Raw genomic sequence first — 56,198 nt, 5'->3', positions numbered from 1 at the left:
GCCGGGAGCAGGCGGTAGCCGGGCGGGGCCGTGCCGAGTGTGTCGAGGGCGGAGGTGTCGCCCTCCTCGACGACGGTGTCCTCACGCAGCCCGAGCAGGGCCATCGGGAAGCGGGCGTACGCCTCGGGCGCGTACGGCAGCCAATCGGCGGCGGGGCCGCCGCCGCGCGCCTTGGGGGCGGGGTGGTGGGTGTGGCCGGTGAGGAGGGACTGCTCGGAGCGCAGGTAGAGGTCGCCGGGCGGGGTGGCCCGGGCCCGGGCGGCGAGCAGGGCGGCCACGGTGTCCCGGCTGTCGAGCATCTCGGCGGGCAGTTCGTGGTTGGACAGCCCGGTGTGCCGGCGCAGTTCCTCGGCGACGAGCTTGACCAGCTCGGTGTGGCCGAGGCGGTGCCAGGCGCCCGCGATCTCGACCTCCGGTTCGGCGGGCCGTCGCGTGCCGCGCACCCGCAGCAGGCGGTCCCCGCCGGGCAGCCGGTAGACGCGATGGCCGCCCTCCCGGCGCACCGGCCGGGCCACCTCCCGCAGCAGGCAGTTCAGCAAGGGCACGGCGGCGTATGCGTCGGCGAGGGCCCCGGTGGCCGGGTCGGCACCGTGGGCCGAGTCGTCGTCGGCCGGCGGGGGCATGAGGTCCACGCGTTCCACTCGTCCCTATGGTCCTTCCAGCGTTCCGGGCGGAGATGATCAGTATGTCGGTCGTCGCCATTCCGCTGTGACGCCCCTATGCGTACCCGAGGAGCCCGCCCGTGCACCGTCCCCCCTCCGCCGAGACCGAGGTCGCCGACGAGCTGTCCGTCGTACGGCCCGGGCTGCTGCCGCGGTACGAGGCCGAACTGCCCGGCGCCCGGGCGGCCGTGCTGTCCCGGCTGTGGCGCGGTCTCGCCCACGATCCACTGCCCTGGGTCGCCCGCCGCGAGCAGGACGGGGACGGGCTGACGCTGTCCCTGTCCGACGGCCGCCGGCTGCACGGCCCCCGGCCGGATCCGTACGCCACCGGCGCGTACGTCACCGGCGTACGGCTCGACGGGACGGCCTACGCGGATCCGGCGCGGCTGATGACGGACCTCGCCGTACCGCACTCCGCCTCCTTCGCCGTCGAACTCGGGCACAGTGTCGCCTCGTTGGCGCTGTCGAGGGCGGGGCAGGAGGGCGAGGGGGACCACTGGCCGGAGAACGACTGGGGGTGGGAGCAGCGGATCACGGACGGGCACCCCTTCCATCCCACGTGCCGGTCCCGGCCCGGCTTCTCGGTGGCCGAGCAGCTGGCCTACGCGCCGGAGCACCGGCCGGTCGTGGAGCTGGGCATGGTGCCGGTGCGGGCCGAGGAGTGCCTGGTCACGGGTGGGTGGCCGCGGGAGCTGCGGGACGGGGAGCGGGTGGTGCTGCCGGTGCACCCGTGGCAGGCGGCGCACGTGCTGAAGCGGGAGTGCGAGGAGCGGCGGCCCGCGTATCCGCTGATGTCCCTGCGGACGCTGGCCCTGGCCGGCGGGCCGCATGTGAAGACCTCGCTGAGCGCCCGGCTGACGTCCTCGGTGCGGGACATCTCCCTGCCCTCGGTGGCCGCGTCGGCGATGCTGTCGGACTTCGCGGCGACTCCGGCGGCGCGCACGGACGGCCTGCTGCACATCACCCGGACCCTGGGCGCGGCGGCGGCCGGCTCTCCCGACTTCGCGGCCGTCCTGCGGGAGTCGCCGCAGACGTACGCGGGCAGCGGCGAGCGGGTGCTGCCGGTGGCGGCGCTCGCCACCACCGGCCTCGCCGGCTCCCCCGCCTGGCTGGCCGGTTTCGCCCGGCTCGCGCTGACCGTCGGACTGCGGCTGCTGGAGCTGGGCGTGGCCCTGGAGGCGCACGGCCAGAACCTCCTGGTGGTCCTGTCGGCGGCGGGCGATCCGCTGCGGCTGGTCTACCGCGACCTGGCCGACATCCGTGTCAGCCCGGCCCGCCTCGCCCGGCACGGCATCACGGTGCCCGAGCTGCCCGCCCGGATGGTCACGGACGACGAACGCGCGCTGCGCCGCAAGCTGTTCGGCTCGCTCGTGGCGGGCGCGCTGGCCGGCACGGCCGGGTCGGGCCCGGCGCTCGGAGCGGCGCTGGAGACGGCCGTACGGGACCTGCCGCGCACCGCGGACCTCGCGGCCCTGTGTGGGGATCCGCTGCCCACGAAGGCTCTGACGCTGATGCGGCTCTCGCCGCGGACACCCGGGGACCAGTGGGCGGAACTGCCCAATCCCTTTCGGTGAGAGTCGTTTTGGAAGCGGAGCCGGGTGATCAATAGGATCCGGCGATGATCACAAGAACACGGCTGGCGGCAGGGGTCTGTGCCCTGCTCGCCGCGCTGACGGCCGGGCTCGCCTTCCCGGCCGGAGCGGCCGCCGGCGAACCCACGGGCCAGGACGCCCCCAAGGTAGACCTCGTCCTCGACGTGAGCGGCTCGATGCGGGCGCGGGACATCGACGGCCAGTCGCGGATGGCCGCCGCGAAGCAGGCGTTCAACGAGGTGCTCGACGCGACGCCCGAGGAGGTCGAACTCGGCATCCGCACCCTCGGCGCGAACTACCCCGGGGACGATCGCAGGACGGGCTGCAAGGACACCGCGCAGCTCTACCCCGTCGGCCCGCTCGACCGCACCGAGGCCAAGACGGCCGTCGCCACGCTCACCCCGACGGGCTGGACGCCGATCGGCCCGGCCCTGCTGAAGGCGGCCGGCGACCTGGACGGCGGCGACGGCTCCAAGCGCATCGTGCTGATCAGCGACGGCGAGGACACCTGCGCCCCGCTCGACCCGTGCGAGGTGGCCCGCGAGATAGCGGCCAAGGGCATCGGCCTGACCATCGACACCCTGGGCCTGGTGCCCACCGCCAAGCTGAGCAGACAGCTGAGCTGCATCGCCGAGGCCACCGGCGGCACCTACACCTCGGTCCAGCACCAGGACGAACTGACCGACCGGGTCAACCAGTTGGTGGACCGGGCGGCCGATCCGGTGGTGACGCCGGTGCCGGCCGAGGGCGCCGGCCGGTGCGCCGGGGCGCCGACGCTGAAGTCGGGCCTGTACAGCGACCGCGAGGAGTTCGGGCAGCAGCGCTGGTACCGGGTGGACGTGCGGCCGGGGCAGGAGCTGCGCGCCTCGGTGAGCGTCGCGGCGGACCGGGCCGTGAACCCCGGCTACGGCCTGCTGATGCGGGCCGTGACGTCCAAGGGCCGCGAGATCGTGCGCGGCGAGGCGGCGGGCACCGGCCGTACGGACGTGATCTCGACGGGCCTGCGCTACCCGAAGGCCGGGAGCGACGACGAGGACGCTCCCGCCGAGGCGGTCTGCCTCGGCGTCTCGCACTCCTTCTCGGCGGCCCCCGGTGTGAAGACCACGCCCGGCCTGCCACTGGAGCTGACGGTGGACGTCGTGGACGCCCCGAGCCCGGCGGGCGACGTGGCCGCCTTCGGCCTCGGCCGCGGCTGGTGGCTGCTCGGCGTGCTGATCCTCACCGGCTTCCTCGCCGGTCTCGTCTGGGGCTGGCTGTCGCGCTGGCGGGTCGCGGTCTGGAGGACCAACTGATGCGAGTGGTACGAGCGTTGAGCGTGGCGTTGCTGACCCTCGGCCTGGCGGCCGCCCCGGCGGCGGCCGACGCCTCGCCGAGTCCGTCGCAGGACGGCACGTCCGCCCCCACGCGGGCCGGTACGTCGTTCCGCACGGCGGCGGAGATCGAGCAGGGGCAGCCGGCCACGGCGAGCGGCTCCACCGGCGACTACCTGTACTGGTCGTTCCCCGCCGACACCGGACAGCGCCCCACGGTCAAGGCGACGGTGAAGCTGCCGGAAAGCCACGCGCCCCAGACCTGGCAGGTCGACGTCTACGACGGTCTGCGCCGCCGCCAGGCCTGCCAGTACGGGGCGCAGACCCGCACCGCGGCGGCGGACGCCTCCTCCGTGGAGCTGGCCTGCGTGCTGCGCACGGTCCGTGCCTGGTCGGAGCCGTGGGCGAACGACCCGCTGCCCGGCACCTACTACGTCCGGCTGACGGCCACCGGCGTCGCCACCGCCGACCTCGGTCTCCCGGTCGGCAGCGAGGTGCGGGTGGACTCCCGGGACATCGGCGGATCCGCGGCGGTGGACGGCTCGCTCGCCGAGCCGCTGGTGCCGGGCGTCGCCACGAAGCCCGCAGAGGATCGGGAGGACGCTGCGGTGCTGGCCGGTCTCGAACCCGAGGACGGCTGGGCGTCCGGCTGGTGGTCGGACCGGTGGGTGTGGACCGCGGTCGGCGGGATCCTCGCGGCGCTTGCGGGGGTCGGCGGGTACGCGCTGACGCGCGGGACGGGACGGCCGTCCCGGGTGCCGCCGGCCTGACGATCCCCGACTCTCCTGATGGCACTCAGAAGGCCCGCTGACCGCGGGCCTTCTGTCATGCCTCGCGCAGCGCCTTGGCGAGCGCGCCCTCGCCGCTCACCTCGACCCGCCCCGCGCGCACGGCGTGGACGAGGCTCAGCTCACCGCACGCGATGGCCGTGCACGTGGCCGTGTCCAGGGCCAGCCGGGCGTCCGGCTCCCCGGGGGCGGGACCGTCGCCGTACACGGGCCCGTCCTCGGCACCGGCGTGCAGATGGAACAGGCCTTCCTCCAGGCGGACTTCGACGAGCCCATCCCCGTCCAGCAGACGCAGCAGGGGCAGGGCGAACCAGTGCGCCCGGACCGCGTCCGTCGGCCGGCGTTCCCCGAGCCCGGACCGCCCCCACTCCCCCAGCGCCTGCAGCACGGGCAGCAACTCCCGCCCGCGGGGGGTGAGTTCGTACACGAACGCCGCACCGGGCGGCGGCAGCCGGCGCCGGGTCGACAGGCCGTCGCGCTCCATGTCCTTCAGCCGCGAGGCGAGTACGTCGGTGCTGACCCCGGGCAGGTCCGCGTGCAGGTCGGTGTAGCGGCGGGGACCGGCGAGGAGCTCCCGGACGATCAGCAGGGTCCAGCGGTCGCCGACGACATCGAGCGCACGGGCGGCGGAGCAGTACTGGTCGTAGCTTCGGCGAGGTGGCATGCGACGCAGTCTAGACAAGTTGTTGGACTTTCCAAGCTCGCACTTGGTAAAACCAAGCAACACAGTTCGGCAGAGGAGAAGCGGCGCATGGAGTTCCGGCAGTCGAGCAAGCTCAGCGAGGTCTGTTACGAGATCCGCGGCCCGGTCATCGAGCAGGCCGACGCGCTGGAGGAGGCGGGCCACAGCGTGCTGCGCCTGAACACCGGCAATCCGGCGCTCTTCGGGTTCGAGGCTCCCGAGGAGATCCTCCAGGACATGATCCGGATGCTGCCGCAGGCCCACGGCTACACCGACTCGCGCGGGATCCTGTCCGCCCGCCGCGCGGTCGCCCAGCGCTACCAGACCCTGGGCCTGGAGGTCGGCGTCGACGACGTCTTCCTCGGCAACGGCGTCTCGGAACTGGTGTCGATGGCCGTCCAGGCACTCATCGAGGACGGCGACGAGATCCTGATCCCCGCCCCGGACTTCCCCCTCTGGACGGCGGTGACGACCCTCGCGGGCGGCAAGGCGGTCCACTACCTGTGCGACGAGCAGGCCGAGTGGTACCCCGACCTCGACGACATGGCGTCGAAGATCACCGACCGGACGAAGGCGGTCGTGATCATCAACCCGAACAACCCCACCGGCGCGGTCTACCCCAGGGAGATCGTCGAGGGCATCCTCGACCTCGCCAGGCGGCACGGCCTGATGGTCTTCGCCGACGAGATCTACGACCAGATCCTCTACGACGACGCCGTGCACCACTCGGCCGCCGCCCTCGCCCCCGACCTGGTGGTCCTCACCTTCTGCGGCCTGTCCAAGACCTACCGCGTGGCGGGCTTCCGCTCCGGCTGGCTGGTGGTCACGGGACCACGACAGCACGCCAAGGACTACCTGGAGGGCCTCACCATGCTGGCCTCCATGCGGCTGTGCGCCAACGCGCCCGCCCAGTACGCCATCCAGGCCGCGCTCGGCGGCCGGCAGTCGATCCGCGAGCTGACCACGCCGGGCGGCCGGCTGCTTGAGCAGCGGAACGTCGCCTGGGAGAAGCTGAACGAGATCCCCGGGGTGACGTGCGTGAAGCCCAAGGGCGCGCTGTACGCGTTCCCGCGTCTCGACCCGAAGGTGCACAAGATCCACGACGACGAGAAGTTCGTCCTGGACCTGCTGCTGCGGGAGAAGATCCAGGTCGTCCAGGGCACGGGCTTCAACTGGCCGGCCCCGGACCACTTCCGCATCCTGACCCTGCCGCAAGCGGACGACCTGGAGGCGGCGATCGGCCGGATCGGCCGGTTCCTCGGCGGGTACCGCCAGTAGGCGCCGAGTGTCTCCCGGAGCGCGCGGGGACGGCCTGAAAGGGTCTTTGAGCCGGATGGAGGCCGAGCGCAGGGCGTGAGCGCTGTGCAGGGGGGAACGTCGTCTTCGGTCCTTTCCCCCAGGCGAGAGCGGAGACGAGTGATGGCCACCACGCAGGGTGAAGCCCGGGCCGACACCGCACGGCCGGCGGACCTCCGCTTGCCGGGGATCGTGCTCGGGGTGGGGATGGGCGGGTTCGTCGACGGCATCCTGCTGCACCAGTTGCTGCAGTGGCACCACATGCTCTCCAGCACCAACCAGGACCGCATCGGGGTGAAGTACTACAACCCCCACACCGTCTCCGGCCTGGAGATGAACACCCTGTGGGACGGCGTCTTCCACACGGTGTGCTGGCTCTCGGTCCTCCTGGGGCTGGCCGTGCTGTACTCGCGGGTGCTCCACCACCGGCTGCGGGTGTGGACCTCACGGGTGCTGTGGGGCTGGATGCTCGTCGGCTGGGGCCTGTTCAACCTCGTCGAGGGCGTCCTGGACCACCACGTCCTCGGCATCCACCACGTCCACGCCGGGGAGGGTCAGGTCTGGTGGGACATCGGCTTCCTCGTCCTGGGCGCCCTGCTGGTGGCCGGCGGCCATCTGCTCCAGCGCAGCGGCCGGTTCTTCGACCCCGGTGCGCCCGCCGGCCCTCGTGAGGGCCGGCAGGGCTGATGGACCACCACCTGCCCGAGCACGGGCACGACGCAGCCGGCGGCACCCTGGACTGGCTGCCGCCCGCGCTCGTGCTGCTCGCCGCCGCCGGTGCCTACCTGCTGCTCGTCCGCCGGGCGCACCACCGCAATCCGGCCCTCGGCTGGAGCCGGTGGCGGACCGGCTTCTTCCTCGGCGGGATCGTCCTGCTCGGTGTCGCACTGCTGCCGCCCGTGGCCCCCTTCGCCCACGAGGACTTCCGCGGGCACATGGCCCAGCACCTCCTCATCGGCATGTACGCGCCGCTCGCCCTGGTCCTGGCCGCCCCCGTCACGCTCCTGCTGCGCACCCTGCCCGCATCCCGCGGACGGCGGCTGACCGCGGTGCTGCACAGTCCGCCCGCCCGCGTGATCGCCCACCCGGTCGCCGCGCTGGTCCTCTCCACGGGCAGCCTCGTGGTGCTGTACTTCACCCCCCTGTACAACGCGACCGCGGCCGGCCCGGCCGCGCACTGGCTGCTGCACGCGCACTTTCTGCTCTCCGGATGCCTGTTCGCCCACGCCATCGCCGGCCCCGACCCGGCCCCCACCCGGCCGGGCGTCCGGGCCCGGCTGGTCTACCTCGGCGTCGCGATCGCTGCGCACGCCGTGATCTCCCAGTTGATGTACGCCGGCTTCCGGGTCGACATCCACGCGCCGGTCGACCAGGTGCAGGGGGGCGCGGAAATCATGTACTACGGCGGTGATCTGGCCGAGCTGCTGCTGGCCGCCGCGTTGGTCGCCACGTGGCGGCCCGAGCCGCGGCGCGCGACGAGCCGTGGTGCGTCGCGGGGAGTCGTCCCGGCCCGCGATGTCAGTGGCGGGTCGTAGCCTTCGAGCAGGTGGGACGAGTGGCCCCAGCCCCCGGGGGCCTGTCCGAGGCCGGAGAGGAGCACGCCGTGACCCGACCGCCGACCGCCGCGCAGCGGCGTGTCATCGACGCCGCCGACCCCGTGACCGGGCGGCTCCGGGGCACGGAGTCGCAGCTGACGGCGCTGGTGAAGCGGGGGCTGGCCTTCCGACACCCGCGGCCGCCGCACGACCACTTCCTGACACCCGAGGGGCACCGGGTACGGCAGGGCATCACGCCGGTGCCCGAACCCGCCGGGTCCGGGGAGGCCCCCGCGTCGACGGGGGTGTTCGCCGCGCGCGTCGGCGGCGAGGAAGGCGCTGCGGATGCCGGGCCCGCCCGGCGCCGTGAGGTGCACAGCGCCTGGCAGGGGCTGCTGGAGCTGCGCCGGATGACCAACCCCGGCGGGGGCACGGACCGGCCGTGCGGCTGGGAGCGTGCGCATCTGGTGCGGGCCGCCGCGCTGGCTCTGGAGGCGGCCGGGCACGCTCCGGCGGGGCGGGGGGGCGGGGGCTACCGCGTGCGCGAGACCCCTCAGCCCGAGGCCGTCGCCGTGCACGAGCCGGACGGCGCGGCGCTCCGGGCCTGCGCGGCCACCCTGGAAGGCGCGGGCTGGCAGGTGAGCGAGCACCGTGAGCCGCGCACCGGGAACCGATATCTGCTGGCTTCACCGCGTCGGGCGTGATGGGCATGCCAAGATCGGTGGATCGTTGCGCAGTGCACGAGACCCGAAGGGGAAGCCGTGAGCGAGCCGTTTTCCGTCCCTGTGACCGTCCGCGGATACGAGACAGATGTCCAGGGGCACCTCAACCAGGCCGTCTACCTGAACTACGCGGAGCACGCCCGCTGGTCGCTGCTCCACGCCGCCGGGATCAGCCAGTCCGCCCTCATCGGAAGCGGCGTGGGCCCGGTCGCCCTGGAGACGACCATCCGCTACAAACGCGAGCTGATCGCGGGCGACGAGGTCGAGGTGACGTGCGCCTTCGAGTGGGGCGGCGGCAAGACGTTCCGGATCGAGCAGAGCGTCCTGAAGGCCGACGGGTCGGTGGCCGCGGAGATCACGGCGGTCGGCGGCATCCTGGACCTGGAGAAGCGCAAGCTGGTCGCCGATCCCGCCGAGGTCTTCAAGAAGCTGGCGTCGGACCCGGGGTTGTTCGGGCTCCCGTAGGGCCGTGGGCCGGATCCCCGGCGGGCGGTCGCGGGCGCGCGGACGGTCCGTGCATGCCGCGTTCCTCCAGGGCCGCTCTCAGGCTGCGCAGGGCGTAGTAGACGCGGGACTTCACCGTGCCCTGGGGGACGCCCAGCGCGGTGGCCGCCTGGTGCGTGGTGCGGTCGGCGAAGAAGGTGGCCTCCAGGGCCTCGCGGTGTGCCGGCGTCAGGGCCCGGAGGGCGTCGTGCAGGACGATGGACGTCAGCATGCGTTCGATGTCGTCGGCGTCGCTGCCCAGTTCGGTCAGCCAGTCGGCCCCGCCTATCTCCTGCGGGCGGGCCGCCCTCGTCCGGTGGGCGTCGATCACGAGGTTGCGGGCGATGCGGAACATCCAGGGGCGTACGGCCATGCCCTCGCCGTCGGCGAGCGTCTGCTTGTTCCAGCAGCGCAGCAGCGTCTCCTGGAGGACGTCCTCGGTGCGGTGGGTATCCCCGCCCAGCATGCGCAGCACGTACGAGTAGAGGGCCGGACCGTGCTCCTGGTAGAGGTTCCTCAGCGCCCGTTCCTCGGGCGACACGGCGCTCGCGGACCCGATCACCGTCACGTTCATGGTGTGCTCCTGCTCCTGTTCCTTGGGGCGGCCCGCCCGGCCATGGCGGCCGGAACCGGGGCCTCCGGTGGAACGGAGTGTGGTCAGGGGCGTTCCACGCTCGTTTGACGCTCGGTCCACGGCTCGTACATCGCCCGTCCGGTCACGCGCAGGCCGACAGCGACTCCACCTGGGCGCGCACCCGCCGGGCCAGCCGTTCGTCGGCCGGCGCGAGGCGGCCATCACCGCGCAACCGGTTCCACATGTGCAGCAGTTCGCTGCCGTGGATGACCGCCGCCCTGCCGTCCTCCAGCCGCTGCCAGGCGGCCGCCGCCCGTGCGATCGCCGCCGGGGCCCCTGGGGCACCGGCGCCGCACAGGATGCGGGCCACCGAGAGGGCCAGCACGGTCGCCTCCCTGTGGTCCCCGCGCAGGTGCGCCAGGTACGCCTCCATGGCCCGGGCCTCCAGCGCGTCCGGGTGCTCCGTGCCCGCCGACCGCGTCAGTGCCTCGCGCAGGGCGGTCACCTCGGCGGACGCCTCTTCGATCCGGCCCGCGGCCGTCAGCGCGTTGATGTGCGCCACCAGGTCCGCGAGTTCCGGCGCAAGGGGGCGGGACGGCTGTGGAGGCGGGGCAGGGGCGTGAGGGGTGGCCGCTGCGGCCCGGGCGCGGGCGACCGCCGCGGCGACGGCAGAGACGGGAGCGTGGGCGGGGGCGGGGGCGGGGGCCGCCGGCGGTTCGGGGGCGGGAGCCGGCAGCGGTTGGGCGGCGGGAGCCGGCAGCGGTTCGGGGGCGGGGACCGCCAGCGGTTCGAGGGCGGAAGCCGACAGCGGTTCGGCGGCGGGGACCGCCGGCGGTTGGGCGGCGGGAGCCGACAGCGGTTCGAGGGCGGGGACCGCCGGCGGTTCGGCGGCGGAAGCCGACAGCGGTTCGGGGGCGGGGCCCGTCGTCTCCGTCCGCTCCGCCGGGTCGAGGAGGCGGCTCGAGCCGTCGGGGGCCACCTGAAGCACAAAGGCAGCCCCGGAAGGGCCCTCGTTCACCGTGGCCTCGACCGCGGCGGCGCGCTCCTGCGCGTGGCGTTGCAGGCGGTCCAGCACTGCTTCGTGCACGGCCCGGCCCTCTTCGACGACCAGGAGCTCGCCGTTGATCTCGGCGAGTCCCTCACCCGGGATGCGCACCGCGAAGTGGGTCATGACTGCGAGTCCTCCTGATGCTCACGTGCGGAAGCGCCGGACGCGGACGGGGAAGCCGTGGGGTCCGGGTCCGCCCCCGGGGTGACTCCGGGGGTGGCACCGGGGGGCGGGGCGGCCACACCCTCGTACTTGGCGAACTGGGCCCGGACGGCGAGGACGTAGCCCTGCGCCTCGTTCGTCTGCGGCACTCCCTTGGCCGCGCGCACGGCATCCATCCCCACGTGGTAGCCGGCCAGCGCGAGGTCCAGGACGCTGCCGGTGGCCTCGTTCGCGTCGATCATCCGCTGGGCCTGACCGGCCAGATCGCACAGATGGCGGCCCTGGGCCATGATCGAGTCCCCGGCGTCGAACGCCGAGGTCTCGTCGTTGTCGTCGTCGTCCTCGCCGTACTTCTCGAAGACCGCGGGCGGCAGTTGGGAGATGCCCTCCTCACCGTTCTCGCCGACCAGTTCCTCGTTGAAGCCGGACTCCCGCTCGATCTGCGAGGCGATGACGACGGGGCCGATCGCCCCGCACAGGTCACCGGCCTCCTCGATCGGCTCCACCAGGTCGCCCGGCACCGTCGAGGGGTCCAGCTCGCCGCCGCCGTCGCCGTTGAAGACGGCGATCACCTCGTCCGCGTCGTCCGCACCGGCGGAACCGTCCCCGCCGCCGCCCGAGAACAGCAGGATCAGCGCGATGAGCGGCGCCAGCAGGACCCCGAACCCGCCGATGATGATGATCAGGACCAGGGTGCCGAGCAGCGCGAGCGGCGACAGCAGACAGCCGCAGCCGGTGCCGGCGGCGATGGTGTTCCGGACGGCGGTGGAAGTCCCGCCCTCCCCGCTTTCTCCCGTGCCCGCGCTCATGTGGGCCCGCCTTCTTCCTCTTGCCTTGAACCGTGACGGCTGGACGGCCCGTTGTGCTGTCGACGGGCTCGGGAGATCGAAACGGGCCCGGGAGCAATTCAGTTCAAACCAGTGGACATCGAATGATCCAGCACAGCCGAAGCGTGAGCGGAGAAGGAGGGCTGACCGCACATGAGCACTCCTGAGGAGACGCCGTCGAACCCTCAGTCATGGGTCCGGGGGCCGAAGCCCGGACGGCCGGCGGCCCGTGCCGGCGGTACCTCCGGCGCGGGCGCCCCGCCGAGCGCGGGGGTGGCCCCGGCCCCCTCGACGGGTCGTGCCACCACGACGGCTCCGCACGCCGCGCGGGCGCCCCGCCCGGGTCCCGCGCGAGGCCCTGGCCCCTCGCCGGGGCCAGGCAGGGGGCCGGAACCCGGCGCTCTGCCGGAGTCCGGCAGAGCGCCGGGGCCTGGCCTCTTGCCGGACTCCGGCAGAGCGCCGGGGCCTGACAGGGGGGCGGGGCAGGCCACCCGCGGGGGCTCCGCCGTCTCCGCCCCGCGGACCTCCGTCCCGGCCTCCGGTGGGGGCGAGGCCCCCTGGGGCGAGCCGGTGCGGCGTGCCACGGCGCGCGGCAGGTCACGGGACGAGATCGGGTGGGTCAAGACCCACGGAGGGGCCGGCGCCACCTCGCTCGCCGAGACGCTCGGCGGGGTCGACGTGGGCGCGCGCTGGCCGGAGCCCGCGCGGGGCGAGCCGCGCCGGATCCTGCTGGTCGGCCGGACGAGCGCGCGCGGACTGCGCGCCGTGTCACGGGCGTTGGGCGCGCTGCGGGACGGCAAGGCCCCTCAGGGGATCGACCTGCTGGGTGTCGTCCTCGTCGCCGACGCCCCCGGGCGGCTCCCGCTCGGCCTGCTGCGCCGCATCCGGGTCGTCCGCTCGGTCGCCCGCGTGCAGCGCGTGCCGTGGATCCCGGCCTGGCGGGTGGGCGGTCAGCCCGCGCGGCTGCCCCGGCAACTCAGCGTGCTCGCCGACCTGGTGGGCGCCGACGGTGAAGGAACCGAAGCATGACCTCCCCCCTCACGAGCCTCGCCCTGCCCTTCGGCGGGCGGCTCGCCGCCTACACCCCGACCCCCGACGCAGGCGCGATCCTCGGTGTCCTCGCCTGGTGCGCCTCGGCCGCGGGGGTCGCCGGACTGCTCATCGTCGGCATGCAGATGGCGATCCAGCTGCGGCGTGGCGAACCGGGTGAGGGCGGCACGTACTTCCGCGGCTTCTTCTTCGTCACCCTGGCCTGCCTGCTCGCCACGACGGCCGGTCCGATCGTCGCGTTCCTCGGTGATCTGTCCCTCCACTGAGGGCCGGGCTCCTCCTCCGCACCACCCACTCACCCGCTTCCCCGCGCCCGCCGCTCACGCGCGGCGCCGACCATCCGGAGAACCCATGTCCCTGCTCCTCGAAACCACCCACCTGCTCGCCGCCGGTGTGCCCCAGCCGCAGAGCAACGCCCCCGGCGAACTCACCAGCAAGGTCAACACCGTGCTCGGCATAGCCGCCTGGGCGGGCACCGCCGCCGGCGTGGCCGGGGTGCTGATCACCGGCACGATGATGGCCGTCTCCCTCAAGCGCGGTGAGAGTTCCGAGCACATGAGCCGTCTCGGCATGGTGCTCGGTGGCTGCGTCCTGGTCGCCACGGCCGGTCCGCTGGTCCGCTTCGTCTTCAACTGAACGCGGACGACGGGACGATCGAGATGTTCACGCGCAGGGAGTACCGGGAGCCACGCCGGTACCGCTCCGATCCGTCGGAGCCGTACTGGAAGCAGCGCGGCTGGCAGGTGTCGGCGGCGTTCCTCGGCGTCGTCGTCCTGCTGAGCGGGATCGTCGCCCTGACGGCCGGCCGGGGCACCGCGGACGACGGCGCGAGCACCCCGCCGTCGAAGGGGCCGCTGTCCGGTTCCCCGGCCATGAAGGACGGCCGGCCCGACGGGTGCCGCACCGACGACCGTAACGGCGACGTCATGCCCACGTCCCCGCCGGACGATGTCGACTGGCGCGCCCTCGGCGTCACGCGCGTGCCCGTCTCGGCGTCGGCGGGCCCGACCCTGGCCCAGGGTCCCGTGTGGTGGTGCTTCGCGCACACGCCGGCCGGGGCCGTACTGGCCGCCCACATCATTCCCTCGCACATGAGCGGACCCGACTGGCGGACGATCGCGCAGGAGCAGGTCGTGGCCGGCCCGGGACGGGACCTGTTCGTCTTCAAGCGATCCACCGTCCGGGACGACGCCCCGGGCGGCACGCGGAGCACCGGCTCCGCCTCCGGCTCCCGCCCGGACACCGGGTCCGGCGGCTCGTCCGCCGCCTCCTATGCCGGATTCTCGGTGCCCGCCTACTCCGGCGCGGCGGCGACGGTGGAGCTTCTGCTCAAGACCGGTCAGGGCTACGCCACGACCTCCGTCGCCCTGCGCTGGAGCGGCGGTGACTGGAAGGTCCAGCCCTCCGACAACGGTGCCCTGCACACCCCGGTGAAGGCGGTTCAGGGGACCAACGGCCATCTGCTCTGGGGGGTTTGACGTGGCCTGCCCGACCGGTAATCCCATCGTCGACATCGCGGTCGGATTCTTCAGCTTCCTCGGCGACCCCATCGGGACCATCGTCGAAGGCGTGGCCAACGCCGTACTGGCGGGCGCCATAGCGGTGTTCGGGGCGCTGACCACCGGCATCCCGACCCTCTCGGGGACCACCACCGCCCAGGACATCAACAGCCAGACCCAATGGATCGTGGTGTATCTGGCGGTCGGCTCGCTGCTGTTCGCGTCCGCCCGGATGGCGATCGAGCGGCGCGGCGCGGCCGGTACGACCGCCCTGAAGGGCATCCTGCGGGTCGTGCTCGTGTCCGGCGCCGCGACCACCGTGGTGACGGCCGCCGCCGCCCTCTCGGACGACTACTCCACCTACCTGTTCAACGCGGGCGCGGAGAAGCAGCTGAGCGCCGTGGGCGCCTGCTCCGACGGCAACGGCATCGAGTCGTTCCTGTTGCTGGTGCTCGCCTTCCTGCTGCTGATCGCCGGGATCATCCACACGATCCTGCTCTACATCCGCCTCGGCGTCATGATCCTGCTGCTGGGCACCCTTCCGCTGGCCGCCGCCGCCTCCATGACGGACTGGGGCGGCGGCTGGTGGCGCAAGCACCTCGGCTGGATGATCGCCTGGCTGCTGTACAAACCGGCGGCCGGGCTGGTGCTGTACGCGGGTTCGGCCATGATCAGCTCGGGTCGGGACGGCGGCAGCGACATCAACGAACGCATCGCCGGTATCGGCGTGATGCTGTTGTCCGCCGTCGCCCTGCCCGCCCTGCTGAAGCTCGTCGTGCCCGCCACCGCCGCACTCGGCGGGGCGTCCGCGATGTCCGGGGCGATGTCCACGGTCGGCGGGTCCCTCGCGTCCGGAGCCCGTTCGCTCGGCACCAGTGGCGGAAGTGGCGGGCAGAGTGGCCCGCGCGGCGCGTCGGGGGCGTCCGGGCCGGGCGGCTCGGGCGGTTCGCAGGGCTCGTCCGGAGCCTCCGGCACGCCGAGCGCGCCCGGTCCAGGGGGCGCGGGTCGTCCGGGCGCCTCGGGCGCCGGAGCGGGCGGCGGCGGGGGCGGGGCGGCCGCGGGCGCGGGCCGGGCCGCCGCGGCGGCGGGCGGTCCGGCCGGTGTCGCCATCGGGGCGGCGGTGACGGCGGCACAGATCGCCGGCCGTACCGCCTCCGGCTCGCTGGAGGGCGCCGACCCGGACAAGGGGCACAACACCTGACCCCTGCGGCGCGGGCGGTCCGACGTCCCTGCCGGACCGCCCGTCCCGTTCCACCCCGAACGGCCGCCGGGCTCCCGATCCCCCCGCGGAGCCCGGTGGTCCCCGCCCTCCTCAGTCGTTCCGCGCCCCGGCCCGTCACCGCACCACTCCGGCGCGCTCCACGAAGGGAAAACGGACCCCTATGTCCACGGAAGCCGTCACTCACCCGACCTACGGGAACTGGCGCCGCCCCCGGCGTCCCGGGCTCGGCCCGCTCGGTCTCGTCGGCACCTTCGGTGTCTTCGGCGGGCTCGTCCTCACGCTGCTCGCGTCACTGATCTCGCTGTACGCGGCGATGGTGGTGTTCACCCCCATCGCGGTGCTCCTGGTCCCGCTCGCCATCCGCACCCAGGACGGCCGCAACGTCTACCAGCTGATGGCCCTGCGCATCGGCTGGCGGCGGCGCAAGGCCAAGGGGGCGCACCTGTACGTCTCCGGGCCGCTGTCCGCCCGGCCCGGAGGCCGGTTCCGTCCGCCGGGGCTGCTCAACAAGGTGACCGCGACCGAGGGCCGGGACGCCTACGACCGCCCCTTCGGCGTGCTGCACCACCCCAGCCGCAACCTCTACACGATCGTGCTCGGCTGCGACCCCGACGGCGGCGCGCTCGTCGATCCCGACCAGGTGGACGTCTGGGTCGCGCTGTGGGGCGAGTGGCTGGCCCGGCTGGCCCACGAGCCCGGCCTGCGCGGCGCGTCGGTGATCGTGGAGACCGCCCCCGACCCCGGCACCCGGCTCGCCCACGAGGTGCTGCCCCGCATCCGGGCGAACGCGCCGGCGGCGGCCCGGGCCGTGATGGAGGAGGTCGTCGAGCGGTATCCCACCGCGTCCTCCGAGATGCACACGTACGTCAGCCTCACCTACGGCGTGCCGGCCAACCAGCGGCGGAAGAAGGAGGACGTGATCACCGACCTCGCCATCCGCATCCCCGGACTGCTCAGCGGCCTGGTGGCGGCGGGCGGTGGAGCGGCCTCCGCGCTGTCGGCGGAACGGATCGCGGAGGTCGTACGGGTGGCATACGACCCGGCGGTCGCCGCCGACGTCCTCGATGCCCGGGCCCGGCACGGCGGCACAGGCCTGGAGTGGGAGGACGCCGGGCCCGCAGCAGCCGTCGAGACCGTGGGCAGCTACCAGCACGACTCGGGGGTCTCCCGGACCTGGCTGATGACACTGGCGCCGCGCGGCACGGTCCGGTCCTCGGTGCTCCGGGGGATGCTGGAGGCGGCGCCCGGCACCCGGCGCAAGCGGGTCGCTCTGGTGTACCGGCCGATCGACCCGGCCACCTCGGCCCGGATCGTCGAGGCGGACCGGCGCAGCGCCCAGTTCATGGCGACGTCGGGCCGGGGCATGGTGCAGGCCCGCGCGGCCTCGGAGATGCGGGCGGCGGAGCAGACCGCGGCCGAGGAGGCGTCGGGTGCCGGGCTCGTGGAGTTCTCGCTCATGCTGACGGTCACCGTCGACACCATGGAGCAGCTGGCCGACGCGAGCGTCACCGTGCGCAATCTGACGGCCGCCTCCCGGGTGCTGATGCGGCCCGCGGACCGGATGCAGGCGGCGGCGTTCAGCTGCACGCTGCCCGCCGGGATCCTTCCGTGGGAGCAGACCTTGATCCCCCACGAACTGCAGGAGGCGCTGTGAGCCGCCGCGAGGAGAAGCGGGCCGAACAGGCAGACCGGCTGGCCGAGTTGCAGGTACGCGAGGAACTGGGCGCGCTGCGCGCCGGAGCGGGGGGCGCCCGGCCGGTCGAGCCCGGGCCGGGCGAGGACGGCGGCGGGCGGAGCGGAGGCCGCACGGGCCGGAGAAAACGGCAGGCGAGCGGGGGTTCCCGGGCGCGCGAGCTCTTCGTGCCGCCGCGCGGCTGGTACGGGCCCGGGGGCGGGCGGGTCGGTTATCTGGACCCGCCGACCATGTGGCGGGCCACCACCGTGCAGGCGTGCGGTATGTGGCCGTTCGCCGCCGGTTCCGGCTCACCCATGACGGGGGTACCGCTGGGACAGCACCTGTTCACCGGGGCCACGGTCTGCGGCGACCCGCTGAACTGGTTCACCCGGGCCCGCTACATCTCCAACCCGTCGCTGTTCATGCTCGGCATGCCGGGCCTGGGCAAGTCCACGCTCGTCAACCGCATGCTGATCGGTCTCTCCGCGACCGGTGTCGTCCCGCTGGTCCTCGGTGACCTCAAGCCCGACTACGCCGACACCGTCCGCGCCCTGGGCGGTCAGGTGATCTCCATCGGCCGCGGCCGGGGCGGCATCAACGTCCTCGACCCGGGCGCCATGGGCGCGGCGGCGGCCCGGATCGGCGGCGAGGCGGGCGAGGTGCTGAAGGCCGAGACGCACGGCCGGGTGCTGAACATGGTGGCCGCGCTGATCACCATCGTGCGCGGCCGGCCGATGGACGACCACGAGCAGTCCGTGCTCTCGGCTGTCCTGCATCACCTGCGCGAACGCACCCCGCAGGGCCGTACGGTGCTGCTGCCGGACGTGCTCCGGGTGCTCGCCGAGGGCCCCGACCGGGTGCGCGCGGTCACCCTGGACCGCGGTGACGACGCCCGCTACCGGGACGCCGTCGACCCGCTGCACCGCTCCTTGCTGGGCATCCTCGACGGTCCGCTGGGCGACACGTTCGCATCGGAGACCTCCACGCGCATCGACCCGGCCGCCCCCGCGGTGTGCATCGACATCTCCGGCATCGGTGAGGCCGACACCCAGCTGACCGCCGCCGCGATGCTCGCCGCCTGGTCCGACGGGCTCGGCACGGTGGCCGCCTCGCACGCGCTCGCGGACGCCGGGCTCGAGCCGCGGCGCTGGTTCTTCACGGTGCTCGACGAGTTGTGGCGCCCGCTGCGCGCCGCCTCCGGCATCGTCGACCGCATCGACGCGCTGACGCGACTGAACCGCTCCCTCGGCCTGGGGGACGCCAAGATCACCCACACGCTCAAGGACGCCGAGGCCCTCGGCACCGACGCCGACCGGGCCAAGGCCCGCGGGTTCGTGGAGCGGGCGGGCATGGTGGTGTGCGCCGGGTTGCCGAAGGCGGAGATGGAGGATCTCGGAAAGGTGGTGGGGCTGTCCCGGCGCGAGATCGAGCTCGTGTCGTCGTGGTCCTCCCCGCCCGGCTGGGGGGTCTCGGGGGAGCACGAGGAGCCGCCCGGCCGGGGCCGCTTCCTCATCAAGGTCGGCGGGCGCCCCGGCATCCCGATCAAGGTCGCGATCACCGACGCCGAACGCAGGCTGCACGACACCAACACCCGGTGGACGGCGACCGAGCAGACCGTCGAGCGGGCCGTCGAGCAGGAACTCGCCCGCACCGCCGCGCAGGTGGCCCGGGCCGCCCAGGAGGGGGCGTACGCGCTGCCCGGCACGCCCCAGGGCCCGGCGCTCGGAGGCGACGCGGGGAGGTGGACCGCGTGAGGGCCCCGGGCACCGGCAGCGCGCACGAGCAGGTGCCGTGGGCGATCGTGGCGCTCGCCGGGACCGGTCTGGTCATGTTCACCGTCGTCTGGTCCGGCGGGACCCTCGGGTCGGGGCTGACGGGCAACGGCTGGCACGGCCCGCCGTTCGCCCTGTCCACGGTGACGCGACTGGTGACCGGCGGGCCCGGCGGCCTGTGGCCCGGGACACCGGCCGCGGCACTCTACGGCGGCATGCTGGGGCTGCTTGCGCTCGTCGCCCTGCCCGTCGCCCTGCTGCTGCGCTTCCTGCTGGGCCGGGCCGGCCGCACCGAGGGCCTGGCCGGGCGGCGCGAACTCGCCGCGATGTGCCCCAAGGGCATCGAGGCCCGCGCCCGCGAACTACGCCCCACCCTGGAGGGCCGTGACCGGCTCCACCCGGACGAGACCGGCAACCTCCTGGGCGACCTCATGCCGAACGGGCCGGAGTTGCGCAGCAGTCACGAGGACGTGGAGCTCGACCTGATGGCGCCACGGGCCGGCAAGTCCACCGGCATCGCGGTCCCCCGGGTGCTGCGTGCCCAGGGCGCCGTCCTGCTCACGTCCAACAAGTCGGACGTGTACGCCGTCACCCGCGCCGAACGCGAGAAGGCGGGCACGGTCTGGACGTTCGACCCGCAGGGCATCGCGCACACCCCGCGCGCCCTGTGGTGGGACCTGCTCGGCGAGTGCCACACCATCGAGGGGTCCCGCCGCATGGCCGGTCACTTCGTGGCGTCCGTCAACGACGACACGGCGAAGAAGGACTTCTGGATCTCGGCCGCCCAGAACACCCTCACGGCTCTCTTCCTGGCGGCGGCCCGCAGCGGGACTCCCCTGCCCGAATTGCTCGGCTGGCTCGCCGACCCCGCCGACCGCACCCCGGTCGACCTGCTGCGCGACGCCGGGCTCGTGGCGATGGCCGAGCAGTTGCAGGGCACCGTCCGCGGTGCGGTCGAGACCCGGGACGGCATCTACGAGACCGCCCGCCAGACGGTGTCCTGCCTGCTCGACCCGGAGATCCTCGCCTGGGTCTCGCCCGACCCGCGGCTCCCGGAGTTCCGCCCCGACCGGCATGTCCTCGGCCGGGACACGCTCTACCTGCTCTCCAAGGACGGCGGCGGTTCCGCGGCCGGCGTCATCGCCGGCCTCGCGGACGCGACGATGCGGGCCGGTGTGGTCGCCGCCGAGCGCATGGGCGGCCGGCTGGATCCGCCGCTGACCGCGGTCCTCGACGAGGCCGCCAACGTCTGCCGGATCTCCGATCTGCCCGACCTGTACTCGCACTTCGGCTCCCGCGGCATCAACGTCGTCACGCTGCTGCAGAGTTACCGCCAGGGTGCCCGGGTCTGGGGCGAGGTCGGCATGGACGCGCTGTGGAGCGCGGCGACGGTCAAACTCCTCGGCGCCGGTCTGGACGACGCCGACTTCGTGCAGAAGATCTCCACGCTCGTCGGCCAGCACGACGTCCGCACCCCCACCGTCTCGCGCGGCAAGGAGGGCACGTCCCGGTCGTACTCCTACCGCCAGGAGGCCGTTCTGCCGCCGGACCGCATCCGTGCCCTGCCCAAGGGCACGGCCCTGCTGCTCGCCACCGGCGTCAAGCCCGCGCTGATCCGGCTGCGCCCCTGGTACAAGGAGCCCTGGGCGGCGGGGATCTCGGCGGCGGCGAAGGCGGAGACGGCGGCCATCACGGAGCGGGCGGCACGCCGTCTCCCGGCTCCGCGCTCCGTCGCGGGTCCGACCGGGACGCGAGGGGTGCCGCTGTCCAAGCGGGCTTCGTGACCGGCCGCGGCGGGCCTCCGGGGCGGCGGCCCAGCGTCACGGCGCGCAGCACCCACTCGGCCGGCCCGTACCGCGTCCGCGCCGACAGCCGTGCGCCGAGCCAGAGCTGGGCGGCGTAGAGCAGCACGCAGTCGGCCAGGACCGCGACCGTGCCGGCCCGGTCGTACAGCCCCAGCCCGTACCCGGAGAAGACGCAGGCGAGGACGAGCGACTGGGTGAGGTAGTGGGTGAGCGCCATGCGCCCGGCGGCGGCGAGCACACCGGCCGCCGCCGGTACGCGGGCCCCGGCCCGGCCCGTGAGCAGCAGGAGCAGACCGCAGGCGTACGACGTGGCGAGCGCCGGGGCGGTCAGAACGGTGACCGCCTGCCCGACGAGGAACCAACGGCCGTCCAGCGGCCCGCTCGCGCAGCAGGCGGCGACCGCACCACCGCCGAGACCGAGCGGCAGCCGGCGCAGGGCGGTCCGGCGCAGCCACGCGCGGTCCTGTCCGCGTCGCTCGGCCAGCCGGGACTTCGCCGCGGCCAGCCCGCCCAGGAACGCGGCCAGCATGGCGGGCGCGTACAGCAGATTCGTACCGAGCACGGCGGGCAGGTCACGCAGGTGCGTGTGCAGCACCGAGGCGGCGTCACCCCGGTATGCGGCGGCCCGCGCGGCGTCCCCGGGCGTGTACGAGGCGTCGGGGACCGGTTCGGTGAGGGCGACGGTCAGCAGCCCGTACCCGAGCAGCAGCGCCGCCAGGAGCAGCAGCAGGGCGGCCGCCACCCGCAGCAGTGCCCGGACGCCGAGGCCGCTCAGCCCGTACAGCACCAGCGCGAGGACGGCGTACGTCGTCAGGACGTCCCCGGGGTACAGCAGGGCCGCGTGTGCCGCGCCCAGGACGAACAGGCCGGCCGTGCGCCGCAGATGGCGGGGGGCGAAGGCGGCACCGGCCCGGCGCGCGGACCGGGCCTGGAGAGCGAAGCCGTAGCCGAAGAGGAAGGAGAACAGGACGTAGAACTTGGCCGTGACCAGGGCGGTCACCGCCCACGCGGCGATGCGGTCCGCCCCCGACGCCCCGGGCCCGCCGCCGAGGACCGTGTACGGGCCCGCCATCAGCAGGGCGTTGACCACCAGGATGCCGAACAGGGCGAACCCGCGCAGCACATCGAGTTCGTCGATCCGCCGGGCGCGAGGCGGGCTCACCCCGCCGTCACGATGCCGGTGCCGAACGCCACGGTGGCGGACAGGAACCACCCGAACGACGGTGCCAGCAGATGCCGCGTCGTCCACAGTCCGGCCCGGGTGGGGTGCTCGCGCGCATGGACCACCGGCACGCTGCCGCCGACCGGCGGCACTCCGCACAACGGCCCGAGCGGCCCGGGATCGAGGACGAAGTCCCTGCCCAGATGGTCGGAGTACACCACCAGCCGGCCGCGCCCGCGGTCCGTCGCCGCACGTGCCGTCACCCGTCCCGTCACGCGACGGCCGCGCGCCCACAGGGAGGCGGCCGTCGCCAGCGACCGGACCGCGGCCAGCAGGCAGCCGAAGCCGAGCCCCGTGCACAGCGCGAGCAGCACCACCTGTGGGTCCACATCAATCCCTTCGCATAGGCCCTGCGGGCACAACGGCCCCCGGGGGCCTCCCGGTTCACATCGTCCTTGAACCGCCGCGGGGCACGGTCCGTTGTGCGGATGCCCACGTGACCACGAAGGAGCCACGAACCGCATGACACAGAACCCGGGCGCGCGCGGCCGCCGGACCGCGGCCGTCGTCACGCTGGCCCTGGCCCTGACGGCGACGCTCCACCCGCCCGCCGGCGCCGAACCGCAGACTCTCCCCGAGGTGCGCGCCGAACTCGACCGCCTCTACCACCGGGCCGAGGTCGCCACGGAGAGGTACAACGCCCTGGACGGCAAGATCACGCGGCAGGAGAAGCGCCTCGGCACGCTCCGGGCCCAAGTGGCCGCGGCCGAGCGGAAACTGAGCCGTCTGACCGCACTGGCCGGGGCGGCGGCCCGCTCCCAGTACCGCGGGGGCGGTGTCCCGGCCGAGGTGCAGTTCGCCCTCGCCCGCGATCCGGAACGCGCTCTGGACAACGCGTCCCTGGCCCGTCAGGCGCAGCTGGCCACCCGGCGGACGGTCGGCGCCCTGACCACGGCTCAGGAGGAACTGCGCACCCGCAGCGACGCGGAGGGCGAGGAGCTGAGGCGGCTGCGGAAGAACCGCGGTTCCCTCGGCTCCCACCGCAGGACGATCCAGTCGCGCATCCGGGAGGCCCGGAAGGTGGAGTCGGGGCTGGCGGAGAAGCAGCGCCGTGAACTGGCCGCGCTCGAACACAGGGCAGCCGACGAGGCCCAGGCGGAGTGGGTGCGGTCGGGCGTCCTCGACGGCGCGGGCACCGAGGGCAGCAGCGCGGGCCGCGAGGCCGTGGTCTTCGCGACCAGGGAGCTGGGCAAGCCGTACGTCTGGGGCGCCGAGGGCCCCGACTCCTACGACTGCTCCGGTCTCACCTCGCAGGCGTGGCTGGCGGCGGGCGTGGTCATCCCGCGCACCTCGCAGGAGCAGTGGCGGCTGCTGCACCGCGTCCCGGTGGCGAAGATGCGCCCCGGTGACCTGATCATCCACAACGCGGACGCCAGTCACGTCTCGCTCTACATCGGCGACGGCCGGATGATCCACGCCCCTCGCCCGGGGCGGAACGTGACCGTGGCGCCGGCCGGGTCGATGGAGATCCTCGGGGTGGTGCGGCCCGACGCCTGAGCGTGCGGCGGGGCGGGCCCGCGACAAGGACCCGCCCCGCTTCACACGGTCCCGCTATCGGGCTCCGCCTCCACCGCCTGCCCTGCGGCGGCCTCCCTGCCCGTGGCTGTGCGACGAGGAGTGCGACGGCGCGGAGGGCCGCTGGGGCGCCGAGCCGCCACGTGACTGGCCGGGCTGCTGGTACTGCTGTTGCTGCGCGAGGTATGACCCGACCTGCTGGTTGTACTGCGGCAGCGTCGGACCGTAGGCGTCCGTGGGCATCTGCTGCGGCCCGGGCTGCCGGGACGGGTCGTGCATGGGCTGCGGAGCCGCCACTGTCACCGCCGTCCCGACGGCCTGGGCCATGGCGCCGAAGCCCTGCATGCCCGGGTGGTTCATTCCGGCCCCGGCACCGTAGACGGCACCTCCGACGGTCGCGACCGTGGATCCCGCGATCCTGGTGTAGGAGGGGGCGGGCTGGGGCGTCGTGGGGTTGGTCGCGACGTTACGCGCGTAGTAGAGCTGCCGGGCGACCTCGGCCGCGTTGGCGGCCGCCGTCGCACCGACCGCGCCACCGTAGCCCTGCAAGGAGGCGTTGGGGTCGGACCCGTATTGCGTCCCGAGCATGGCGGCGCCCTGCCCTGCCAGGGGGGCCGCCGCGAGGGTGGCGTTGGCGGCACGTGTCCAGCCGCTGTCCCCCGTCTGCGGGGCAGCCGCCGTCTGCGAGGACGGTGCGTACGAGTACTGGGAGGACTGGGAGTACTGCGACTGGGAGTACTGCGACTGGGACTGGCGCGAACTGCTCGACGTGCTGGGCGGGTAGGGCCCGGAGCCGTCGCTCTCCGGGCTGGTGCTGCGCTCCCGCTCCGCGGAACCGCCGCTCTGCCGGCTTCGTGCCGTCCGGAAGCTGTCGTCCGAGTGGTTTCCTGACATGTGAAGCGCTCACTTCCTGCGAGATCGTCACGTGCGACTCCGTCGCGGAGTCGCCAGCACAACGGAAACGGGACGGCGGGGGTTCAGAGCGGATGAACCCCCGCGTGCCACGCGCGCGTTGTGGTGTGCGCCAGGACGAGACCCGACCCCGCACCGAGGAACGCCTCCATGAGCAGTCCCGAGTCCGACCCCCAGGAGCCCGCAGCCCCGCCGGGACCGCCCGGGCTCCCCGCACCGTCGTTCATCCTCTATTTCCAGGGCGCCCAATACGTCGAGGCGCTGCGGCAGCTGACCCTGTGGGCTCATCATGTGCTGCTGCCCGTCTACGGCCGGGAGGTCACCTCCGCCGCTCCCTGGTGCTCGCGCTGGTGGGAGCACCCCGAGGCGGTCGCACAGCTCCACGGCCTGTGGCTGGCCTGGATGGAGCTGACCGGCCCCGGGTCCGGCCCGAGCGGGCCCGCCAACTGGCACCGCGACTACCTGCTGCCGGTCATGGCGTCCCTTCGGGACCCCTCGGGCCCCTTCGCCGGCTGCAAGCCCGGCGCCCACCGGGGGAAGGAGACTCCCCCCGTCGATCTCCCCGACCCGTTCGGCCCGCCGCCGACCGCGGCGTGACACCCGCGAGGCCGGCCGAGCCGGGCGTTGAACCGGCCACCCTCCTCCGCCCGTTGTCGCCTCGCGTCCGCACCTTCCCAGCTGAGAGAGGCCGCGTGGCGGATGACAACCCCGCTTCCCCGGACCGGAACCGGAACCGGTCGGCCGAGGAGCGTCCCGAAGCCGCACCGGCGCGCGACCTGATCAGAACCGAGTACCGCCTGCGAGCCGGGCGAGAGAGGACGGCCATGACGTACGACGCCCCTGCGGGAGGCGCGGTCCATGCGTAGACCGCCCCTCCGCAGCCGCATCTCGTTCCTGCTCGCGCTGCTCCTGGTCGTGGCCGGTGTCACCGGCACCGCGCTGCTGATCCAGGACCAGCGCCCGGACGGCGTGAGCATCGCCGGGACACCGGCCGCCGGCGTCGGCTCCCCCGAGCACACCGTCACCTTCCGCAACACCACGGACCACCGCATCTGGATCGGCAGCACGGTCAACGCCGACGGTTCGGCCCCGCTCACCGGGCTGCCCACCCTGGACCCCGGCGCGTCGGCCACGGTCACGATCCCCGAGCACTCCGGTGCCGGGCACTGGCGCGGCAAGTTCTTCGCCCGCGAGGGCTGCACCGGCGAAGAGGGAAGCACGTTCCACTGCGCCGTCGGCGACTGCGGCCCCTACGCCGACCGGTGCTCGACCGGTGAACAGCCCACCGGTCTGGCCGAGTTCAACTTCGATCCGAAGGACGGCGCGGCACCCTGGTACAACGTCAGTTACGTCAACGCCGTCGCGTCGCCGGTCACCATCACGCCGGACGGCGTGACGCCGCCCAGGTCGGGCGAGTGCGCGCCGGCGGGGTGTGCCACGGACCTGCTGGCCGCCTGCCCGGCGGACGACCTGGTCGAGGACGGGGCCACCGGCCGCCCCCTGGTGTGCGTCAATCCGAACCGGGATGCCAGGACGCCCTACAGTGACGCGCTCGCCGCGCGCTGCCCGACGGCGTACAGCTGGTCCAAGCACGACACCGAACAGGGCAACCAGGTCGTGTACCAGTGCCGGGAGTGCACAGGCCTGACGGTCACCTTCCACGGCACCGGCGACGGCGCCGGCGCACCCGGGCCCGGCCCCGCCGTCACCCAGCGGCCCGGCAGCGACGGCGGCGCCCCGGCCGCCTCCCGCAAGGGCGTCGGCCTGAACTCCGTCGCGGGCGCCTCCGAGGCCCTGGCCGACTCCGGTTCGTCCTGGTACTACAACTGGGCCTCCTCCGCCGACGGCGTCACCGGCACCACCGGCGCCGAGTTCGTCCCGATGATCTGGGGTCCGGGCTCGGTCACCGACGCCGAACTGGGGCAGGCCGCCCGCGAAGGGAAGGCGCTCCTGGGCTTCAACGAGCCGGACCATCCGGACCAGGCCGACCTGTCACCCGAGCAGGCCCTCGACCTGTGGCCCCGGCTGGAGTCCACCGGCCTGCGGCTGGGTGCGCCCGCGGTCGCCTCCGGCGCGGACGTGCCGGGCGGCTGGCTGGACCGGTTCATGACCGGGGCCGCACAGCGGGGCCTGCGGGTCGACTTCATCCCCCTGCACTGGTACGGCGCCGACTTCGGGCCCGGCGCGGCCGACCAGCTGCGCGGATATCTGCAGGCCGTCCACGACCGCTACAAGAAGCCGGTCTGGCTCACCGAGTACGCCCTGACCGACTTCTCCCGGGGCGCCCCGCGCTACCCGAGCGAGCAGGAGCAGACCGACTTCGTCCGGTCCTCCACCGAGATGCTGGGCAAGCTGGACTTCGTCGAGCGCTACGCCTGGTTCGCGCTGTCGAAGGAGACCAGCCCGACGGGTCTGTACGACGGGGCGGTGCCCGGCGCGAGCGGGCGGATCTACCGCGAGGTGCGCTGAGGCACCGCCCGGCGGTGAGGACGGTCCCCCGGCGTTGAACCGTCCTCACCCCCGCACGCGTTGTGCGGATGCCTGCCTGCGCATCGCCGGCAGGCATCACCCTCGAAGGAGAGCCATGTCAGGCGGTCCGTCTCGGCGCGGCCTCGCGGGCGCGCGCGTCCTCCGGGCCGTCCGGCAGGCGGTCGAGCCGCTCCCGGACCTGCTCGGCGTCCGGGTGGCCGAACTCCGCGAAGATCGCGAGGGCGTGCCGCCAGCTCGCCCGGGCCGCCTCGGGCTCTCCGCCGTGGAGGTGGACGTCCCCGAGATGGCCCAGCGTGTGGCCCTCGCCCCAGCGGTTGCCGATGTCCCGGTGGGTCGCGAGCGCCCGGCGGTAGTGACCGACGGACTCGCCGTGGCGGCCGAGCCGGTGGTGGATCGTGCCGAGGATGTCCAGCGTGACGCCCTCGACCCAGCGGTTGCCGCCCGCCCGCAGCACGACCAGCGCCCGCTGCAGACAGTCGAGGGCCTCGTCGTAACGCCCCAGGCGCTGGTAGGCGTCGCCCAGGTTGCTCAGGGCGATGCCCTCGCCCCAGACGTTGCCCGCGATACGGTCGAGGGCCAGCCCGCGGCGGGCGTACTCGACGGCTTCGCGGAGCCGGCCCGCGTGCAGGTACGCGTCGCCCAGATTGGCGATCACCGAGGCCCGGGCCTCCCTGTCCCCGAGCTCCCGGCTCAGCGCCAGCGCTTGGTGCAGGTGCTCGACGGCCTCGTCGAACCGGCCGGCGTTGCGCAGTGCGGCCGCCGTGTCGGCCAGGCCCTGGGCCACCCCCTCCCGGTCCCCGGAGCCGCGGGCGGCGGCCAGACCCGTCCGTGCGGCGTCCAGCCAGTCGTGCACATGGCTGCGGAGGTAGAAGAACCCCCACAGGACGGCGGGCAGTCGCCACGCGGTGCCGGTGTGCCCGGCCTGGGCGGCCTGGTGTACGGCGACGATCAGGTTGGGCCGTTCGGTCTCGCACCAGTCCAGCGCCCGTTCGTGCGTGGTGAACTCCAGCGGGCGGCAGTCCTGCGGCCGCGGCTCCAGCGGGATGCGACGGCGGTTGGGGGTGATGTGCGGGTAGGCCGCGTCGGCGGTGTGCAGATACCAGGTCAGCAACCGGTGGAGCGCCAGATCCCGCTCCTGCGGGGTCTCCTCCACGCCTACGCGTTCGGCGGCGTACACACGGAGCAGGTCGTGCAGGGTGTAGCGCCCCGGGAAGTGCTCGGTGAGCAGGTGGGCACGGGTCAGTTCGGCAAGGAGCCCCCGCGCCTCACGCGGGGCGAGTCCGGCGAGGGCGGCCGCCGCCGGCGCGGAGATGTCGGGCCCCGCGTGCAGGCCCAGGAGCCGGAACAGACGCGCGGCCGGAGCGGACAGCGCCTTGTAGGACCAGGAGAAGACGGCCCGTACGTCGGTGGTGATGTCGTCGCCGCCGGTGAAGGCGTCCAGGCTGCCGTGGCTTTCGTTCACCTCGTCGGCGATGGCGCTGAGCGGGAATCCGGGGTGGGCGCAGGCGTGCGCGGCGACGATGGCGAGGGCCAGCGGCAGGCGTCCGCACCGTGCGACGATCTCGTCCGCGGCCCGGGGTTCCGCGGCCAGCCGGTCGCCGCCGAGGCGCCTGGCCAGCAGGTCGTGCGCCTCGGCCGGGGAGAGCTGGTCCAGCGTCAGGGGGTGCGCCCCCTCGCCGGCGACCAGACCCGTGAGCCGGTTGCGGCTGGTGACGATGACCAGGCAACCCGGGGACCCGGGCAGCAGCGGGCGAACCTGTTCGGTGTCGCGGGCGTTGTCGAGCAGGATCAGCACCCTGCGGCGGGCCAGCAGGCTGCGGTACAGCGCGACCTGGGCGTCGAGGCCCGCGGGTATGCGCATCGGCGGTACGCCGAGCGCGTCGAGGAAGCCGCGTACCGCTTCGTCCGGTGTCAGCGCGGAGCCGGTCGGGTCGAAGCCGCGCAGATTGACGTAGAGCTGACCGCCGGGGAACCGGTCGGCGACGCGGTGGGCCCAGTGCACGGCCAGGGTCGACTTGCCGATCCCGCCCATGCCGCCGATCGCGCTGATCACCACGGTCGACGGGGGGCTGCCGTCCCGGGGCAGCAGGTTGCCGATCCGGTCGAGTTCGGGGTCGCGCCCGGCGAACGTCGGCAGGTCCGCCGGGAGTTGAGCGGGGCGGGCCGGCTGGAACGCCGGACCGTGCGGGTCGGCGGGGCCGAAGCGGGCCGCGTCGTCCGGCGCCGTCCCTCCCGCCGTCGCGCCGTCGGCCGTCGTCCCGTCCTCCGGTGCGGCGCCGGACGGTGCCACCCGTACGGACGGTCCGGTCTGCCCGGGCACCGCCGGAGCCGGATGCCGGGCCGGGTGCGGCATCAGGGCCGGGTCGGCGGCCAGGATGCGCTCGTGGAGGTCCCGGAGCGACAGCCCGGGTTCGACGCCCAGTTCCGCCACCAGGGCGGCGCGTGTCCCGCGGTACGCGGCCAGTGCCTCGGCCTGCCGTCCCGACCGGTACAGGGCGAGCATGAGCAGGCGGGACAGCTCCTCACGCAAGGGGTGTCCGGCGGTGAGCGGGAAGAGCTCGGCGATCACCTCGTGGTGGCGTCCGAGCTCGATGTCGGCGTCCAGCCGGGCCTCCAGCGCGGCCAGCCACTCCTCGTCCAGCCAGGAGCGCGCCGTCTCGGGGAGCGGGCCCGGGAGTCCGGTCAGTGCGGCGCCCCGCCAGCCGCCGAGCGCGGCGTGCAGCAGGTCCGCGGCGCCGGACACGTCGCCCGCGGCGCGCGCCTTCTTGGCCTGCGCGACCCGGGACTGGAACCCGGCGAGGTCCAGGCCGTCGTCCGGAACGCGCAGCAGGTATCCGTCACCGACCGAGACGAGCACCCGAGGCTGCCCGTCCGGGCCGCGGTCGGGTTCCAGCACCTTGCGCAGGCGCGACACGTAGGTCCGCAGAACGGACACGGCGGCAGCGGGCGGCTCCTCTCCCCAGACGGCGTCGATGAGTTCGCCGAGCGGCAGAGGGCGCCCGCGTCGTAAGAGGAGCGCCGCCAGCACCACCCTCTGCTGGGGCGAGCCGAGGTCGAGTTCCCGCTCCCCACGCCATGCCCGGACCGGCCCCAGCACAGCGAAACGGAAGGTATTCACGTAGTCCACGTTCGGACTCTAGTGCGCACCCGCTCCGGTACGCCCACTTCAGCGGAACATGCCGTTCCGTCACCTGTCACCGCTGACGTGCCGCTCTTTCCCCTTTTCACCGGCGAGTTGAACCGTGGACGGCCGGTGTCCGTTGCGTACGCGGGCACCGCCGAGACCGCCCCGGCCGGGCGACCGGCCGGGAACAGCAGAGAGGAACGCCGATGAGCCCGGGCCAAGAGGAAGCGGACGAGCAGGTCACCGTGGGCGAACACGCCGCGCGGCGGGGCCCGTCCGAGCCGTCCCCGCACTTCACGGTGGTCATATCCGGCGACGGATCGGCCGCCGTCGACGGTGAACCGGTGCCGGTCGCGGAGGGAACGACGGTCGACGCCGCGATCCTCGACCTCCTGCACGGACACGCGCGCGACCGGGGCACCGCCGTCACGGCGGCGATCTCCGACCCCGGCGCCGGGTATGTGGCGCACGTCGAGGTCTTCCCGGACGGCTCCAGCGCGCTGCGGCACCAGGAGGAGGCGGCGGATCCGGTATCGCCTCTCGTCCACGAGGCCGTCGGCACGGGCGCCGCAGCGCAAGCCGGCGGCGCGAGCCCCACGCCCGCCGGGGAGGACCGGGACGATCCTGACGACGTCGACGAGGCGGCCTACGCGCTGCCCGAGCCCGAAGGGCCCCCGGCCACCCGCTCGGGACCACAACCCGTGGGGCCTCAGGGTGACGGACCACAGCCCGACGGGACACAGGCCGCCCGCCCCGTGTCGCGGACGGCGCCCACGCCCGCTCGCCGGCCTGGTTCCCGCCAGTCGGACGACGAGTTCGAGGGGCCCGGCCTGCTCGGCAGGCCCCTGGTGGTCGGGCCGGTGGCGCTCGGTGTGGCCGCGCTGGTCGTCGTGCCGCTGGTGATCCTGGGCAGCGGCGGTTCCGGCGACGGCGGAAGCCGGGAGGAGACCGCCGCGCGTGCGGGCGGCTCGCCGTCGGCCTCGGCCTCACCGGCCCTGTCACCATCGTCGCTGCCGGTCCCGCCCCCGTCGGCCTCCCCCTCGGCCGAGGACAGGGACAAGAAAAAGGACAAGGACAAGGAGGGGAGCGGCAAGAAGCCGAAGCCGAAGGACACTCCGGGGGCGAAGGGTGCGGGCAAGGTCACCGTGACCGTCACGGCCAGGCCCCCGGCGGCCACCACCACCGTCACCGCCGAGCCCGCGCAGGACACCGCGGCCAGTGCCGTGAAGCGGCTCGCCGCGAACGACCCCTCCGGACGGCACATCTGCTACCGCGCGTACGTCTCCGGGCAGGGCTGGCAGAAGCCGGTGTGCGACGGCACGATCGCCGGCACATCGGGCCGCAACCGGCCGATCAAGGCCCTCAACATCGCGGTGCACGGCGTCGGCGGATCAGCCGCCAACGCCTTCCGGCACACGGCGAAGCCGGTCGACGGCCGAGGCGAGTGGCAGCCCAGCTGGACGGCCGTCACCGGCGACGGCCGGAACTTCACCATCGGCAGCGCGAAACGGAACGCGCCGAACATGCTGGGCTTCGCGATGAACGTCGGTACCGGCGAGATCTGCAACACCGTCCGCCTGCGCGGCCACGACTGGGGCGGACGGGCGTGCAGCAAGCCCCGCCCCGACTTCACCTTCGGCGGCACCCTGGACAACGAGGTCTGGCTGGAGGCCGTGAAGCTCACGGTGTGACGCGCGGCGGTCACGTCGCCGAACGCCGCCAGATCGTCATGTCCATCGTGAGGGCGGCGAGTTCCGGCAGCGCCGTCGACTTCGTCTGGACGGTGAGCAGTGCGATGTCCCCGGAGTCGTGCCGGACACAGATCTGACCTCCCACCGGCACCGAGGCCAGCGGCCAGCGGCGTTGATCGGCATGCGCCAGCATGAGCCGGCACTCGTCGAGGGAGACGCCCTCGTCGGTGAACATCTGGACGAAGACGCTGGTGTCGCTCTCCACAGCACAGCCGGCGTTTTCGCAGTCGAAGCGGATGTCGCCCTCGCGGTCGTCGCGCTGGAACGGCTCCTCGAAGCTCAGCGAACTCTTCGCGTCCAGCCTCTGCAGAACCCGGCCGATGGGGCGCGGCGTCCCGGCGGCGGTCGGGGAGGACTCCGGGGCCTGCGGCGTCCGGCCCTCGGCATCCGCGGCGGGCCCGGAGGCCGACGGCGACGCCGTCGACGGGTCCGCCGACCGTCCGGACGTGTCCGGGCCCGGCGTCGACGGCGCACCGGCCACCCAGTCGTGGAACCTGTTCCCCGCGTCCTGTACCGCCCACAACAGGCCGCCCAGCGCCATGACCCCCGCCGTCACGGCCGCGGCCGTGATCAGCGCGGTGCGCCGTCGTCGGGTCCGCCGCTCCCTCGGCCCGCCCGGCAGCGGCTGGGGCTGGGTGACGACCAGCGGCTGAGGCAGGACCCGGGTGGGGGTGTGGAGCGGGGAGGGCACCCTCGTCTCCGGTCCCATGACGTCCCGCCAGACGGCCGGGCCCGTGCCCGCGTCGGCGTCCGCGCTCAGTCGCTCCCGGCACCAGTCGACGATCTCCGCCAGGTCCGCCCTGTCCTTCGGATCAGCGGCCAGGCATCGGTCGAACAGCGGTCGGAGCTGCTCGGGCAGCACGGACAGGTCGGGCCGGTCGTGCACGATCCGGTACAGCACGCCGATCGCGGAGCCGTCCCCGTACAGGGGGCGGCCCAGGGCCGCGAACGCGGCCGTCTGGCCCAGCGCGAAGACGTCGGTCGCCGCCGTGACCTCGCCCGCGGAGGCCTGCTCGGGAGCCATGAAGTGGGGCGTGCCGACGGCGGCGCCGGTGGCGGTGTGCGAGGTGAAGTCGGCGGCCAGCGAGATGCCGAAGTCGATCACGCGGGGCCCGTCGGCGGCGAGCAGCACGTTCGACGGCTTGAGGTCCCGGTGCACGATCCCGGCGGCGTGGATGGCCTGGAGTGCCTCGGCCACCCCCGCCACCAGCCACAGCACCGCGGGCACCGGCAGGGGTCCCCGGCGGGCGACCGCCTCCGTCAGGGACGGGCCGGGCACGTACAGCGTGGCCGCCCAGGGCGGTGTGCCGTCGGCGTCGGCGTCGATGAGCTCTGCGGTGTAGGCGCCCCGGACCCGCCGGGCCGCCTCCACCTCCCGGCGGAACCGCCGCCGGAAGCCCGGGTCGTCGGCCAGTTCCGGCCGGACGACCTTGATCGCCACCGGCCGGCCGCCCTGCGTGTGCGAGAGGTAGACCCGGCCCATGCCGCCCGCACCGAGCCGGGCGGCGAGGCGGTATCCGGCCACCACGGGCGGATCGTCGCCCCGCAACGGCTGGAACACCTCGGTCGCGTGGTTCATCGGCTCGTCTCCCCCTCGTCCCCTGATCCCCCGGTCAACCAGGAGTTGACCAAGGCAGAAGCCTAAGCGGAGTCCGGCGGGCTCATGGCGCGGCCGGCGCCTTGGGGGTGGTCGTGAGCTCCTCGCCCGCCTCCATCGGGTGGGTGACGTCATGGGCGTCGCGGCCGTCGCGGCCCAGGTGGTTGAAGACCAGGTTGAGCAGCACGGCCGCCACACAGCCCGTGGAGATGCCCGAGTCCAGGACGATCCGGGCCGTCTCCGGGAAGGCGTGGTAGAACTCCGGTGCCGTGATGGGGATGATGCCGACGGCCAGCGAGACCGCCACGATCAGGACGTTGTTGTCCCGGTCCAGGGCGGCCCGGACCAGGGTCTGGATGCCGCTGGCGGCGACCGAGCCGAACAGGACCACGCCCGCCCCGCCGAGCACCGGGCGCGGTACGACGGCGATCAACGAGGCCGCCATCGGACACAGGCCCATCAGCACCAGGAAGCCGCCGCCCGCGGCGACGACGTACCGGCTGCGGATCTTCGTCATGGCGACCAGGCCGATGTTCTGCGCGAAGGCGCTGCACATGAAGCCGTTGAAGAGCGGGCTGATCGCGGAGCCGAGGGTGTCGGCGCGCAGGCCGGCCGCGATGGTCTTCTCGTCGGCCGGGCGGTCGACGATCTCGCCCAGCGCCAGCATGTCGGCGGTCGACTCGGTCATCGACACCACCATCACCACGCACATCGAGATGATCGCGGCGAGCTGGAACTGCGGGGCGCCGAAGTGGAACGGGGTGGGGAAGCCGACGACGGCCGCGTCCGCGACGGGGCCGAAGTCCGTGGCGCCGAACGGGATCGCGATCAGCGTGCCGATCACGAGGCCGAGCAGCACGGCGATCTGCTTGACGAAGCCCGTGGTGAAGCGGCGCAGCAGCAGCACGATCAGCAGGGTGACGGCCGCGAGGCCCAGGTTGGTCGCCGAGCCGTAGTCGTGCGCCGTCGGGTCGGGTCCCTGCGCCCAGCCGAAGGCGACGGGGAGCAGCGATATGCCGATCAGGGTGATGACCGTGCCCGTGACCACGGGTGGGAAGAAGCGGATCGCCTTGCAGAAGACGGGGGCCGCCAGGAAGCCCAGGAGTCCGGCGACGATGACCGCGCCGAAGATGATGGGCAGGGCGTCGGACTTGTCCTCCGTGGAGGCGACGATCGCGGTCATCGGGGCGACACCGGCGAAGGTGACGCCGTTGACGAACGGCAGCCGGGCGCCGATCTTCCAGATGCCGAGGGTCTGCAGGAAGGTGGCGAGGCCCGCGGTGAACAGGCAGGCGCCGGTGAGGAAGGTCAGGTCGGTGGCGGTGAGGCCGATGGCCGCGCCGACGATCAGGGGCGGGGCGACGACGCCCGCGTACATGGCGGCCACGTGCTGCAGGCCGGTCGTCGCCATCTTGAGCGCGGGGAGTTTTTCGTCAACGGGGTGGTCGGCCACGGCGGCGTCCCTCCGGTCGGTTACACGGCTGTGCCCAGGGGCCGCCGTGGGTGTCAGGGAGGTGGTGCGGGTGGTCGTGCGGGACCGGACGTGCAGGTGACGGGGTGGGCCGTTCCGGGGCGCGCGCGTGTACGCGCGCCCCGGAGACGACCGCCGTGGACCCCGCTCGGGTCCACGGCCGCCGGCCGGGAGCCGTCCCTCCCGGCCGGAGTATCCGGGTGGTCAGGCCTCGGCGGCGATCCGCGCCAGGCGCTGGGCCTCGTCCCGCGTGGCGCCGGCGATGGCGTCCTCGTCGGCCGTGAGCAGCCGCCCGTCCTCGACGATCTGCCGGCCGTCCACGAAGGAGGCGGTGACGGGGGCGGCGGCGCCGAAGACCAGCGCGGTCACGGGGTCGGCGATGGAGGCGTGGGCGAGCGTGTCCAGCTTCCACAGCACCAGGTCGGCGAGCTTGCCGGGTTCCAGGGAGCCGGTCTCCGCGGCCCGGCCGAGGACCTGGGCGCCGCCGTAGGTGCCCAGGCGCAGGGCCTGACGGGCGTTCAGGGCGGCTTCCCGGTGGGCGCCGAGGCGGTTGATGAGGAGGGCGTTGCGCAGCTCGGTGTGGAGTTCGCCGGACTCGTTGGAGGCGGTGCCGTCGACGCCGAGGCCGACGGGGACGCCGGCCGCGAGCATGTCGGGGACGCGGGCGATGCCGGCGGCGAGGCGGGCGTTGGAGGAGGGGCAGTGCGCGACGCCGGTCCGGGACCGGGCGAAGGCGGCGATGTCGGAGTCGTTCATGTGGACGCAGTGCGCCATCCACACGTCCTCGCCGAGCCAGCCGGTGGACTCGAAGTAGTCGGTGGGGCCCATGCCGAACAGTTCGTGGCAGAACTTCTCCTCCTCCACGGTCTCCGAGCCGTGGGTGTGCAGCCGGACCCCGAGGCGGCGGGCCAGCTGGGCGCCGTCGCGCAGCAGTTCGGTGGAGACGGAGAAGGGCGAGCAGGGCGCGACGGCGACCTGGGTCATGGCGTCGAAGGAGGGGTCGTGGTGCTGCCGCACGGTCTCCTCGGTGGCGGCCAGCGCACCGTCGAGGGTCTCGACGGCGAAGTCCGGAGGCAGGCCGCCGTCCTTCTCGCTGCGGTCCATGGAGCCGCGGGCGAGGGTGAAGCGGACGCCCATGTCGCGGGCGGCGCCGATGATCGCGCCGGAGAGGTCGCCGGAGCCCCGCGGGAAGACGTAGTGGTGGTCCATGGCGGTGGTGACGCCGCCGCGGGCCATCATCGCCAGCGAGCCCTGGGCGGCCGCGCGGACCATCGGCTCGTCGATGCGCGCCCAGGTGGGGTAGAGCGCGACGAGCCAGTTGAAGAGGTTGTGGTCCGTGGCCAAACCCCGGGTGATCCACTGGTAGAAGTGGTGGTGGGTGTTGATCAGGCCGGGGGTCACGAGGTGGCCGGAGGCGTCGATACGGCGTGCGACGTTCTCCAGGCCCTCGGGGGCCGCGCCCGCGCCGAGTGACTCGATGCGGTTGCCGGCGAGGACGACGTGCCCGGAGGCGTATTCGGTGTCGTTCGCGTCGACGGTCGCGATCGCGCAGTTCTCGATGACGATGCGCCGCTCAGCTGCCATGGTTCGTCCCTTTTCACGAAGTGTGCTGAATCGAAGAGGGCACGGCAGGACCCTGGGAGTTTTGAGTGCCGTGGCCGGGAGGAGGGTTCCCCGGCCACGGGTGCCGAAAGGGGGAACGTCAGAGGTTGGTGAGGTCCTCGGGGATCCGCGCCTCGCAGCCGTCCCGCAGGATCGTCGCCTCGATCAGGCCGTACGGGCGGTCGGCGGCGTAGTACACCTCGTTGTCGTTCTTCAGCCCGAACGGCTCCAGGTCCACCAGGAAGTGGTGCTTGTTCGGGAGGGAGAAGCGGACCTCGTCGATCTCACTGCGGTGGTTGATGATCCGCGAACCCATTTGGTACAGGGTCTGCTGGAGCGAGAGCGAGTACGTCTCGGCGAAGGCCTGGAGCATGTGCTTCCTCACCTGCTCGTAGGACTTCTCCCAGTGGGGCATGCGCTGCTCGTCGTCGGTCCAGTTGAACCGCCAGCGGCCGGAGACCTCGGTGGCCAGGATGCGGTCGTAGGCCTCCTTCAGCGTCGTGTACTTGTCCTTGACGTAGCCCCAGAACTCGGAGTTGGTCGAGTTCATCACGACGAGGTCCTTGAGGCCGGAGACGACCTCCCACTTCTCACCGTCGTAGGTGATCTGGGTCAGCCGGACCTCCTGGCCCTTGCGGACGAAGGAGTGCTTGACCTCGTCGGCGCCGATGAACTGCGAGGTGGCGTCGGAGGCCTCGATCCGCTCCCAGGCGTACTCCTCGATGCGGATCCGGGCCCGGTGGATCGGCTCCTGGCTGGTGACGAAGTGCCGGGCGAGGTGGATGCCGAACTGCTCGGCGGACTCGATGCCGTGCTCCTTGGCGAACGCGTACACCGTGTTCTTGGTGGTGTCGGTCGGCAGCACGTTGGCGTTCGAGCCGGAGTAGTGGACCTCGTCCATGTCGCCGGAGAGGGCGACGGAGACGTTGAGGTCCTTGATGTGGTGGGTGGCGCCGTCCCGCGTGATCTTGACGACTCGGTTCTCGGCCTTGCCGTACTGGTTCTGTCCCAGAATGGTGGGCATCTCTAGCTAGCTCCCTCGGTATACGGAGTAGCCGAACGGGTTGAGCAGCAGCGGTACGTGGTAGTGCTCACCGGGCTCGACGGCGAAGGTGATCGCTACTTCTGGAAAGAACGCACCGCTGTCCCGATTCGCGGGGGCGTCCTGCTGCGCATCGGCTTGCTTCTTCGCAGATTCTTCGAAGTACGGCTCCACCGCGAAGTCGAGCCGTACGTGGGTGGTGCCCTCCGGCAGCGCCGGCAGGTCCTTGCACCGCCCGTCCCCGTCGGTCGCGGAGCCGCCGAGCGCCTGCCAGTACGCGGTCCGGCCGGTGCGGGCGGAGAGCTGGACGGCGACGCCCTCGGCGGGGCGGCCGACGCTGGTGTCCAGGATGTGCGTGGACACGGACGCGGTGGCGGAGGTGCTCATGCTGCTGTCAGTCCTCTTCGACGAGTCGGGCCAGACGGATGCGGTTGATCTTCCCCAGTTCGGTGCGGACGATCTCCCGCTCCCGCTCCGGCGGGTTGCCGATCCGTTCCCGGACCGCGTCGCGCATCTGCTCGCCGGTGCGGCCGGTGGCGCAGATCAGGAAGACATGGCCGAACCTCTCCTGGTACGCGAGGTTCAGTTCCAGCATCTCCGCCTTGAGCGCGTCGGAGGCACCGGCCATGCCGCTCTGCTCCCGCGCCGAGGTGGGGTCACCCGGCTTGGGGCGGCCGATGGGCGGATGGCCGGCCATCGCCTCGTCGAGGTCCCCGGCCGTCAGCTCCGCCATCGCGGCGTCGCTCGCGGCGTACAGGTCCTCGCAGGTGGCGTAGGGGCGGGCGGCCAGCAGGCGCTTCGCCCACGCCGTGGAGGCGCACGCCTCGCGGAGGGCGGTGTACGCCGCGTGCTCCTCGAGGGTGTTGAACCGGGTCAGGCCCGGCGGCGTGGAAGTGGACGTCACGGGAGCCTCCGTGGCCGGTGTCGGCCGTCGTGCTGAACGGGCGTGCCGATAGCTAACGCCCTCCCGCGACAGCCCGTCAACAGTTTGTTGAAAATTCGGGGGCGCGAAACCGGACCGCCACGGGGCCGGCCGGTCAGGCCCCCTTCTCGCGGTTGAGGTAGTTGTAGACGGTGAAGCGGCTGACGCCGAGGGCGCTCGCCACGGTCTCCACCCCGTGCCGTACGGAGAAGGCGCCACGCGCCTCGAGTATGCGTACGACCTCCTGCTTGGCCCTGCGGTCCAGATCGGCCAGCGGCACACCCTTGCGGCGCTCCATTGCGGCCAGGATGTGATCCAGGGAGTCGGCGAGCTGCGGCAGCCGGACGGCGACGGCGTCCCGGCCCTCCCAGGCCAGGACGACGTCGTCGGGACCGGCCTCGTCGGGCGGGATCATCTCGCCGCCCATGGCGTCGACCAGGGGTTTCACGGCCGCGATGAACGGCTCGTCCCCCGCGCCGCTCACGCCTGCCCCTCCTCGACCACGTTGACCTGGAGCGTGACCCGGGTGGCACCGGCCTCCAGGGTCTTGCGGAGCAGGGCGTCCACGGCGGTGAGCACCGCGTCGGCACCGCCCTCCGCGGTGTTGCCGAACGGGCCCACGTCCACGGCGTCCAGCTCGGCGGCCTCCACGACCTCGCGGGCCACCACCGCGTGCGCGGGCGCCTCGTCCAGGTCGAACGGCTCGGTCGTGAACTCCACTCTCAGTCGCACGCGCTCAACCTAACGCGCGGGGCGGACTTTCCGGCAGCCCCTCTTGACAGCCTTCGCACCCCACAGGCAATCTTCCGTTAAGCAGAAACATGATTCCGCAATACGGAATAAGCGCCATGGACCTGCACCATGGAAGACACGGAAGGGAGCGCCGCCCCGATGGGATTCGCAGACCAGCGCTTCAACGTCAACCTGTCGATCCTCTTCACGGAGCTGCCCCTCCTGGAGCGCCCCGCGGCCGCCGCCGCGGCGGGCTTCACCGCGGTCGAGCTGTGGTGGCCCTGGGTCGACGCGCCGGTCCCGGAGCCGTCCGAGTCCGACGCCCTCAAGCGCGCGATCGAGGACGCCGGCGTCCGGCTCACCGGCCTGAACTTCTACGCCGGACAGCTCCCGGGCCCGGACCGCGGCGCCCTGTCGGTTCCCGGTGAGGAGTCGGAGCGGTTCCGCGCCAACATCGACGTGGCCGCCGGCTTCGCCGCCTCCCTGGGCTGCACGGCCCTCAACGCCCTGTACGGCAACCGCGTCGAGGGCGTGGACCCGGCCGAGCAGGACGCGCTCGCCCTGGAGAACCTGACCCTCGCGGCCCGGGCCGCCGACCGGATCGGCGCGGTTTTGCTGATCGAGGCGCTGAACCGGCCCGAGTCGCCGCTGTACCCGCTGGTGTCGGCCCCGGCGGCCGTGGAGGCCGTCGACAAGGTCAACGAGGCGACGGGACTGGGCAACGCCCGCTTCCTGATGGACCTCTACCACCTGTCCATGAACGGCGAGGACCTCCCGTCGGTGATCGAGCGGTTCGCCGCGAAGACCGGCCACGTCCAGATCGCCGACAACCCGGGCCGCGGCGCCCCGGGCACGGGCTCACTGCCCCTCGAAGACCTCCTCGACCAGCTGACGAAGGCGGGCTACGACGGCTGGGTCGGCCTCGAGTACAAGCCGGGCGACCGCCCGAGCGCCGAGGCCTTCGACTGGCTGCCCCGCTGACCCCCGCACCGAAAGGCACTTCACCATGAGCACTCTTCCCACGATCGCCTGGATCGGTCTCGGCATCATGGGCTCCCCCATGTCCGAGAACCTGATCAAGGCGGGCTACCGGGTCACCGGCTACACGCTGGAGCAGGACAAGCTGGACCGGCTGGCCGCCGCCGGCGGCACCGCCGCCGGTTCGATCGCCGAGGCGGTTCGGGACGCCGACGTCGTCATCACGATGGTCCCGGCCTCCCCGCAGGTCGAGGCCATCGCCTACGGCCCCGACGGCATCCTGGAGAACGCGCGGTCCGGCGCGCTGCTGATCGACATGTCCTCGATCACCCCGCAGACCTCGGTCGACCTGGCGAAGGCCGCGAAGGACAAGGGCATCCGCGTCCTGGACGCCCCGGTGTCCGGCGGCGAGGCCGGTGCCATCGAGGCGGTGCTGTCCATCATGGTCGGCGGCGAGCAGGCGGACTTCGACGCCGCCAAGCCGATCCTCGAAGCGCTCGGCAAGACCATCGTGCTGTGCGGTCCGCACGGCTCGGGCCAGACCGTGAAGGCCGCCAACCAACTGATCGTCGCCGTGAACATCCAGGCGTGCGCCGAGGCCGTGGTCTTCCTGGAGAAGTCCGGCGTGGACCTGAAGGCGGCCCTGGACGTCCTGGGCGGCGGGCTCGCCGGCTCGACCGTGCTGACCCGCAAGAAGGACAACTTCCTCGGCCGGGACTTCAAGCCGGGCTTCCGGATCGACCTGCACCACAAGGACATGGGCATCGTCACGGACGCCGCCCGCAATGTCGGCGCGGCCCTGCCCGTCGGCGCCGTGGTCGCCCAGCTGGTCGCGTCCCTGCGTGCGCAGGGCGACGGCGGCCTGGACCACTCGGCGCTGCTGAGGGCCGTCGAGCGGCTCTCCGGCGCACAGATCTGATTCCCACCAGGGGCCCCGATCCCCGGGCGGTGCCGCCGCTGACATCTGTCCTGTCGCGCCCAAAGCGGCGGCGCCGCCCGGAACCAGCCATGCCCACTGCTTCAACAAATTGTTGACACTCAGCTCGCTCACCCCGACCCTAGGCTCCACAAAGCGGAAACGTATTTCCGCTGCCCTCTCGTACGGAAGGTCACGATGTCGCAGCGCGTGCTCACCACCGAGTCCGGCGCCCCCGTCGCCGACAACCAGAACTCCGCCACCGCCGGTGTCGGCGGCCCGCTCCTGCTCCAGGACCAGCATCTGCTGGAGAAGCTGGCGCGCTTCAACCGCGAGCGCATCCCGGAGCGCGTCGTGCACGCCCGCGGCTCGGGCGCGTACGGCCACTTCGAAGTGACCGACGACGTCACGGACTTCACCCAGGCCGACTTCCTCAGCGCGGTCGGCAAGCGCACCGAGGTGTTCGTGCGCTTCTCGACCGTCGCCGACTCGCTCGGCGGCGCGGACGCGGTGCGCGACCCGCGCGGTTTCGCGGTGAAGTTCTACACCGAGGAGGGCAATTACGACCTCGTCGGGAACAACACCCCGGTGTTCTTCATCAAGGACCCCATCAAGTTCCCGGACTTCATCCACTCGCAGAAGCGGGACCCGTTCACGGGCCGTCAGGAGCCGGACAACGTCTGGGACTTCTGGGCCCACTCCCCCGAGGCCACCCACCAGGTGACCTGGCTGATGGGCGACCGCGGCATCCCGGCCTCCTACCGGCACATGAACGGCTACGGCTCGCACACCTACCAGTGGACCAGCAGCCGGGGCGAGGCCTTCTTCGTCAAGTACCACTTCAAGACCAACCAGGGCGTCCGCTCCCTGAGCAGCGAACAGGCCGCCGAGATCGCGGGCAAGGACCCGAACTCGCACCAGACGGACCTGCTCCAGGCCATCGAGCGCGGTGTGCACCCGTCCTGGACCCTCCACGTGCAACTGATGCCGGCGGCCGAGGCGGCGGACTACCGCTTCAACCCGTTCGACCTGACCAAGGTGTGGCCGCACCGGGACTACCCGCTCAGGCGGGTGGGTCGGCTGGTGCTGGACCGCAACCCGGACAACGTCTTCGCCGAGGTCGAGCAGGCCGCGTTCTCCCCGAACAACTTCGTGCCGGGCATCGGCCCCTCCCCCGACAAGATGCTCCAGGGCCGTCTGTTCGCCTACGCGGACGCCCACCGCTACCGCCTGGGCGTCAACCACACGCTGCTGGCCGTCAACGCGCCCAAGGCCACGACCGCCCAGAACTACGGCCGGGACGGCCTCATGGCGGCCAACCCGCAGGGCCGGCACGCCAAGAACTACGAGCCGAACTCCTACGACGGCCCCGTGGAGACCGGCCGCCCGCTGTCGGCGCCGCTGGCGGTGCACGGCCACACGGGCACCCACGAGGCGCCCCCGCACACCAAGGACGACGACTTCTTCCAGGCCGGCGAGCTGTTCCGGCTGATGTCCGCCGAGGAGAGGTCCCGCCTGGTCGCGAACATCGCAGGCGGCCTGTCCCAGGTCTCCCGCGACGACGTGATCGAGAAGAACCTCGCGCACTTCCACGCCGCCGACCCCGAGTACGGGCGGCGCGTGGAGGAGGCGGTCCGCGCCCTGCGCGAGGACTGAACCCCCTGACCGTGTCCGACCGCCCGGGGCGACCCGGATGAGGGGTGGTCCCCCGGGCACGGACACGGTCAGGGCGGACCGCGGCGGCTGCGAGCCAGTGCGGTGGTGAAGGGCCCGGGCCGGCTTCTCGACCTGAGGGAAGCCGGCCCCGGCGCCCGTCGCACCCGCCGCGGTCCCAGCACCACCCACCCCTCTCCCCCGACCCCGTCCGGCGGCGCGAACGTCCTGTCGCGCCCAGCCTCGCGCCGCCGGACGGCCAGCCGTTCCCAGGGTGCGGATCGGTCCCGTTCGCAGCAGCCTGAAGGCATGGCACCTCCCACCGAGCATCCGCATGTCGTGGTTCACGCCCCCGCCCTGGACGGCTCGCGCCGGGTCACCCTGGGCGAGGAGCCGCTGGGCGTCGCGACCCACGCCGACGACGTCGCCGAGATCCTGCGCCTGGCCGACCTGTACGTCACCGACGTCGCGGAGAGCGACCTCGTCGAGTGGCAGGGCGGCGGGCCGGACGACTGGCCGGGGCTGTCGGAGCACCACGAGGCGTGAGCGCGTCTACGCCACCGGTCGTACAGCCCGTACGGAACCCTCAAATCAAGCTCTGAACCCGGCCCCGGAGGCTTCAACCGCCCCCGGGGCCGGGCACATTCCCGTCACACGGGGCCCGTCGGCACGGGGGCGGCGGGCCCCGGTACGGGGGTGAAGCCATGAGCGACGGTACGGCGGTCCGGCTGGAGCCGCACGTGAACGCAGCTGGGGGAAGGCCCGCGGGCCGCCGTCACCGTCGCCGTGGTGGATCTGCATCTGCGGGGGCCGGTGGAAACGGACCTGCCGGGGACGATCCGGACGGGTGCCGTGGACGACGCGCCGGCGCAGCAGCCGCCCTCTCCGCCGGCGGTCGCGGCGCGCGCCCGTCTGCGCGAGCCGGCCGCCCCCGAGTGCCTGGTGAAGTATCCGGACATCCGGCTCGCGGTGGCCCTCATGCGTATCCCGCTCGCGGAGGCGGGGCTGCTGCGCCGTCCCCTGCTGGGGCCGACCCGCGCCGCCCCGCCGCCACGTCCGCGGCCTGCGGCAGGACCACCCCCTGCCGGCGAGCAGGCACGGCCTGACCGACGGTGAACGGCTGCTCCCGGTCGCCCTGCACGGCGAGGCGGCCCTGCGGCTGCTCGTGCCGCGCTTCGCCCTGTGTGCGGGTCTGGTCCGCCGGGCCGAGGTGGGTGGCAGGAGCCTCCTGAAGAACTCACCGCGCGGCCGGGGTGGCGGGCGTCGCCACTCCTGCGGTGGCGGCGGGAGCGGCTGCGGAGGCGGCGGGAGCTGACCCCGTGCGGGCGTGAGCGGGCATGCGCGGGGGCGCGGTACGGGAATGCGTGAGGGGCGGCCCGTCCCCATGGACGGGCCGCCCCGCTGCTCCCGTGCGCGTCAGACCTTCAGCGTCCTGATCGAGGTCGGCGCGTGGCCGGGCTCGGTGGCGATCTCCTCGAACTCCACGACGTTGCCGATGTCGTTGGTCGTCGACATGGAGATGTTGGTGACGCGCTCCAGGATCGCCTCGACGACGACCGGGACCCGGTGCTCCGCGGCCAGCTTCCTGGCCTGCTCGAAGGCCTCACCCAGCTCCGCCGGGTAGGTGACGCGGATGGCCTTGCAGCCGAGGCCCTCGGCGACCTTGACGTGGTCGACGCCGTAGACGCCGAGCTCCGGGGAGTTGAGGTTCTCAAACTCCAGGTTGACCTGGAAGTCGATCTCGAACGCCCGCTGCGCCTGGCGGATCAGCCCCAGGTAGGAGTTGTTCACGAGGACGTGGACGTACGGGATCCTGTGCTGCGCGCCGACCGCGAGTTCCTCCAGCATGAACTGGAAGTCGTAGTCGCCGGAGAGGGCGACGACGGGCGCCTCCGGGTCGGCCTTGGCGACGCCGAGCGCGGCCGGGATGGTCCAGCCGAGCGGGCCGGCCTGGCCGCAGTTGATCCAGTGGCGGGGCCGGTAGACGTGCAGCATCTGGGCGCCGGCGATCTGCGAGAGGCCGATGGTGGAGACGTACCGGGTCTCCGGGCCGAAGGCCTTGTTCATCTCCTCGTAGACGCGCTGCGGCTTGATCGGGATGTCGTCGAAGTGCGTTCTCCGCTGGAGGGCCGCCTTGCGCTCCTGCGCGGCTTCGGCCCACACGGAGCGGTCGGGCAGCGCGCCGGCGGCCTTCAGCTCGCGGGCCACCTCGACGAACAGTTCCAGAGCGGCCCGGGCGTCGGAGGCGATGCCGTAGTCGGGGGCGAAGATCCTGCCGATCTGGGTGGGCTCGATGTCGATGTGGACGAACGTCCGCCCGGCCGTGTAGACGTCGAGCTTGCCGGTGTGGCGGTTGGCCCAGCGGTTGCCGATGCCGAGGACGAAGTCGGACTCCAGGAACGTCGCGTTGCCGTAGCGGTGCGAGGTCTGCAGACCGACCATGCCGGCGTTCAGCTCGTGGTCGTCGGGGAGCAGGCCCCAGCCCATCAGAGTCGGGACGACCGGGGTGCCGGTCAGCTCGGCGAATTCGACGAGGAGTTCGGCGGCGTCGGCGTTGATGATGCCGCCGCCCGCGACGATCAGGGGCCGCTCGGACGCGTTGAGCATCCCGATGGCCTTCTCGATCTGGGCGCGGGACGCCGCGGGCTTGTAGACCGGGAGCGGCTCGTAGGTCTCCGGATCGAACTCGATCTCCTTCAACTGCACGTCGATCGGCAGGTCGATGAGGACCGGGCCGGGGCGGCCGGAGCGCATCAGGTGGAAGGCCTGCTGGAAGACGCCCGGGACCTGTGCGGCCTCCAGCACCGTGACGGCCATCTTCGTGACCGGTTTGGCGATGGAGGCGATGTCGACGGCCTGGAAGTCCTCCTTGTGGATCACGGCGGTCGGGGCCTGGCCCGTGATGCACAGGATCGGGATGGAGTCGCCGGTCGCGGAGTACAGACCCGTGATCATGTCGGTGCCGGCCGGGCCCGAGGTTCCGATGCAGACGCCGATGTTGCCCGGGTGGGCGCGGGTGTAGCCCTCGGCCATGTGCGAGGCGCCCTCGACGTGCCGGGCGAGGGTGTGGGTGATGCCGCCGGAGGCTTTGAGCGCCGCGTAGAACGGGTTGATCGCCGCGCCGGGGACACCGAACGCGTCGGCGACGCCCTCACGCTTGAGGATCTCAACTGCCGCGCGGGCAGCGGTCATTCGAGCCATCGAGTACTCCTGCTTCGGCTGTCGGATTCGCACTCCCGTCGCGCCCCGCGGTGAGCTCTTCCGTATTGCGGAATTTGTTTTCTACTATCTGGAATGAATGTATGCGGGGTGGGTGAGGGGCGTCAAGAGACGCCAACCGCCGGACAGAGCGGGGCCCGGGGGAGCACGATGGGCACGCTGTCCCGACGCGACACGGTTCTGGAGTGGCCATGACCGAGACCGTTGCGGTGCGCTGCCCGGCCTGCCGCCGCGAGCACCGCTACACGGCTCCCGCGTACCCCTGCGCGTGCGGCGCGCCGGTCGCACCGCGACTGGACCGCGACGGCTCGCCGACGCCCGTCTCGCACCGGGTCTGGCAGGACGACTGGGTGACGGTGCGGTGCGGTTCCTGCGGGCGGCCCGGCGAGTGGCCGCGCCCGGAGGTCGGGTGCCCGTGCGGGGTGGTGCTGCGGGTGGCGGTGGTGAAGGGCCGGGGCGGGGGCGGGGAGGAGGACCCGGCGGCCGGCGGGTCGTCGCCCACCGGGACCGCGACGACCGGCCGGGGCGCGGTGGTGGGGCAGGACGAGACGTCCGCCCGGGAGACGACGACGGCTGAGGACGACGAGGACGGCCGGAAGCCGACGACGGCTGAGGACGACAGGAGCGGCCGGAAGACGACGACCACCCCGGACGACAGGAGCGGCCGGAAGACGACGACCATCCCGGACGACGGGAGCGGCCAAGAAGCCGCACCCCGACGCCGCCTGCCGACCGGCTCGCGCGAGCCCATGACCGCCGACGCGTCCGCCGTCGGCGACGCCACCTCCACCCCTACCTCCGCGGCCGACGCCGCGCCCCATCCCCGCCCGCCGGTCGGCCCGCGCGAGCCCGCCTCCGCAGATGCGTCCGCCGCGGCGGGCGAGGCGGCCCCCGCCGATACATCCACCACCGCAGGCGACGCCACCCCCGCCCGGCCCCCCTTCCGGTCCGTCACCATCCGCACCGCCCTCGACGCCGTCACCGCCACCGCGCTGTATCTGCGCTGGCTCGGATACCGGAGTGTCCGACGGGCGGACCAGCGGCCCCCGTCCGGTATCGGACTGGCCGCCCGCGGTGTCGTCGCGCAGGTGGACCCGGCCGTGCGCCCGGCGGATCTGCGGGACGTGGAGTGCCTGTGGCTGACGGCCATGACCGAGTCCGCGGACTGCCTCTACGTCTCCCTCGCCGGGTACGCCGACGACGCCCGGGCCCGCGCCGACGCCCTGGGCGTCCCGCTGTTCGTCCTGGACCTCACCGGCACACCGAGGCCGGTGAACGCCCCGGCCGAGACGCTGGCCGCGACCGGCCCCGGGAAGCGGTCCCCCTGACCACGCCACCGCGCCGCATACTCACCGCATGCGCATCCGCCCCGCGACCCCGGCCGAGCTCCCCGCCCTGCAGGACATCGAGCGGGCCGCCGGCACCCCCTTCCGCGACCTCGGCATGCCGGAGATCGCGGACGACGAGCCGCCCGCCCTCGACGTCCTGGAGCACTACCGCCGGGCGGGCCGCTGCTGGGTCGCCTCCGGCCCGCAGGACCGGCCGGTCGCCTATCTCCTCGCCGAACCGGTCGACGGCGCCCTGCACATCGAGCAGGTCTCGGTCCACCCGCGGGCCGCCCGCCGGGGCGTGGGCCGCGCCCTCCTCGCCCACGCCGCAGACCGCGCCCGCGAGGAGGGGCTGACCTCCCTGACGCTGACCACCTTCACGGACGTCCCGTGGAACGCCCCCTACTACGAGCGCCTCGGCTTCCGCCCGCTCCCCGAGGAGGAGCTCACGCCCGGCCTCCGCGCGATCCGCGCCACGGAGGCCGCACACGGCCTGGACCGCTGGCCGCGGGTGTGCATGCGCGCACCGCTGTGACGGGCGGGCCTGCGCGCCGCCCCTCAACCGCCCGCGAACCTCTCCCGCAGCTCCACCTTGCGCACCTTCCCGGACACCGTCATCGGGAAGGAGTCGAGGATCCGCACCCGGGCCGGGACCTTGTAGTGCGCCAACTGCCCCTCGCAGAAGGCCCGGAGCTCCTCCAGGGTCGGCGGGTCGTCCGGGTCGCGGGCGATGACGCAGGCCAGGACCTCCTCGCCGTAGCGCTCGTGCGGGACGCCGACGACCTGGACGTCCTGGATCTTCGGGTGGCCGTAGAGGAACTCCTCGATCTCGCGGGGGTAGATGTTCTCCCCGCCCCGGATGATCATGTCCTTGATGCGGCCGACGATCTCGACGTAGTCGTCCTCGCGCATCACGGCGAGGTCGCCCGTGTGCATCCAGCGGCCCGCGTCGACGGACTCGGCGGTCTTCTCCGGCTCGTTCCAGTAGCCGAGCATCACGCTGTAGCCGCGGGTGCACAACTCACCCGCCGTGCCCCGCGGTTGCGTGACGCCCGTGGCCGGGTCGACGACCTTGACCTCGATGTGCGGCAGGACCCGGCCGACCGTACCGGTGCGGTGCTCCAGGTCGTCGTCCCTGCGGGTCTGGAGGGACACCGGGGACGTCTCGGTCATGCCGTAGCAGATGGAGACCTCCGCCATGTGCATCTCGGCGACCACCCGCTTCATCACCTCCACCGGGCAGGGCGAGCCCGCCATGATGCCGGTACGCAGGGAGGAGAGGTCGTAGGAGGCGAAGTCGGGGAGGTTCAGCTCGGCGATGAACATCGTCGGGACGCCGTAGAGCGAGGTGCAGCGCTCCTGCTGGACCGCGTCCAGGGTGGCCTTCGCGTCGAAGGACGGGGCGGGGATGACCATGCAGGCGCCGTGCGAGGTGGCGGCGAGATTGCCCATGACCATGCCGAAGCAGTGGTAGAAGGGCACCGGGATGCAGATCCGGTCCTGCTCCGAGTAGGCGATCAACTCACCCACGAAGTAGCCGTTGTTGAGGATGTTGTGGTGCGAGAGGGTCGCGCCCTTCGGGAAGCCCGTCGTGCCCGACGTGTACTGGATGTTGATCGGGTCGTCGCAGGACAGTTCGTCGTACGCGGCGTCGGGGGTCGCCCGGCCGAGCAGCGCCTCCCAGCCCGGGTCGCCGAAGTAGACCACCTCCCGCAACTCGGGGCAGTCACCCCGGACTTGGCCGACCATTGCCCGGTAGTCGCTCGTCTTGTGGCCGAGGGAGGCGAACAGCAGGGACACGCCGGCCTGCTTCAGGACGTAGGCCACCTCGTGGGTACGGTACGCCGGGTTGATGTTCACCATGATCGCGCCGATGCGCGCGGTGGCGTACTGGACGAGCACCCACTCGGGGCAGTTGACCGCCCAGATGCCCACCCGGTCGCCCTTGGCCACCCCGGAGGCGTGCAGGGCGGAGGCCAGCTCGTCGACCGCCGCGCCGAACTGCGCGTACGTCCAGCGCCGGCCGGACGGCACGTCGACCAGCGCCTCGCGGTCCGGCCAGGCCGCCACCGCCCGGTCCAGGTTCGCCCCGATGGTGTCGCCGAGCAGCGCCGTCCCGCCGGTGCCGTGACTGTAGGAGGTCACCGGAAGTCCTCCTCGCGGTACTCGGCGTCCGACCCGGCCGCCGTGGCCTCACGCAGCTCGATCCGGCGGATCTTGCCGGAGACGGTCTTGGGCAGGTCGCCGAACTCCAGGCGGCGGATGCGCTTGTAGGGGGCCAGCACCTCACGTGCGTGCTCGAACAGGACCTTGGCGGTGTCGGCGCCGGGCTCCCAGCCCGCGGCCAGGACCACGTACGCCTTGGGGACGGCGAGCCGCAGCTCGTCCGGGGCGGGGACGACCGCAGCCTCGGCGACCGCGTCGTGCTCCAGCAGCGCGCTCTCCAGCTCGAACGGGCTGATCTTGTAGTCGGAGGCCTTGAAGACGTCGTCGCTGCGGCCGATGTAGGTCAGATACCCCTCGTCGTCCCGGGAGGCCACGTCTCCCGTGCGGTAGTAGCCGCCGGCCATCGCCTCCGCCGTGCGGTCGGCGTCGCCGTGGTAGCCGGTCATCAGACCGACGGGACGGTCCGACAGGTCCAGCGCGATCTCGCCCTCGGCCGCTCCCGGCGCGCCGGAGACCGGGTCGAGGAGTTCGACGCGGTAGCCGGGGCTCGGCCTGCCCATCGATCCGGTCTTGAGCGGCTGGCCGGGGCTGTTGGCGACCTGCACGGCCGTCTCGGTCTGGCCGAAGCCGTCCCGGATGGTGAGGTTCCAGGCCCGGCGGACCTGCTCGATGACCTCCGGGTTGAGCGGCTCGCCTGCCGCGACGACCTCACGGGGCGGGGTGCGCAGCTGCGTCAGGTCGGCCTGGATGAGCATGCGCCACACGGTCGGCGGGGCGCAGAAGGTGGTGACGCCCGCCCGGTCCATCTCCGTCATGAGACGAACGGCGTCGAAACGCGTGTAGTTGTGCAGGAAGACGGTCGCCTCGGCGTTCCACGGGGCGAACAGGTTGGACCAGGCATGCTTGGCCCAGCCGGGTGAGGAGATGTTCAGATGCACGTCGCCGGGTTTCAGGCCGATCCAGTACATGGTCGACAGATGGCCGATCGGGTACGACGTGTGGGTGTGCTCGACGAGTTTGGGCCGGGCGGTGGTGCCCGAGGTGAAGTAGAGCATCAGCGGGTCGTCGGCCCGGGTGGGGCCGTCGGGGGTGAAGTCGGCGGAGGCGCCGTAGGCGTCGTCCAGTGGCAGCCAGCCGTCCGGCACGGCACCGGCGGCGTCCGCGGCGATGCGCGTGTAGTCGCCCGGCACCTCGGCGAACTTGCCGGTGTCATCGGTGCGCGCGATGACGTGCCGGACCCGGCCGCGCTCGACGCGGTCGCGCAGGTCGGCGGGGCCGAGCAGCGGCGTGGCCGGGATGACCACCGCGCGCAGTTTCATCGCGGCGAGGGCGGTGATCCACAGTTCGGCCTGGTTGCCGAGCATGACGAGGATCCGGTCCTCGGCGCGCACGCCCCGGGCGCGCAGCCAGGTGGCGAACTGCGCCGACCGCACCGACATCTCCCCGAAGGACAGCCGGGTCTCGCGGCCGTCCTCCTCGACGAGGTGGAGGGCGGTGCCGGCGTTGCCGTCGGCGATCTCGTCGAACCAGTCGAGCGCCCAGTTGAAGTACTCGGGACGGGGCCAGCGGAAGCCCTCGTAGGCCGTCGGATAGTCCTCGCGGTGCTCCAGCAGGAAATCCCGCGCGTCGCGGAACAGTGCCGTCGCCGATGTCATCTGTCCTCCTGGGTGCCGGACCATTGCGGGCGGCTCCGAGCCATCGTGTAATCCGTGATGCAGGTCTCACTACCCCCGAACGGGGGGTGCGCCCGCGCAGAAGCCGTAGTGAAGGGGTGATCAGGTGACGACAGACGCGTCCGACGCGATCGAGATGCGCAACGCGCTGCTGCGTCTGCGGCGGGGTACCGGCCTTCCGATCGCCTTCGGCGGCCTGCTGGAGGCCGGGCAGCAGATGCGCATCAGCGAGCTGAGCGGCACGGCGACGCACGCCCTGCGGTCGCTGGTGGTGACGTCCGGCACCGGTCTCGGCGGCAAGACGGTGGCGCTGTCCCGGCCGTGCGTGGTGACGGACTACTCGGCGTCGCGGCAGATCAGCCACGAGTACGACGCCCCGGTGGCCGCGGAGGGGCTGCGTTCGGTGCTGGCCGTGCCGGTGGTGGTGCGGCACCGGGTGCGCGGGGTGCTGTACGGGGCGTTGCGCACGGCCCTGCCGCTGGGCGGCCGGATGCTGGACGCGGCGGTCGAGGCGGCGCGGGACGTGGAGCGGGCGCTGGTCGTCCGGGACGAGGCCCGCACGCTCGTCGCCGGGGCGGGTCCGGGGTGGGAGCAGGTGCGGGAGGCGCACGCGGCCCTGCGGGCGCTGGCCGGGCGGATCACGGACCCGGGGCTTCGGGCGGAGCTGCTCGGCGCGTGTGCGCTGCTGGCGCCCGAGGTAGCCGGGTCAACGGCCGAGTCCGCCGGGTCGGCCCGGGTCCGTCTGGCGCCGCGCGAGGTGGACGTGCTGGCGTGCGTCGCGGCGGGTGCGACGAACGCCGTCGCCGCCGACCGGCTGGGTGTGACGCCGGAGACCGTGAAGGGGTACCTGCGGTCGGCCATGCGGAAGCTGCGTTCCCGCACCCGTGGCGAGGCCGTGGTCGCCGCGCGCCGGGCGGGGTGGTTGCCGTAGGTTTGTGGTGTTTTCTGTCGCACGTGCCCGTTCGAGCTGCCGGAGGGTTCCCGACGGGGCACCGGCTTCGTGTTCCGCCGCATTCGGGAGACCGATGAATTCGCCCGCCGGCACCTGTTGTTATTTCCCTCACGACACCGTCCCTCCGAAATTCAAAGAACTGTTGCCTAATATTGGCCAGGACACGACACAGGGAGGGGAGCCGTGACCGTGCGACGGGACTTCCAGGAGCCTCCCAGGAGCCGCCCCGACCTGGTCATCGGCCGGGAGGAACTGTTCACCTCGGCCCGTGAGCAGCTCGGCCGGGGCGGCAGTGTGCTGCTCCACGGTCCGGCCGGAATTGGTAAGTCGACGGTCCTGCGGGCGCTGGCCGCGGATTACGGCGGTGCGGCGCGGACGGTGTTGCGCTGCTCGGCGACCGAGTCGGAATCCCACCTGCCCTTCCTGGCGCTGGCCGACCTGTTCGGGCTGGTCCTGGAGGACGTGTCGGGGGCGCTGCCCGGCGCCCAGCGCACCGCCCTGGAGTCGGCGCTGACCGGCCGCGGCGAGTCCACACTCCAGCGGGACGGGCTCGCGCTGCGCCTGGCGGTGCTGTCGGCGCTGCGCGCCCTCGCCGCGAAGGGCCCGGTGCTGGTGGTCGCCGACGACCTGCAGTGGCTGGATGCCGCCAGCGCGGAACTGCTCGGCTTCGCGGCCCGCCGGCTGGGGGACACGCCCGTGCAGATGCTGTGCGCGGTGCGGACCGAGGGCCAGGAGTACGACCGGCACCTGCCGGCGTCCCCGCCCGACACGCTCGCCGTCCGGCTCGGCCCGCTGAACCGTACGCAGGTCTCGGCGCTGCTCGACCACCGCGGCTACACGCCCCTGTCCCGCTCCACGATCCGTGACATCCACCGCACCAGTGGCGGCAACCCGCTCTTCGCGCTGGAGCTGGGCCGGGCCCTGGCCGAGAGCCCGGCCCGGCCGCGCCCGGGCGAGCCGCTGCCGGTGCCCACCTCGCTGCGGGCCCTGGTGCTGAGCCGGCTGGAGATGCTGTCCGACGAGGCGCGCCGCACCCTCCTGGTCGCCAGCGCCGGTGCCCGTCCCACGCTGGCGCTGCTGCACGCGGCCGGCCGGGAGCACGCCGAGGCCGAGACGGCCCAGGCGGCCGCCCTGGGGCTGCTCGCCACGGACCCCGAGGCACCGGCCCTGCGGTTCGCGCACCCGCTGATCTCGGCGGCGCTGTACGCGGAGGCCCCGGCGCAGGAGCGGCGGGCCGTGCACGCCGCGCTGTCCACGGCGGCCTCCGACCCGATCGAGCGGGCCCGGCACCTGGCCCTGGCCACCACCGGCACCGACCCGGACGTGGCGGCCCGGCTCGCCGAGGCCGGGGCGCTGGCCCGGGACCGCGGCGCCCCTTCCGTGGCCGCCTCGCTCGGGCTGCTCGCCGCCCGGCACACCCCGGCGGACAGCACCCCGGGCCCCGACGAGCGGCGTCTGCAGGCCGCGGAGGACGCGATCACCGCCGGTGAGGCCGATCTCGCCCGGGACATCGCACGTGACGTACTGACGCGTGCCACCGTGCCCGCGGAGCGGGTGCGGGCGTGGATGGTGGTCATCGAGGCGGCCGGGCAGGCCCTCGGCGAGGTCGACGCCGTCTTCCCGCAGGTCCTGGCCGACGCGGGCGACGACCCGCGCCTGCTCGCGCAGGTCTACTACCAGCTGGCCTGGCGCGGCCTGGTCGTCGAGGGCGACTTCGCCGAGGCCCGTCAGGAGGCGGCGCACGCGGCGGAGCTGGCCGCCCGGGGCGGGGACCGCCGGACCGAGCTGATGGCGCTGTCCTTCCAGGCCTCCACCGAGACCCTGATGGGCCACCCGGACGCCCCGGCGACCGTCAAACGGGCGTTGAAGGAACCCCAGGACCCCTATGTGGCCTGCCACCACAACGGCGCCGGGTCGGCCCGGTTCCGCTGGCTGATCATGAGCGACCAGCTGCCCGAGGCGCGGGCGACGATCACCGCGCTGCTGCGCGAGGTGCGCCGGCGCGGGATGGTCGAGAGCGAGGTGCACTTCCTGCGCTTCCTCGCCGACACGGAACTGCGCTCCGGGCACTGCGGCCGGGCCCTGGACCTGGCCCGCGAGAGTCTGCGGCTGGCCCGGGACTCCGGGATCGGCGAAGGCGCCTCGGCCATGCTCGCCTCCCTCGCGGAGGCCTCGGCCGGGGACGTCGACCGGGCCCTGGCCCTCGCCCGGGAGGCGGCGGACCACGCCGAGGTCGACGGCGACCAGATGTACCTGTCCCGGGCCCTCGCGGCGCTGGGCTATGCCCAGTTGGTGGCCGGCGACCCGGCCGCCACCGTCCGTTCGCTGCGCCGGGTGCGGGAGCTGGAGCAGGGACTCGGCATCAACGACCCCGGGCGCGGGCGGTGGCACGGCGACCTCGCCGAGGCGCTGGTCCGCATCGGCGAGCCGGGCGAGGCCCAGGACGTCATCGACACGACCCGGGCGCACGCGCTGCGGCTGGGCCGGCAGAGCGTGCTGGCCGTCCTCGACCGGGCCGAGGCGCTGGTGCGGGCGGCGCGCGGCGAACACGAGGCCGCCGTCGTCCGGCTGACGTCCGTGCAGGACCGGCTCGGCCGGCTCGGGTACGGCCTGGAGGAGGCCCGGGCCGCCTTCGCGCTGGCCCGCCTGCGCTCCCAGGCCGCCGCCCTCCCCCGCACCGGCGCGAGGCCCCTGCCGGGACCACCGTCGTACGACGAAGCCGCCCGGCTGTTCCGGCGCTGCCGCGCGCTGCCCTGGCTGCGGCAGGTCGACGCCGCCGCCACGGCCGGTCCCACCGCGGTGGGACCGCCCGCCGCCACGCCGGCCGTCGCCCTGGACGCGCTGGAGGGCCTGGCCGCGATGGAGCGTCAGGTCGCCTCGCTGGTGATGGAGGGCGCGACCAACCGGGAGATCGCGGCACGCCTGTTCATCAGCGTCAAGACCGTCGAGGCCACCCTCACCCGGGTCTACCGCAAGCTCGGGATCCGCTCCCGGGTGGACATCGTCCGGCTGGCCGCCGGCCGCCGAACGACCTGACCCCGCCTGGGTTTACGCGACCGGACCGAGGGTTATCCCTCCCCAACTCCCCTAGGGGGTTCCCTCATTGGGAGCCCCCTCGTCCGGGCTCTAGCTTTGGGGCGTGCCGCTCGCCGGGCACACGGAGATCCGAACAACGGCGTCAGGGTCCCCGTGCACGACCACCCGCGCGACCCCCCACCGGCCACTCCCCGAGGAGACCCATGTTCGGGCTCAACGCCGCCAAGAAGGCCGCCGCCGTCGCCGCGGCGACCGCTGCCGCCGCCACGACCGCGCTGCTCGCCGCCCCCACGGCCGCCGCCGCGCCCCAGCCGATCGTCGGCGGTACCACGACCACGACGTCCGCGTACCCGTTCGTCATGCAGATCACGGACGCCTCGCAGAACCAGTTCTGCGGCGGCACGCTCGTCTCGCCCACGAAGGTCGTCACCGCCGCGCACTGCATGGTCGGGGAGACCACCAGCAGCGTGCGCGTCGTCGGTGGCCGCACCTACCTCAACGGCACCAACGGCACGGTCAGCAGGGTCAGCAAGATATGGATGCACCCGAGCTACACCGACGTCTCCAACGGCGACGACGTGGCCGTGCTGACGCTGTCGACGTCGATGCCGTACACCCCGGCGAAGTACGTCTCCTCCTCCCAGACCTCGGTGTACGCGGCCGGCACCACGGCCCGCATCCTCGGCTGGGGCGACACCTCCGAGAACGGCAGCGCCTCCAACCAGCTGCGCACCGCGACCGTACCGACCGTGTCCGACTCCAGTTGCGCGAGCTCCTACGGCTCCGGCTTCGTGCGGAGCGACATGGTGTGCGCCGGAAAGACCTCCGGCGGCGTGGACACCTGCCAGGGCGACAGCGGCGGCCCCCTGCTCATCGGGGGCGTCCTGGCAGGCATCACCTCCTGGGGCGAAGGCTGTGCGCAGGCCGGCTACCCGGGTATCTACACCCGGCTGACCACCTTCTCCAGCCTGGTCACGACACAGGTCAACTCGTGATCGACCGCTGACTCCTGAGTACCCCTCAGGTGAAAGACCAGGGGGCGTTGCGGGCCTCCACGAGCGGCCCGCAACGCCCCCTCTCCATGTCGGGACGGCTCTAGCCCCGTACGACACCGAACCGGATGTCGTACGACGACTCCGGGTGCATGACCCGCAGCATCCGCTCCCCCTCGGCGGTGACCTCGTCCCGCTGAA

The 56,198-nt window shown here is 73.2% G+C and carries 52 protein-coding genes (2 of these 52 only partly in view); 31 read left to right on the top strand and 21 right to left on the bottom strand.

The annotated features are described in order from the left end of the window. Positions 1-641 carry the start of an IucA/IucC family protein gene (locus tag A4E84_RS32260; protein WP_062929928.1) on the bottom strand. 895 nt of this gene lie to the left of the window's left edge, so the window shows 641 of its 1,536 coding nt (coding positions 1-641); the start codon lies at positions 639-641; its stop codon lies off the left edge, out of view. Positions 642-742: 101 nt separating this feature from the next. Between A4E84_RS32260 and A4E84_RS32255 the strand changes: the two genes are divergently transcribed. Genes A4E84_RS32255 through A4E84_RS32245 form a run of 3 tightly spaced genes read left to right on the top strand, consistent with a single transcriptional unit; the run spans position 743 to position 4,334 of the window. Then, positions 743-2,236 (top strand): IucA/IucC family protein, encoded by a 1,494-nt coding sequence (locus A4E84_RS32255; RefSeq protein ID WP_062929927.1) that lies wholly within the window; start codon positions 743-745, stop codon positions 2,234-2,236. A gap of 44 nt (positions 2,237-2,280) precedes the next feature. Continuing rightward, positions 2,281-3,546: a VWA domain-containing protein gene (locus tag A4E84_RS32250; RefSeq protein WP_062929926.1), complete on the top strand. Its 1,266-nt coding sequence runs from the start codon at positions 2,281-2,283 to the stop codon at positions 3,544-3,546. Continuing rightward, positions 3,546-4,334: a hypothetical protein gene (locus tag A4E84_RS32245; protein WP_062929925.1), complete on the top strand. Its 789-nt coding sequence runs from the start codon at positions 3,546-3,548 to the stop codon at positions 4,332-4,334. The genes A4E84_RS32250 and A4E84_RS32245 overlap by 1 nt, the downstream gene beginning before the upstream one ends. Before the next feature lie 55 nt (positions 4,335-4,389). On the opposite strand, the gene A4E84_RS32240 is transcribed toward A4E84_RS32245, so the two are convergent. After that, positions 4,390-5,016 (bottom strand): winged helix-turn-helix transcriptional regulator, encoded by a 627-nt coding sequence (locus A4E84_RS32240; protein WP_062929924.1) that lies wholly within the window; start codon positions 5,014-5,016, stop codon positions 4,390-4,392. Between the two features lie 87 nt (positions 5,017-5,103). On the opposite strand from A4E84_RS32240, the gene A4E84_RS32235 reads away from it, so the two are divergent. From A4E84_RS32235 to A4E84_RS32215, 5 genes are all read left to right on the top strand, one after another. Further along, positions 5,104-6,312: a pyridoxal phosphate-dependent aminotransferase gene (locus tag A4E84_RS32235; RefSeq protein WP_062929923.1), complete on the top strand. Its 1,209-nt coding sequence runs from the start codon at positions 5,104-5,106 to the stop codon at positions 6,310-6,312. Between the two features lie 141 nt (positions 6,313-6,453). Continuing rightward, entirely contained in the window at positions 6,454-7,017 is a 564-nt protein-coding gene (locus tag A4E84_RS32230; RefSeq protein ID WP_062929922.1) for a DUF2243 domain-containing protein, read from the top strand. After that, on the top strand, positions 7,017-7,865 hold the full coding sequence (locus tag A4E84_RS32225; RefSeq protein ID WP_062929921.1) for a cytochrome c oxidase assembly protein: 849 nt from the start codon (positions 7,017-7,019) through the stop codon (positions 7,863-7,865). Before A4E84_RS32230 ends, A4E84_RS32225 begins: the two co-directional genes overlap by 1 nt. A gap of 68 nt (positions 7,866-7,933) precedes the next feature. Next, positions 7,934-8,569, top strand: a complete 636-nt coding sequence (locus A4E84_RS32220; protein ID WP_062929920.1) for a hypothetical protein — start codon at positions 7,934-7,936, stop codon at positions 8,567-8,569. Between the two features lie 57 nt (positions 8,570-8,626). Then, positions 8,627-9,052 (top strand): acyl-CoA thioesterase, encoded by a 426-nt coding sequence (locus tag A4E84_RS32215; RefSeq protein WP_062929919.1) that lies wholly within the window; start codon positions 8,627-8,629, stop codon positions 9,050-9,052. Here the strand turns inward: A4E84_RS32215 and A4E84_RS32210 are convergent. The 3 genes from A4E84_RS32210 to A4E84_RS32200 form a co-directional block, all read right to left on the bottom strand. Further along, positions 9,009-9,644, bottom strand: coding sequence for a sigma-70 family RNA polymerase sigma factor (locus A4E84_RS32210; RefSeq protein WP_079129196.1), 636 nt, complete (start codon positions 9,642-9,644; stop codon positions 9,009-9,011). The genes A4E84_RS32215 and A4E84_RS32210 overlap by 44 nt on opposite strands. A gap of 142 nt (positions 9,645-9,786) precedes the next feature. Further along, on the bottom strand, positions 9,787-10,815 hold the full coding sequence (locus A4E84_RS32205) for a hypothetical protein (RefSeq protein ID WP_062929918.1): 1,029 nt from the start codon (positions 10,813-10,815) through the stop codon (positions 9,787-9,789). Further along, positions 10,812-11,663, bottom strand: coding sequence for a transglycosylase SLT domain-containing protein (locus A4E84_RS32200; protein ID WP_107308405.1), 852 nt, complete (start codon positions 11,661-11,663; stop codon positions 10,812-10,814). The genes A4E84_RS32205 and A4E84_RS32200 overlap by 4 nt, the downstream gene beginning before the upstream one ends. A gap of 588 nt (positions 11,664-12,251) precedes the next feature. On the opposite strand from A4E84_RS32200, the gene A4E84_RS32195 reads away from it, so the two are divergent. The 8 genes from A4E84_RS32195 (at position 12,252) to A4E84_RS32160 (ending at position 20,683) form a co-directional block, all read left to right on the top strand. After that, positions 12,252-12,710 carry a hypothetical protein gene (locus A4E84_RS32195; RefSeq protein WP_335340843.1) on the top strand — a complete coding sequence of 153 codons (459 nt, stop codon included), beginning with the start codon at positions 12,252-12,254 and terminating at the stop codon, positions 12,708-12,710. Next, positions 12,707-12,997: a hypothetical protein gene (locus A4E84_RS32190; RefSeq protein ID WP_062929917.1), complete on the top strand. Its 291-nt coding sequence runs from the start codon at positions 12,707-12,709 to the stop codon at positions 12,995-12,997. The genes A4E84_RS32195 and A4E84_RS32190 overlap by 4 nt, the downstream gene beginning before the upstream one ends. An 85-nt stretch (positions 12,998-13,082) precedes the next feature. Beyond that, positions 13,083-13,367 carry a hypothetical protein gene (locus A4E84_RS32185; protein ID WP_062929916.1) on the top strand — a complete coding sequence of 95 codons (285 nt, stop codon included), beginning with the start codon at positions 13,083-13,085 and terminating at the stop codon, positions 13,365-13,367. A 23-nt stretch (positions 13,368-13,390) separates the two neighbouring features. Continuing rightward, positions 13,391-14,209: a DUF8175 domain-containg protein gene (locus A4E84_RS32180; RefSeq protein WP_062929915.1), complete on the top strand. Its 819-nt coding sequence runs from the start codon at positions 13,391-13,393 to the stop codon at positions 14,207-14,209. 1 nt (position 14,210) lies between these two features. Beyond that, positions 14,211-15,431, top strand: coding sequence for a hypothetical protein (locus tag A4E84_RS32175; protein WP_062929914.1), 1,221 nt, complete (start codon positions 14,211-14,213; stop codon positions 15,429-15,431). 181 nt (positions 15,432-15,612) lie between these two features. Continuing rightward, positions 15,613-17,106, top strand: coding sequence for an SCO6880 family protein (locus tag A4E84_RS32170; RefSeq protein WP_062929913.1), 1,494 nt, complete (start codon positions 15,613-15,615; stop codon positions 17,104-17,106). Next, a complete protein-coding gene (locus tag A4E84_RS32165) occupies positions 17,103-18,881 on the top strand; it encodes an ATP/GTP-binding protein (RefSeq protein WP_062929912.1) in 1,779 nt (592 codons plus the stop codon). Before A4E84_RS32170 ends, A4E84_RS32165 begins: the two co-directional genes overlap by 4 nt. A 74-nt stretch (positions 18,882-18,955) precedes the next feature. Then, positions 18,956-20,683, top strand: coding sequence for a type IV secretory system conjugative DNA transfer family protein (locus tag A4E84_RS32160; RefSeq protein ID WP_079129417.1), 1,728 nt, complete (start codon positions 18,956-18,958; stop codon positions 20,681-20,683). Here A4E84_RS32160 and A4E84_RS32155 read toward each other — a convergent pair. Then, positions 20,589-21,866, bottom strand: a complete 1,278-nt coding sequence (locus A4E84_RS32155) for a DUF418 domain-containing protein (protein WP_062929911.1) — start codon at positions 21,864-21,866, stop codon at positions 20,589-20,591. The genes A4E84_RS32160 and A4E84_RS32155 overlap by 95 nt on opposite strands. After that, entirely contained in the window at positions 21,863-22,255 is a 393-nt protein-coding gene (locus tag A4E84_RS32150; RefSeq protein ID WP_062929910.1) for a hypothetical protein, read from the bottom strand. Before A4E84_RS32150 ends, A4E84_RS32155 begins: the two co-directional genes overlap by 4 nt. 133 nt (positions 22,256-22,388) lie before the next feature. Here A4E84_RS32150 and A4E84_RS32145 point away from each other — a divergent pair, with 133 nt between their 5' ends. Continuing rightward, a complete protein-coding gene (locus A4E84_RS32145) occupies positions 22,389-23,423 on the top strand; it encodes a C40 family peptidase (RefSeq protein ID WP_062929909.1) in 1,035 nt (344 codons plus the stop codon). 54 nt (positions 23,424-23,477) lie between these two features. On the opposite strand, the gene A4E84_RS43085 is transcribed toward A4E84_RS32145, so the two are convergent. Next, entirely contained in the window at positions 23,478-24,029 is a 552-nt protein-coding gene (locus A4E84_RS43085; RefSeq protein ID WP_159029641.1) for a hypothetical protein, read from the bottom strand. Positions 24,030-24,072: 43 nt separating this feature from the next. On the opposite strand from A4E84_RS43085, the gene A4E84_RS43080 reads away from it, so the two are divergent. The 3 genes from A4E84_RS43080 to A4E84_RS32130 all read left to right on the top strand — a co-directional run bounded on the left by A4E84_RS43080 (position 24,073) and on the right by A4E84_RS32130 (position 26,822). Further along, positions 24,073-24,225, top strand: a complete 153-nt coding sequence (locus A4E84_RS43080) for a hypothetical protein (RefSeq protein ID WP_159029640.1) — start codon at positions 24,073-24,075, stop codon at positions 24,223-24,225. Between the two features lie 278 nt (positions 24,226-24,503). Continuing rightward, complete coding sequence (locus A4E84_RS32135; protein ID WP_062929907.1) at positions 24,504-24,950, top strand: DUF4913 domain-containing protein; 447 nt, start codon at positions 24,504-24,506, stop codon at positions 24,948-24,950. A gap of 261 nt (positions 24,951-25,211) precedes the next feature. After that, positions 25,212-26,822 (top strand): glycosyl hydrolase, encoded by a 1,611-nt coding sequence (locus A4E84_RS32130; RefSeq protein ID WP_062929906.1) that lies wholly within the window; start codon positions 25,212-25,214, stop codon positions 26,820-26,822. A 118-nt stretch (positions 26,823-26,940) separates the two neighbouring features. On the opposite strand, the gene A4E84_RS32125 is transcribed toward A4E84_RS32130, so the two are convergent. After that, on the bottom strand, positions 26,941-29,970 hold the full coding sequence (locus A4E84_RS32125) for an AfsR/SARP family transcriptional regulator (RefSeq protein ID WP_335340842.1): 3,030 nt from the start codon (positions 29,968-29,970) through the stop codon (positions 26,941-26,943). 203 nt (positions 29,971-30,173) lie between these two features. On the opposite strand from A4E84_RS32125, the gene A4E84_RS32120 reads away from it, so the two are divergent. Beyond that, positions 30,174-31,658: a hypothetical protein gene (locus tag A4E84_RS32120; RefSeq protein ID WP_062929905.1), complete on the top strand. Its 1,485-nt coding sequence runs from the start codon at positions 30,174-30,176 to the stop codon at positions 31,656-31,658. A 10-nt stretch (positions 31,659-31,668) separates the two neighbouring features. On the opposite strand, the gene A4E84_RS32115 is transcribed toward A4E84_RS32120, so the two are convergent. The 8 genes from A4E84_RS32115 to A4E84_RS32080 all read right to left on the bottom strand — a co-directional run bounded on the left by A4E84_RS32115 (position 31,669) and on the right by A4E84_RS32080 (position 39,084). Next, entirely contained in the window at positions 31,669-33,297 is a 1,629-nt protein-coding gene (locus A4E84_RS32115) for a serine/threonine-protein kinase (RefSeq protein WP_062929904.1), read from the bottom strand. An 82-nt stretch (positions 33,298-33,379) separates the two neighbouring features. Beyond that, positions 33,380-34,768 carry a nucleobase:cation symporter-2 family protein gene (locus tag A4E84_RS32110; RefSeq protein ID WP_062929903.1) on the bottom strand — a complete coding sequence of 463 codons (1,389 nt, stop codon included), beginning with the start codon at positions 34,766-34,768 and terminating at the stop codon, positions 33,380-33,382. A 222-nt stretch (positions 34,769-34,990) separates the two neighbouring features. Next, a complete protein-coding gene (locus A4E84_RS32105; RefSeq protein ID WP_062929902.1) occupies positions 34,991-36,370 on the bottom strand; it encodes an 8-oxoguanine deaminase in 1,380 nt (459 codons plus the stop codon). A 118-nt stretch (positions 36,371-36,488) separates the two neighbouring features. Next, positions 36,489-37,412, bottom strand: coding sequence for a factor-independent urate hydroxylase (gene pucL / locus A4E84_RS32100; RefSeq protein WP_062929901.1), 924 nt, complete (start codon positions 37,410-37,412; stop codon positions 36,489-36,491). 6 nt (positions 37,413-37,418) lie between these two features. Then, positions 37,419-37,817: a hydroxyisourate hydrolase gene (gene uraH, locus A4E84_RS32095; protein WP_062929900.1), complete on the bottom strand. Its 399-nt coding sequence runs from the start codon at positions 37,815-37,817 to the stop codon at positions 37,419-37,421. A gap of 7 nt (positions 37,818-37,824) precedes the next feature. Beyond that, positions 37,825-38,334: a 2-oxo-4-hydroxy-4-carboxy-5-ureidoimidazoline decarboxylase gene (gene uraD, locus A4E84_RS32090; protein WP_062929899.1), complete on the bottom strand. Its 510-nt coding sequence runs from the start codon at positions 38,332-38,334 to the stop codon at positions 37,825-37,827. A 133-nt stretch (positions 38,335-38,467) separates the two neighbouring features. Beyond that, positions 38,468-38,836: a helix-turn-helix domain-containing protein gene (locus tag A4E84_RS32085; RefSeq protein WP_033306635.1), complete on the bottom strand. Its 369-nt coding sequence runs from the start codon at positions 38,834-38,836 to the stop codon at positions 38,468-38,470. Continuing rightward, the gene (locus tag A4E84_RS32080) at positions 38,833-39,084 is read right to left on the bottom strand and encodes a hypothetical protein (RefSeq protein ID WP_062929898.1); all 252 of its coding nucleotides are present in this window, start codon (positions 39,082-39,084) and stop codon (positions 38,833-38,835) included. Before A4E84_RS32080 ends, A4E84_RS32085 begins: the two co-directional genes overlap by 4 nt. 159 nt (positions 39,085-39,243) lie before the next feature. Here A4E84_RS32080 and A4E84_RS32075 point away from each other — a divergent pair, with 159 nt between their 5' ends. From A4E84_RS32075 to A4E84_RS44810, 5 genes are all read left to right on the top strand, one after another. After that, positions 39,244-40,065 carry a TIM barrel protein gene (locus A4E84_RS32075; protein WP_062929897.1) on the top strand — a complete coding sequence of 274 codons (822 nt, stop codon included), beginning with the start codon at positions 39,244-39,246 and terminating at the stop codon, positions 40,063-40,065. A gap of 25 nt (positions 40,066-40,090) precedes the next feature. Beyond that, complete coding sequence (locus A4E84_RS32070; protein WP_062929896.1) at positions 40,091-40,981, top strand: 2-hydroxy-3-oxopropionate reductase; 891 nt, start codon at positions 40,091-40,093, stop codon at positions 40,979-40,981. 195 nt (positions 40,982-41,176) lie between these two features. After that, on the top strand, positions 41,177-42,634 hold the full coding sequence (locus tag A4E84_RS32065) for a catalase (protein WP_062929895.1): 1,458 nt from the start codon (positions 41,177-41,179) through the stop codon (positions 42,632-42,634). A gap of 306 nt (positions 42,635-42,940) precedes the next feature. After that, the gene (locus tag A4E84_RS32060; protein WP_062929894.1) at positions 42,941-43,177 is read left to right on the top strand and encodes a hypothetical protein; all 237 of its coding nucleotides are present in this window, start codon (positions 42,941-42,943) and stop codon (positions 43,175-43,177) included. A gap of 243 nt (positions 43,178-43,420) precedes the next feature. Further along, positions 43,421-43,747 (top strand): hypothetical protein, encoded by a 327-nt coding sequence (locus A4E84_RS44810; RefSeq protein ID WP_237305023.1) that lies wholly within the window; start codon positions 43,421-43,423, stop codon positions 43,745-43,747. A gap of 300 nt (positions 43,748-44,047) precedes the next feature. On the opposite strand, the gene gcl is transcribed toward A4E84_RS44810, so the two are convergent. Beyond that, positions 44,048-45,832 (bottom strand): glyoxylate carboligase, encoded by a 1,785-nt coding sequence (gene gcl, locus A4E84_RS32050; RefSeq protein ID WP_062929893.1) that lies wholly within the window; start codon positions 45,830-45,832, stop codon positions 44,048-44,050. 698 nt (positions 45,833-46,530) lie between these two features. Between gcl and A4E84_RS45850 the strand changes: the two genes are divergently transcribed. Both A4E84_RS45850 and A4E84_RS32035 read left to right on the top strand, forming a co-directional pair. Continuing rightward, complete coding sequence (locus A4E84_RS45850; protein WP_418082272.1) at positions 46,531-47,178, top strand: hypothetical protein; 648 nt, start codon at positions 46,531-46,533, stop codon at positions 47,176-47,178. Positions 47,179-47,206: 28 nt separating this feature from the next. After that, a complete protein-coding gene (locus A4E84_RS32035) occupies positions 47,207-47,713 on the top strand; it encodes a GNAT family N-acetyltransferase (RefSeq protein ID WP_062929892.1) in 507 nt (168 codons plus the stop codon). A 23-nt stretch (positions 47,714-47,736) separates the two neighbouring features. On the opposite strand, the gene A4E84_RS32030 is transcribed toward A4E84_RS32035, so the two are convergent. Continuing rightward, positions 47,737-49,323 carry an AMP-binding protein gene (locus A4E84_RS32030; protein ID WP_062929891.1) on the bottom strand — a complete coding sequence of 529 codons (1,587 nt, stop codon included), beginning with the start codon at positions 49,321-49,323 and terminating at the stop codon, positions 47,737-47,739. Beyond that, a complete protein-coding gene (locus tag A4E84_RS32025; RefSeq protein WP_062929890.1) occupies positions 49,320-50,999 on the bottom strand; it encodes an AMP-binding protein in 1,680 nt (559 codons plus the stop codon). The genes A4E84_RS32030 and A4E84_RS32025 overlap by 4 nt, the downstream gene beginning before the upstream one ends. A 124-nt stretch (positions 51,000-51,123) precedes the next feature. Between A4E84_RS32025 and A4E84_RS32020 the strand changes: the two genes are divergently transcribed. From A4E84_RS32020 to A4E84_RS32010, 3 genes are all read left to right on the top strand, one after another. Further along, complete coding sequence (locus A4E84_RS32020; protein WP_062929889.1) at positions 51,124-51,948, top strand: helix-turn-helix transcriptional regulator; 825 nt, start codon at positions 51,124-51,126, stop codon at positions 51,946-51,948. 204 nt (positions 51,949-52,152) lie between these two features. After that, positions 52,153-55,005 (top strand): helix-turn-helix transcriptional regulator, encoded by a 2,853-nt coding sequence (locus A4E84_RS32015; protein ID WP_062929888.1) that lies wholly within the window; start codon positions 52,153-52,155, stop codon positions 55,003-55,005. A gap of 203 nt (positions 55,006-55,208) precedes the next feature. Then, on the top strand, positions 55,209-56,000 hold the full coding sequence (locus A4E84_RS32010; protein ID WP_062929887.1) for a S1 family peptidase: 792 nt from the start codon (positions 55,209-55,211) through the stop codon (positions 55,998-56,000). Positions 56,001-56,100: 100 nt separating this feature from the next. Here A4E84_RS32010 and A4E84_RS32005 read toward each other — a convergent pair whose 3' ends face one another. Beyond that, on the bottom strand, positions 56,101-56,198 hold the 3' end of the coding sequence (locus tag A4E84_RS32005) for a winged helix DNA-binding domain-containing protein (RefSeq protein ID WP_062929886.1). Its footprint extends 1,018 nt past the window's final position; 98 of the gene's 1,116 nt are visible here — the last part of the coding sequence; its start codon lies beyond the right edge, outside the window; its stop codon occupies positions 56,101-56,103.

Source organism: Streptomyces qaidamensis, assembly GCF_001611795.1.
GTDB lineage: Bacteria > Actinomycetota > Actinomycetes > Streptomycetales > Streptomycetaceae > Streptomyces > Streptomyces qaidamensis.
The sequence above is the reverse complement of the archived record's forward strand: the minus strand, read 5'-3'. Positions and strand labels throughout refer to the sequence as shown.

What these genes read in the sequence shown, in the direction of transcription:
- A4E84_RS32010 (WP_062929887.1), top strand. Translation starts at nt 55,209, where the DNA reads ATGTTCGGGCTCAACGCCGCCAAGAAGGCCGCCGCCGTCGCCGCGGCG.
- A4E84_RS32185 (WP_062929916.1), top strand. Translation starts at nt 13,083, where the DNA reads ATGTCCCTGCTCCTCGAAACCACCCACCTGCTCGCCGCCGGTGTGCCC.
- A4E84_RS32160 (WP_079129417.1), top strand. Translation starts at nt 18,956, where the DNA reads ATGTTCACCGTCGTCTGGTCCGGCGGGACCCTCGGGTCGGGGCTGACG.
- A4E84_RS32065 (WP_062929895.1), top strand. Translation starts at nt 41,177, where the DNA reads ATGTCGCAGCGCGTGCTCACCACCGAGTCCGGCGCCCCCGTCGCCGAC.
- A4E84_RS32180 (WP_062929915.1), top strand. Translation starts at nt 13,391, where the DNA reads ATGTTCACGCGCAGGGAGTACCGGGAGCCACGCCGGTACCGCTCCGAT.
- A4E84_RS32025 (WP_062929890.1), bottom strand. Translation starts at nt 50,999, where the DNA reads ATGACATCGGCGACGGCACTGTTCCGCGACGCGCGGGATTTCCTGCTG.
- A4E84_RS32210 (WP_079129196.1), bottom strand. Translation starts at nt 9,644, where the DNA reads ATGAACGTGACGGTGATCGGGTCCGCGAGCGCCGTGTCGCCCGAGGAA.
- A4E84_RS32135 (WP_062929907.1), top strand. Translation starts at nt 24,504, where the DNA reads ATGAGCAGTCCCGAGTCCGACCCCCAGGAGCCCGCAGCCCCGCCGGGA.
- A4E84_RS32070 (WP_062929896.1), top strand. Translation starts at nt 40,091, where the DNA reads ATGAGCACTCTTCCCACGATCGCCTGGATCGGTCTCGGCATCATGGGC.
- A4E84_RS32060 (WP_062929894.1), top strand. Translation starts at nt 42,941, where the DNA reads ATGGCACCTCCCACCGAGCATCCGCATGTCGTGGTTCACGCCCCCGCC.
- A4E84_RS32235 (WP_062929923.1), top strand. Translation starts at nt 5,104, where the DNA reads ATGGAGTTCCGGCAGTCGAGCAAGCTCAGCGAGGTCTGTTACGAGATC.
- A4E84_RS32170 (WP_062929913.1), top strand. Translation starts at nt 15,613, where the DNA reads ATGTCCACGGAAGCCGTCACTCACCCGACCTACGGGAACTGGCGCCGC.
- A4E84_RS32120 (WP_062929905.1), top strand. Translation starts at nt 30,174, where the DNA reads ATGAGCCCGGGCCAAGAGGAAGCGGACGAGCAGGTCACCGTGGGCGAA.
- A4E84_RS32035 (WP_062929892.1), top strand. Translation starts at nt 47,207, where the DNA reads ATGCGCATCCGCCCCGCGACCCCGGCCGAGCTCCCCGCCCTGCAGGAC.
- A4E84_RS32145 (WP_062929909.1), top strand. Translation starts at nt 22,389, where the DNA reads ATGACACAGAACCCGGGCGCGCGCGGCCGCCGGACCGCGGCCGTCGTC.
- A4E84_RS32240 (WP_062929924.1), bottom strand. Translation starts at nt 5,016, where the DNA reads ATGCCACCTCGCCGAAGCTACGACCAGTACTGCTCCGCCGCCCGTGCG.
- A4E84_RS32130 (WP_062929906.1), top strand. Translation starts at nt 25,212, where the DNA reads ATGCGTAGACCGCCCCTCCGCAGCCGCATCTCGTTCCTGCTCGCGCTG.
- A4E84_RS32075 (WP_062929897.1), top strand. Translation starts at nt 39,244, where the DNA reads ATGGGATTCGCAGACCAGCGCTTCAACGTCAACCTGTCGATCCTCTTC.
- gcl (WP_062929893.1), bottom strand. Translation starts at nt 45,832, where the DNA reads ATGGCTCGAATGACCGCTGCCCGCGCGGCAGTTGAGATCCTCAAGCGT.
- A4E84_RS32105 (WP_062929902.1), bottom strand. Translation starts at nt 36,370, where the DNA reads ATGGCAGCTGAGCGGCGCATCGTCATCGAGAACTGCGCGATCGCGACC.
- A4E84_RS32200 (WP_107308405.1), bottom strand. Translation starts at nt 11,663, where the DNA reads ATGAGCGCGGGCACGGGAGAAAGCGGGGAGGGCGGGACTTCCACCGCC.
- A4E84_RS32190 (WP_062929917.1), top strand. Translation starts at nt 12,707, where the DNA reads ATGACCTCCCCCCTCACGAGCCTCGCCCTGCCCTTCGGCGGGCGGCTC.
- A4E84_RS43085 (WP_159029641.1), bottom strand. Translation starts at nt 24,029, where the DNA reads ATGCTCGGGACGCAATACGGGTCCGACCCCAACGCCTCCTTGCAGGGC.
- A4E84_RS32245 (WP_062929925.1), top strand. Translation starts at nt 3,546, where the DNA reads ATGCGAGTGGTACGAGCGTTGAGCGTGGCGTTGCTGACCCTCGGCCTG.
- A4E84_RS32115 (WP_062929904.1), bottom strand. Translation starts at nt 33,297, where the DNA reads ATGAACCACGCGACCGAGGTGTTCCAGCCGTTGCGGGGCGACGATCCG.
- A4E84_RS32230 (WP_062929922.1), top strand. Translation starts at nt 6,454, where the DNA reads ATGGCCACCACGCAGGGTGAAGCCCGGGCCGACACCGCACGGCCGGCG.
- uraH (WP_062929900.1), bottom strand. Translation starts at nt 37,817, where the DNA reads ATGAGCACCTCCGCCACCGCGTCCGTGTCCACGCACATCCTGGACACC.
- pucL (WP_062929901.1), bottom strand. Translation starts at nt 37,412, where the DNA reads ATGCCCACCATTCTGGGACAGAACCAGTACGGCAAGGCCGAGAACCGA.
- A4E84_RS32250 (WP_062929926.1), top strand. Translation starts at nt 2,281, where the DNA reads ATGATCACAAGAACACGGCTGGCGGCAGGGGTCTGTGCCCTGCTCGCC.
- A4E84_RS32225 (WP_062929921.1), top strand. Translation starts at nt 7,017, where the DNA reads ATGGACCACCACCTGCCCGAGCACGGGCACGACGCAGCCGGCGGCACC.
- A4E84_RS32205 (WP_062929918.1), bottom strand. Translation starts at nt 10,815, where the DNA reads ATGACCCACTTCGCGGTGCGCATCCCGGGTGAGGGACTCGCCGAGATC.